Consider the following 57,671-nt stretch of genomic DNA (forward strand, 5'->3'; position numbering starts at 1 on the left):
CAGCCCGGCAGCAGCGCGCAATCCCTCCATCCTCAAGCCCCTCTATACGCCAATTCCCTCCGCCGATTCCGCATTATTCCTGCCCAAAACCGGGTTTGAGGTTAAAATATCCTTATTTTCGGCCTCTGGAACCGGTCCGGCTTGCTTCCGGGGCTCGGGACAAGTAAAGTCAGAGGAGGGCCAAGCGCATGCGGAAGCCGCCCTTACCGGGGCCTCAGCTTCTTCCTGCCTCATAGAGCGCTCTTCTTCGTCCCAAAAGGAGGCATTCACAGCCATGACATCCGGATCATCCAGCCTGCCGGGAGCGGCTGAACACATAACGGCCCGGCCGTCCATCACCGTAGCCGGTCTCGGCACAGGCGACGCGGACCAGCTGACGCTGGGCATATGGCGGAGGCTGCAGGCAGCGGCCAAAGTCTATGTCCGCACCGAGAAACATCCTATGATGAGCATGCTTCGCGAGCAAGGCATCGCCGTGGAGCCGTTCGACCGGTTCTACGAGGAATCGGAATCATTCCCGGAGGTGTATGACCGGATCGTCTCCGAGCTGGCTTCCCTGGCCAAAGCGGACTTCGAATCGTCCGGCTCCGGCATCCTGTATGCCGTGCCCGGCCACCCGATGGTCGCCGAGCGCACAGTGCAGCTGCTGAGGGAGATTTGTCCGCAGGAGGATATCGAGCTGACCGTGCTCGGCGGCGAGAGCTTCCTCGACATGGCCTTCACACGGCTCGGCTTCGATCCGATCGAGGGCTTCCAGCTGCTCGATTCGGCGGAGCTCAAGACATCGATGCTGCGGCCGCAGCTGCATACGCTGATCGGGCAGGTCTACGATGCCTTCACCGCGTCGGACGTCAAGCTGACGCTGATGGAGCGGTATCCGGAGGACCACCCGGTCGTCATCGGGCACGCGCTCGGGGTGCCGGGCGAGGAGCGCATTCTCACCGTGCCTCTGTACGAGCTCGACAGGGGCCAGGAGTACGGCAACCTGAGCCTGGTCTACATACCGGCCAGCTTCGATGAGCGGCTGCAGAACCGCAGCTTCGACAGGCTGCATGAGATTGTCTCCATTCTGCGCAGTCCCGGGGGCTGTCCGTGGGATCGGGAGCAGACGCATCAGTCCATCCGCAAGAACTTCATCGAAGAGCTGTACGAAGCGCTCGAAGCGATCGACCAGGATGATCCCGACGGCATGCGCGAGGAATTCGGGGACGTCATCCTGCAAGTCATGCTTCACAGCCAGATGGAAGAGGAGGCCGGGGCGTTCAACGTCTACGACGTCATCCAGGAGCTGAACGAGAAGCTCGTGTTCCGCCATCCTCATGTGTTCGGGGATGCGGGAGCTTCGGATTCCGGAGAGGCGCTCGCCAGCTGGGAACGCATGAAAGCCGAGGAGAAGCGGATCAAAGGCAGGAACGGGGACCGCGTCTCCGTACTGGACGGTATTCCGCAGGATCTCCCCGCGCTTATGCGCGCTTACAAGCTCCAGAAGAAAGCCTCCAAGGTCGGCTTCGACTGGGACGAGCTCGGTCCGGTCTTCGCCAAGATCGAAGAGGAGCTTCGCGAGGTGCGGGAGGCTGCGGCGCTTGGAGACAAGGACGCCCAGGCCGGCGAGCTCGGCGACCTGCTCTTCGCGGTCGTCAATGCGGCCCGTTTCCTGGATGCGGATCCCGAAGAGGCGCTGGCCCGCACGAACGCCAAATTCCGCAGCCGCTTTCTCTATATTGAGGAGCAGCTCCGTATAAACGGCAAATCTTTTGACCAGACTGATCTACTAGAAATGGATCGCTGGTGGGATGAAGCGAAGAAGAAAGGTTAATAGGTTCCGTTCGACCCTATTCGCCGCTACTCGACCCTTTTCCGCAAAAAAATTTGGGCAGGCAGCAGGATTTCTCCGTTCTCGAGACGAATACGTTACCCTCGTAAAATTTTCTCTCATGCTCCTGGGCACCGCTTGCGGGAGAGAAGGCAAGAAGCGGCAGGAAGCCGCCGCTTGTCCGTCAATAAGGGAACGGCTGCTGCTTGCGCAGGGCAGCTGTCGCACTTTACATGAACATCCATTATCGGGAGGAAATCACAATGAACAAGAACGACCTGATCAACAGCATCGCAACGAAAAGCGGCCTGACCAAGCGCGACGTAGAATCCGTACTCAACAGCTTCCTCGGCGAAGTGACCGACGCCCTGGCATCCGGCGACAAAGTCCAACTGATCGGCTTTGGCACGTTCGAAACCCGCACGCGCTCCGGCCGCACCGGCCGCAACCCGCAAACGGGCCAAGAAATCACGATTCCGGAATCCAAAGTTCCGGCATTCAAAGCCGGCAACAAACTGAAAGAAGCCATCAAGTAAATTGCGCCTGGACAAATTCCTCAAGGTCTCCCGGCTCATCAAGCGGCGCACGGTCGCCAAGGATGTGTCGGAGCAAGGCCGGGTATGGGTGAACGGCCGCGAAGCCAAGCCGAGCAGCTCGGTCAAAGCCGGCGATGAGCTGCGCATCCAGTACGGGCAGAAGTACATCACCGTCCGCATCGAGCGGACGGCGGAGACGACCCGCAAGGACGAGGCTGCGACGATGTACACCTTGCTCAAGGAAGAAGCGCGCGAGCGGGAGGATGACGGCCTCGGCTTCTAGCCGGGATTCCCGAGTCCTCCCCGCCGCGGGCGCAAATGAATAAGCCGATTCGAATGCAGGCCATCTGCATTCGGGTCGGCTTTTTGTCATGTTGTCAAGAAAACTTGGGATACTCGCTATTAAAGGGTTGACTCGACGAATGGGCTTTATTATAGTAAACAAGGGGGTAAGTGATAATGATTATCATTCTTATACAACTAAAAGATTTACACCTACATAGGCCTATGGAGATTTGCAGCCGGTGAGAATGGCCATTCTTTTGCCGCTGCTGGTCATTCTGTCTTTTACCTCCCTGTTTATCGGCGTGCAGCAGCTGTCTCTGACCGACCTGTTCTCCCTTACGGCCGACCAGAAGGAGCTCATCTGGATCAGCCGGATGCCGAGACTGGTCAGCCTGATCATCGCCGGCATGAGCCTCAGCATCGCCGGCCTCATCATGCAGCAGCTCAGCCGCAACAAGTTCGTCTCCCCTTCGACGTCGGGAACGATGGAGGCCGCAGGGCTAGGCCTGCTCGTCGCGCTGCTGGTATTCGACAGCGCGAGCATGATGCAGAAGATGGCGATCAGCTTCGCCTTTGCCTTGGCCGGAACCTTCGTCTTCATGCAGATGCTGGAGAAGATCAAGTTCAAGGACGCGGTGTTCATTCCGCTTGTCGGACTTATGTTCGGAGGCGTGCTGGCCAGCGTGACGACCTTCTTCGCGTACAAATACGACCTCATCCAGAGCGTGAATTCCTGGATGCAGGGAAGCTTCTCCGGCGTGCTGAGAGGCCGCTACGAGCTGCTGTACATCAGCGTTCCGGCCACGATCGCGGCCTATCTGTTCGCCAGCCGCTTCACCATCGCGGGAATGGGCGAGGAATTCTCGGTCAACCTCGGAATCAGCTACCGCAAGATCGTCAACATCGGGCTCATTCTGATCGCACTGATCAGCTCCTCGGTCATCCTGACCGTCGGGTCGATTCCGTTCCTCGGGCTGATCATTCCGAATCTCGTCTCCATCTTCCGCGGAGACAACCTGCAGCGCAACCTGCCGATTACAGCCGTCTTCGGCGCGATATTCGTCATCGGATGCGACATTCTGAGCCGTGTGCTCATCCGTCCCTACGAGCTCCCGATCAGCCTGATCGTCGGCGTTCTCGGCAGCATCATCTTCCTGTACCTCATCATGAGGAGGGATGTATATGCAAGCTGAGGCGTCCCGCGGACTATCCGTGAAGAACAAGCTGCTGGTGCTGACAGGCTTGGCCGCCGTCATGGCGGCGCTGTTCCTTGCGTACGGGGTGGACGATTGGAGCTACGCCCTCCCGAGAAGGCTCAAGAAAGCGGCGGCGATCGTGCTTACCGGCTTCGCAATCGCCCTGTCGACCGTAATCTTCCAGACGATTACGAACAATCGCATTCTGACGCCGAGCATTATCGGCCTCGATGCGCTCTATAACCTGCTGCAGACGATCATCGTGTACGCATTCGGGGGCATGGCTTTCCTTGTCGTCAACAAGCAGGCGAACTACCTGCTGTCGATTGTTCTGATGATGATCTTCTCGACTCTGCTTTACCGGCTCATGTTCCGCCGCGAGAACAGCAGCATCTATCTGCTGCTGCTCACGGGACTCATCTTCGGGACCTTGTTCCAGAGCGGGTCGTCCTTCATGCAGGCGCTCATCAATCCGGACGATTTCCTGGTCGTCCAGGCCAAGATGTTCGCCAGTTTCAACAACATCGAGTACGATCTGCTGGCGCTTTCCTATGTGCTGATCGGAGCCGTCCTGCTGTGGTACTGGAGGCTGTCCAAGTACATGGACGCGTTGTCCCTCGGCAAGGATCACGCGCTCAATCTCGGCATTCCTTATGAGCGCGTTACACGCCAGCTGCTCGTCATCATCGCGGTGCTGGTCGCCGTATCGACGGCGCTTGTCGGTCCGATCACCTTCCTGGGGCTGCTCGTCGCCAACACGGCGTACCAGTTCCTCGGCACATACCGCCATCCCGCCCTGATAACGGGCGCTGCGCTCGTCAGCTTCATCGCTCTCCTCGGAGGGCAGTTCCTGGTCGAGCATGTGTTCACCTTCTCGACGACAATCAGCGTCATCATCAACTTTGCGGGCGGAGCGTATTTCCTCTACCTGCTGCTAAAGGAGAATCGAGCGTGATTGAAGCCAGATCCGTATCCAAGAGTTATGCCGGCAAAAAAGTCATCGACGGCGTCTCGGTCTCGATCCGTCCGGGGACGATCACCTCGTTCATCGGTCCGAACGGCGCAGGCAAGAGCACGCTGCTGTCGATGATGACCCGCCTGATGGCGCATGACGAGGGCGAGGTTCTCGTGGAGGGCAGGCCGATCGGCTCCTGGGACAACAAGGAGCTGGCGAAGAAGCTCTCCATTCTCAAGCAATCCAATCATATCAATGTCCGGCTTACCGTCCGGGAGCTGGTCAGCTTCGGCCGCTTTCCTTACTGCCAGGGCCGTCTTCGCAAGGAAGACTGGGCTTACGTCGAGGAGGCCATCGATTATATGGAGCTCGGTCCGATGCAGCATAAGTATATCGACCAGCTGAGCGGAGGACAGCGGCAGCGCGCGTATATCGCGATGGTCGTCGCCCAGAACACGGAGTATATCTTCCTCGACGAGCCGCTCAACAATCTGGACATGAAGCATGCCGTCGGCATCATGCATGTTCTGCGCCGCCTGGTGGAGGAGAAGGGGAAGACGGTCATTCTCGTCATTCACGACGTCAATTTCGCCAGCTTCCACTCGGATCATATCGTCGCTCTCAAGGACGGAAAGGTTGTCCGGGAAGGCACGACATCAACAATCGTCACGCAGGAAGTGCTCAAGGAGCTGTACGGGATGGATGTTCCGATCCAGGAAGTGGACGGCAGGCGGGTATGCGTTTATTTCGGCTGAAGAAGCAAGCGAAAATTCCAACTATGACGATATGGGGGTAACACCTATGAAAAAGATGAAATGGCTCTCCTTGGCTGCGGTCATGGTGCTGACGCTGGTGCTGTCGGCATGCGGCTCCTCGAATTCCAGCAACGGCGGCAGCGCGTCTCCTGCTCCAGCGGCTTCTCCCGATGCGAGCCCGGCAGCCAATGCAGGCGGTGAAGCGGCTGCGGATGGCGGCACGGTCACGATCAAGCACAAGCTCGGCGAAGCGACGATCGTGAAGAACCCGCAGAAGATCGTCGCCTTCGACTTCGGATCTCTCGACACGCTGGACGCGCTCGGCCTGGAGGCGAATATCGCGGGCGTTCCCGCGACAAGCCTTCCTGCTTACCTGGAAAAGTACAAGAGCGGCCAGGTTGCGAACGTAGGCGGACTGAAAGAGCCGGACTTCGAGAAGATCAACTCCGTCAAGCCCGACCTGATCATCATCAGCGGACGCCAGCAGGACTCTTATGAAGAATTCAGCAAGATCGCTCCGACGCTGTTCGTCGAGCTCGACCAGACCGATTATTTCAACTCCTTCTCCGGCAACGTGAAGATGCTGGCAAGCCTGTTCGGCAAGGAAGCCGACGCAGATGCGAAGCTGGCCGAGATCAAGACGAGCGTGGATGCCGTAAATGAAAAAGCGAAGGCAGACGGCAAAAAAGGCCTCATCGTTCTGGCTGCCGGCGGCAAGCTGAGCGCATACGGCGTCGGCTCTCGCTTCGGCATCATCCATGACGCCATGGGAGTAGAAGCTGTAGATCCGACGCTGAAGGTTGAAACGCACGGCCAAAGCATCACATCCGAGTTCATCGGGGAGAAAAACCCGGATTATCTGTTCGTCATCGACCGCGATGCGGCTCTGGGCGAAGGAGATAACGCCAAGGGCGTCATCGAGAACGAACTCGTGAACAAAACAAATGCGGCCAAGGAAGGCAAAATCATCTACCTGAACCCGCAATACTGGTATCTTTCCGGCGGCGGCCTTCTGTCCGTATCCGAAATGGTCAAAGAAGTCCAAGCCGGCATTTAAGGCCCGGACAAGGCATACAATAAAGTTCGGGAAGCATCTGTTTCAACTCTCCGGCAGGAGGTTAATGATGCTTACCCCCCACTCCTATAGGTTCTAAAACTCGTCCCCTCCTAATAAGCATAGGCTTATAAGGAGGGGACGAGGCATGATTGAACCTGTAAAAGGGCAGAAGCGGCAAGAGGTCAAGATGCTCAACCGCAAGCTGCTGGAGATAACGGGCGTACTCAACGTCGAAAGCTTCGACAACGAGGAGTTTTTGCTCGAGACCGAGCTTGGCTTTCTAGCCATTCGAGGCCAGAATCTGCATATGAAGCATCTCAGCCTGGAGCAAGAGCTCGTCGCGATCGAAGGGCTTGTCCATTCTCTCGCCTACCTGGATGGAAGCCAGAGCGTCAAATCCAAGGGATTATTCGGGAAGATCTTCAAGTGACGCTGGACACCCAAGGCTGGACGCTGGCCATGATGATGGCGACAGGCCTGCTGATGGGAGGCGTGTTCGACGGATACCGGGTCGTATCCCATGAGCTTCGCTTTCCCCGGTGGATTTTGCCTGTGCTGGATATCGGCTATTGGCTCGCGGCGGCGCTGGCCGCCTTCCGGATTTTGTACGCCAGCAACAACGGCGAGGTGCGGGCGTATGTATATCTCGGAATCCTGATCGGGATCTGCTTTTACTTTCTGGCCCTGAGCGGGACGGTCATTGCGCTTGTCCGCTGGCTCATCCGCGCGACCAGAGCGGTCATACGCTTTTTGCTGCGCTGCATGGATCTGCTGCTGATCCGGCCTGTCATAGGCATCTACCGGATTCTTCGGGTTTTGGCCGGATTTTTGGCCGTCTTTTCTATTTTCATCCTGAAGATTGTGCTACAATTGTTGCGACCGCTCGCCAAATTGATTCTCTGGATGATCCGCCCGCTGACTCGGCCGCTGCTTTCTTGGCTGCAGGGGATGATGATTCGCTGGAAGGTGCAGGAGACTGCCCGCCGCGTGTCGAATGGATTCATTCAGGCTTGGAAGAGGCTTTTCCGCAAGTGATTGGAATGCTTTCCGGTCCTTCAAGCCTTAATCTACACGATGGAACGGGAGGAAATCACGTGACGGATGGTTCGCGCAGAAGATACAAGCTATGGCTTCTGTTCATGACGGTAGTTCTAGCGTGGGCAGGGTATACCCTGTTCTCTCAAATGCAGGCTCAGGCCGCGACCCGGGAGCGTCTCGGAACTTCGGAGGCCCGTCTGGCGGAAATACAGAAAACGACGAAAGAGCTGCAGGCCAAGATCAAGCAGCTCAACGACCCGGAATACATCGCTCAGCTGGCAACCAAACAGCAGGGACTCGTGAAGCCCGGGGAGCAGCTTATACAGCCGAATGACTGAGAACCCGCAGGGCAGCAGGGAAGCGGGCTCGCGTCTGTTGACCTTGCTTTTGCGATTACGCTATAATTGATTCAAGCGTGCCCTTCCGCGGGAGGGTCGGCATGAACGGCCCCATGGGCGGCAGATCATGCTTCGCACATACTTTTAGGGAGGAACATTTTATTTTATGGCAATAGAAGTGGGCGCCAAATTACAGGGCAAAGTGACAGGCATTACTCATTTTGGGGCATTCGTCGATTTGTCGGGGGGTGTCACCGGCCTCGTACACATCTCCGAGATTGCCGATAATTACGTGAAGGACGTCAAGGACCATTTGAAGCTGGAGGACTTGGTGACGGTCAAAGTCATCAACATCGACCAAGGCGGCAAAATCGGTCTGTCCATCAAGCAGGCGATTGACCGGCCGGAAGGCAGCGCGCCACCTGCTCGCGAGCGCTTCAACCGCGAAGGCGGATCCGGCGGCCCAGGCGGCGGATTCGGACGCGGCCCAGGCGGACCTGGAGGTCCAGGCGGCGCCGGACGCGGTCCGGGCGGCGGTGGAGGCTTCGGCGGCGGAGGCCGTGGACCTGGAGGCGGCGGCGGAGGCCGTCCGTTCAACAAGTCCGGCGCAGGACGTCCTGCTTTTGGCAAGCCCTCCTTTGAGGATAAGATGTCCCGTTTCCTAAAAGACAGCGAAGAACGGATCTCGTCGCTCAAGAAGAATACCGAAGGCAAACGCGGCGGACGCGGAGCCAAGCGGGTCTAACAGCAATTGGACGGATAGACCCCGGAGAACAGAGCCCTTATTGGGGCTCTGTTTTTTTGGCGTTTCGAGGGCTTCAGAGATGCTTCGGTTTCCCGTTCTAGGGGATGGCGACTAGAATTTCGGATTTGCAGCGACAGCCTATCGGCATGGCAATGAATACTGAGCCCTTAGACCCTATAAAGTTCCCTTGTTTATTCCAAAAGACCTAACGGAGGCTCCCGATTCTGACGATGATAGGGAATATAGCATCAACCAGATTGCGGAGGTTATCATCATGCGCAAACCAGGCGGCAGCGGGGGAGAAGAAGGATTCACTCTGGTCGAAATCATGGCCTCGATCGTGATTCTGTCGGTCGTTTCGTTGACGCTGAGCGGGTTCTTCATTCAAGCGATGTCTTATTCCAAGCACAACCAGAGCAAGACGATCGCCGTTCAGCTCGGGCGCAACGCGCTCTCTTATCTTCAGAAGCAGCCTTTCCAGCCGCTCAAGGATTATCTCTCCAAGGCGGAGGACGGCGCTTCGCTCCGGATTCTAAGCGGCGAAGCCTGTTCAAGTCCATCCGGAAAGGAAGCATGTCAAGGACTGGCGAAAAATCCGGCCGTCCTCCAGCAGGTGCTGCATCCTGACATCAACGGAGTACGGTATACCGTGTCGGTCCGTTATCAGGAGAGCCTTGCTCCCGGACTCCAGCTGATCCCGGACGAGCTGGATGAAGTTCGCAAGGGCGATGGAACGCAAAGCCGGATCGACCGATACCTGCTGCCTGTCATCGTGACGGTGGCTCCGTATTCGGGAAGTCCCGGCGATAGCGTGGAAGTGGAGGGGTATTTGACCGATGAAACGATTCGTTGACCGTCTCCGCAAGGAGGACGGAGGGTTTACGCTGATCGAGCTGATCGCCGCTCTCAGCCTGCTGTCGGTTGTCCTGGGCGTTATCTACGCGACGATTACGTTCGGGATGAGCTCCTATGAGCGGGTGAAGATTCAGAATTCCTTGCGCGATGAAGGCGATCTGGCCATGACGGCCATTATGACCAAGCTGTATGCATACGGTCCGGCCAAGCTGGCGCAGCTGGATGCCGGCAGCGGCGTCAGGCTGATTCCCGCTTTTGCAGAAACGCAAGCGGAAGTCGTCCGTATCGGCAAGGATGCCAATGGCAAAGGAACGTTGTTTATAGGGAAAAATCCAGCCGTGCTCGAAGAGACGGATTCCGGAGACGCTTTGGATCTGACGTCTTCGCTCGTGACAGAGGGAGAAGCCTCCTCCTCCATCCTTCTGGGCTGCGAGGACGGAGGCAAGGAATGCGCCAGCGGCCTGCTGACGATCCGATTGAGATTGCTGCAATCATATGGGGGGAGGGATTACACGCTTGATTTGGAGAGCCGGTTCGGATTCTAGAAGGCGTGCCCTTCACCTAAGCGACGATAGGGGTTCGTCGCTGCTGCTCGTCGTCTTTCTTATTCTCCTGCTTACCATGCTCGGAGTGGCCGTGCTGGGAGCCGCCCTTGGAGGGGCGATGCGGACGGAGCGCAGCGAGGAGAACGTGCAGAGCCTTCATCTGGCCCAGAAGGGGCTGGACGAGGCGATCGCCGCCATCTATGAGAGGTTCAACAACCGGACCATCGATCCCGATGATCTCGGCAACCAGCTGACGAGCTTTACGAAAAGCTTCAACGAGCAGCTTGGAGATATGAAGGGCGGCAGCAAGCTTGATGCGGCGGCCCCGCCATTTTACCAGGTTGTCAGCGTACGCTGCACAAAAGAAGAAGAGGGGTCGGGGCGCTGCCTTCCTCCAGGATCGGGCGGCGCTGCGGCGGATTATCAATACTCGCTGACTGTGACGGCCGAAGCTCAGGTTGATGGAGCCCTACGCCGGCTGCAGCAGGTCATCGTCCTCGATACGTATCCGGACTTTCTGAAGTACGCATTCGGTTCGGAAGGCCTGCTGACGGTTCACGGCGCGCCTTATTTTATGGGCAATCTGTATGCCGGCCAAGGCTTAAGGATGAACGATGCCGCAGAGTTCATTTATCAGTCGGTAGAGCGGACGCAGAAGTCGCAGTTCATGTATCTGAAGCCGAAGCTCGGCGTGAATGGGAATCCGGTCGACGGTTCCGGCAGATTGATTACCGGCAATCCGCAAAATCTTTATTATGGCTATGGCCCCACATATGGAAGCGGAGTTCCCGGCGGGTACATTCCTTTCTACGACAAAAGCTTGAATGGGACCATCACGTCCGCGGAGAAGGCGGTTACGCATGGGCTTGCAGATGTCATTGATCCGATGCCGGCTCAGAAATTCGTGTCCATCGACGTGCTGAGCTCCTTCTTGGACAAGGTGGGGGATTCGCTCGGAGACCGGAGCGAGAGGGGAGAGCTGGCGTACAGGCTGGATCGGACGGTTATTCAAAATGTCTATGCCGCCGGGCAGGCGCCGGGTTTGGTCACGAAGCTGCGAAAAGATTATGCCGGCTCCTATGAGGACTTGAAGAGCATGCCGCCGCTTCCGCTAGAACCCGTTATGCCCGACATTCTTCTTCAACCGTCGCCTCAGGAGCCGAATCCCGCTTCCGATGCGGGAGATGCGGCGGAAGGCGGAACGGGGACCGGAATCCCGGTCGCCGAAGCTCCAGCAGATCCGGCTTGGGACGAGTATGAGGCCGCTCTCGCAGAGTATCAGCAGATGCTGGAGACGTACAACCAGGAAATGGATGATTATAACCGTAAAATCGATGTGCTCGGGGGCAAGCTGGCCACGATAGGAATGAGAACCGAAAACGTGAAGCGTCCCTCCTCAGCGATTATCGACGGTCCCCTGGTGCTCGGTCCCAACTTGAAATCGATCGACTTCGCCAATAAAGGGCGCAGCAACTGGCTGATCGTAAACGGCGATCTTATTCTTCAAGGGAATAAGGAGGATGCCGCCGACAAGCTGCGGCTGCGGGGCAATCTGCTCGTGACAGGCAATGTCGAGATTTCAGGCCAGGTAGATGTGGATGCCACCATCTTGGCGCTGGGACGCACCGATATACGCGACGCGGCGATCCGGGGATTGAAGCTCTCGGGAGATACAAGCAAAAGGGAGCTCGTGCTCATCGGTCTCGGACCTATCGGCCTGTACCGGGTCGATTCGTTCCAGCGGCTGGACGAGCAGGGATACGATTCGGCGGCGGAGCGCGAGCGTCAGGTGCTGGACGCATTCTTGTACACGGACAGCTCGGCGAGCCTATATGGGGTCGGCAGCGCTTTCTGGCTGAACGGCGGCTTCTTTTCCAAAGGCAATCTGACGCTCAATGCGACTCTCGGCTCCACGACAGAGAACGCCGCGGAGGGCCGGCTGATCTTTGCGGAGCAATCAGGCTTGAATGAGAAGCAGGCGCGTTTCATCATCGAATACAACGATCAAGTCTTTGCCCATCAGAATGTCGCTCTGCCGCGAGTGAACAAGGTCCGGCTGACGACGGGACCGCTGAAGCTGCTGAAGCATTGAGAGAACGGACAGAAAAGAACCCGGAAGGCTCGCTGCCTTCCGGGTTCTTTGGTATTGGGGAGATTCGTTGGCTCTGCAGACCTTTTATTCCATCGGGATGATCGCGATAGCGATTGGAAGCAGCGGCTCCCATGTTCAGCCGGGGTCTCAGCTTGGTTCCCGCTCCACCGGAATATCAGGCAGCGGCTCTGCCAGCGGCATCAATTAATACCGGTCGCCGGCCGGAGCCGATACGGTCACCTGGACGCTGCGCTTGATGCCGGTGTTGCCGTATGTTGCGGTCAATGTGGCCGATCCTCTATTTTTGGCTTTGACCAAGCCGTTCTCGACGGCAGCGACATTGACATTGCTGCTCGTCCAGACGAGCTGGGAGCTGACCCGCTCGAAGTAGGACTTGTCCGGCAGCACGGTCAGAACCTTGTCGAGTCCCTTGGTGTCATTCTGGGTCATGGCTAGCGTTTGCGGCAATCGATAATCGACAACGGCCATGGTTTTGGTTTTGAACGGAACGTAGCCTGCGTTCAAGGCAATCTGTGCCTTCAGCGTCACGGAGCCGGGCGACAGGCCGGTTATAGCCGCATGATTGCTGTCCGGAGTTATGCGGACCCTCGTCTCGCCCGATGAGACCAGCCATTGCAGCTTGCCTAGCGGAAGGGATTCTCCAGCTGCCCAGCTTGCCGTCGCTGTCGTGGATTGGCCGACAAGCAGCAGATCGCCGATGCCGGCGATCTGGAGCTGAGGCTCCAATACGGTTACGGCCAATTCGCGTCTAATCGTTCCTCCGGTTTCAAGATTGGCCTGATATCGGGCTTGAATGGTGGCAGTGCCCTTGCCGACGGCCGTCAAGACGCCATTGTCGTTGACTTGAACAACGTTGGCGTTGCTGCTTGTCCAGCTGATATCCGGGACAATTGTGGAAGCCTGGGCATTCGGCATGACGCTCAGGCCGTTGTCTTTGAGAGACAGCTTTTCTCCCTTAATCATCGGAGAGAGCTCCTCCAGCAGCCTGAAATCGACAACGGTAAACGTCTTGGTTGCGCTCGCCGGCGCTGCATCTTCATCCGATAAAGGCACGGATGCTTGGACCTGTACGGTTCCGGGCGCCTTTGCCGTCAGCGAGGCTTGTCCCGGATGGCCGGCGGAAGGATTCAGGCTGGCCGTCGAATCGGAGCCGCTAGCCAAGGACCAGCTCAAGCCATCCATCGAGCGGCCGTTCTCCGGGTCCATCCATCCGGCTTGGAGGGTCAGCGACTGTCCTGGCGCAAGTCGATCCGCAGGGGCATCGAGGCTGAGCTGCGGTGCTTGGACCGTTACCGTCAAGCTGCGGGTGATCAGCCCGCCTGCCGCTCCGTTAGCCCGGTAGGATGCCGTCAGCGTCGCTATGCCCTCATTTAAGCCCGTGAGGCTGTAGCCGTCTTTGGGGCTGGCTGCGACTTTCGCAATGGAGCTGTTGCTGCTCGTCCATACGATGCCGGCAAGGATATCGGCTTTCAAGCTATCGGGATTCGCTTCCTGAATCAGTGAATTCAAGCTGGCAAGCCGATCTCCTTTGCTCATTCGATATGCATCCTTGGTTTGGAAGTCCACAATGGCAAAAGATCTCGATGCTTCCGTAGTGTAGGCTTCGCTCATAGGGAGCGATGCCTTGAGCGTGCCGGTTCCGGGCTTCAGCGCGGTCAGCTCAAGGCTGGATGGAGCTGACCGCTCCGTTTTAGCCAAGCTTGAAGGGGCGGATTCCAGCGACCAGACCAGCTTGGCAAAATCGAGATTTACGGTCGGATTCGATGATCCGACGGCAGCGGTCAGCGATTGGTTGACTGCAATACGGTCATACAGCCCCGACAGCTTGAGTCCGGGATCGATGATGGCGATGTCCTTGTACAGCGTCAGGGCGAATCCCGTTTCCATTCGCAATGCTGCCGAGGCCCGGACCGGATCCGTGGTCGGCTTGAGCGCTGCAAACGATGCCCCTGAAGAGGTCCCGCTGGAGATGGAGCCGCCTTGTCCGGTAGACCAAGCTGCCGAATAGGCGGGCACGCTTGTACTGGACGGCCAACTCACTGTCAGCGGAGTCGTTTCTCCCGGCAGCAGGCTGTTCTTGCCGGACTGGAGCGACGGTGCGGCGGCAATGGAGATATCCATAGTCCGGACGTTCAGCGTGATGATTTCGTTATTGCCAAGCTTTTGACGCGTCTCCAGCCGCAAGATGCCTCTTCCGGCCTGTGATGCGGCCAGCCGCTTGCTTTGAGTCGAGCTGCCGGACAGCGAGGAACCGGCTGCGCCAGCTGTCGGAGTCCATGACCAGAGGTAATCGATCGGCCGCGCGGCCGCGTCCACAGGCTGAACCGATCCCCAGACGCGGGACCACTCGGCAAGATTGTCCCCGGTCACAATGACGGAAGGCCCGCTCAGCCTCAGGTCCGGTTCCGTGACGGCAATCGTGACGGTCTGGCTGGTGTAGGTATGCAGATTGGTTTTTACGGTGGCGGAGACGACATATTCGCCAGGCTGCGTCGGATACAAAGCGCCGGTCCAGGTTTTATTGTCCGTGCCTTTCTTCTCCTCCACGCCCCTGTCGCCTTCCCTCTGAGGAGTCACCGACCATTCCACTCCCGCGGCGCTTACGATTTCACCGGTTGATTTGAGCAGGGATGCCTGCAGGCCGATCCGGCTGCCGAGCACGTATCGCAGCTGTCCGTCGGCAGTAGCGATCGAAAGGCCCGTCTGGATGACCCGGACCGTCGCCGAGGAGCTGATGCCTGTAATGCCGTCCGTTACGGTAATGACGGAGCTGGAGTTCTCCTTGAGCCCGGTCACCGTGCCGTTGTCGTTGACGATGACGGCATTTGGATTGCTGGATGTCCACGTAAGCCGAGACAGCGTCGCGTCGGCGGGATCATAGGAAGGGAGCAGCTTGTAGCTGTCTCCTTTGCCCAGCTCGGCTCCGGTGATCTCCAGCCTTGTCAGCGGCACGACCGCCTCCAGCGACACCGCATTGAATGAGGCCTCTGAAGCCGTCAGCTGCCCGATGTTGCGGAAGCCGAGCGATGCGGAGCTGAGGGAATAGCTTCCCGTCTGCAAGGCTTTGGCGGTCAGGGAGAAGGTTACGGGGCTCGCCGAGTACAAGGTGCCGGACGCATCCGGCCGGTACTGGATATCGGCCAGATTGCCGCTAATCGTATAGCCCTCGGCCAAGGTGCCGGTTTTGGAGAAGCCGGCCGGGAGGCCGCTCACCTCGATGTTCGCCGGCAGCTTCTCCGTGAAGGTCGGGGAGGCGATGACCATCCGGCTCTCTTCGCCCTGACGGTTCTGCACCGGCTGCGGCAGGATGCGATAGTTCAGCTGAAAATCCTTGCCCCGAACGGCCATCGATTCCTTCAACAGGCCATCGATGCTTCTGGAAACCTGGAGATCCGCCGATACGACCCGAATCTTGACCGGGATGACGACCTCCGATTTGGCTCCCTGCTTGTCCTGCACCGAAAATTTGACCTCGATATCTCCGCCCTTCGGGAGAGGATTGGGATACGATTCCGAGATCAGAGCTCCCGAGAGCGCCTGGCTGGACTGGTATTTGGTTTCCGTGACCTTTTTGCCGTCCTTGGTGTAGGTGAATTCGACCTTGGCCTGCAGCTTGCGGTCATTGAGATCCAGATCCTCCGGCGTGAAGCTCACCGGAATGTTCTGATAAGCCGGTATGATGTTGTCGGCGGCCGCGCTGTAGGCGACCGGAAGCTGCACGTTCAGATCGGGCTTGTGGTTGGACCCCATGTAGGCCCGGTACATCGTGTTGACGAACAGCTGCTGCTCCCACTCCGGGAATGTGCTCGCTCCGGTCGTGAAGTTGTGTCCCGTGCCGGAGTAGGTCACGTTGCCCTTGGAGTAGGTGTAGTAGTGGTTGTAGCTGTCCTCGGGATCCCGGATGTTCGAGCCGCTGCCGCCGGTGATGTTGTACCAGGGCACGACGTCGGGATCTTCCAGGTCCAGCATGAAATACTGGTCATGCGTGCTGGCGACCTTGGGCGTCCTTGCCTTGCCGCCCGAGTCGGTGAGCAGATTGAAAGGGAACCGGGTGAGCAGGCCGTCGTTCACGTTCTGCACCGTGGTGGATGCGAGCCTCGCGTTGAGGCCGATATTCGTGTACGTGCCGGTCTGGCCGGTGCTTTTCTTGAAATTGCTCGTCCAGACGTTGTCGGTCGTGCCGCTGCTTATGTAGACGGTGTCGTGGGTGAACATGACGCTCTGGCCCGTCTTGATGAAGGCGTTGACGGCGTCCGCAGCCGGCTGGGAGATGCCGGCGCTGCCGTTGTACGAATCCTTGAAGCCGAAGATCAGCATGTCGTAGCGGCCGCTGATCTTGTCGTAGCTCGTTTCGGAGCCGGCCTTGTTGAAGCTCGTCATGTCGGTCGTTCGGATGGAAATGCTGTAGTCCTCGGACGACAGGAAGCTTTGGGTCAGGACGGAGTTCTGAGTGAGCGCGCTGTACGTGTTGCCGTTGGGCATCACCTGAAGAACGCTGATCTGCGTCAGCTTGTCCCGATAACGGATGACTCCGGACTCGTAATCCTTCAGGCCGCTGTCGGTGTCGACCAGCTCAAGCTTCCAATAGTAGAGGCCGGAGAAGCCGCTCGGCATGCGGAAGCTGAGCTGGCCTGCCGAGCCCGCTGCGTCCGAGGAGGCTACGATCTGATCCGTAACGTAAGGAAGGGAAGAGTCCTGGTTCAGGTACAGATTGGCCCGCAGGCCGGAGCGTGCAGGCTTGTCGTATTGAAACGTCAGCACGTCGCCCGCTCGGTAGATCTTGTCGGGGTTCAGCGTATAGTTGACCGGCGACGATGTCAGCTTGAGCTGCGGACGTTTGTCCAGCAGGCTGATGTATTTGGTCTGGGCCAGAGTGGAGCCTAAATTCTTGAGGCCGTTTGCGTCCAGGTACAGCACATTTTCCCGTTTGCCGGACGGGGTGTTGTAGGGGCTGAATTTTTCATAAAGGACGCCTGGATTGGGAGCCCCGGCCTTGCCTTGATAGAGCAGCCCGTTTTTCGTGGCGCTGTCGCTGTAGAGCAGGACGAGCAGGCCTTTGTTGACGTAGCCGTCAATAAGAGCCTGGGCTTTCAGGCGTGTAATGTCGTTCAGGATATCCTTCGTTTTATGCGCCTTGTCCCGGTCGTCGTTGCTGGTCAGCAGGCCGAGGCTTTCGGGGTTGTATAGTCCCTTGCCGATATAGACCGCATCGTACAGGCCGTCGATGTCGGTCCGCATCGCGACGAACTTCTTCATGGAGAAGGTATCGACCTTGTAGCTGGACCCCAGGCTGAGGTCGGTCGTGCCGGAATCGGTGATTTCCAGGATGCGCCATGGGTCGGCTGCGCTGGCGGCGGAAGCTGTGGAAGGAGCTTGGCCAGGCGGAAGCGGAAGGCATTGGATCAGAAGGAGCAGGATGAGCGAATAAAAGACGAGGGCGCGCCGACGGCGTGTCATGATAAATTCTCCTTCCGAATGTCGAGAATTTTATAGGAAATATAGACTAATTTAGGTATCTAAGATTATAATTCAAATGCCTAAATAAGGATATATTTCGGCAAAAAATAGTTCTAGATAGCTGATATCCCCTTCAAATCAGAAGTAATTATGAGAATGTATAACGATATATCAATATTCTCTAAATGTTATTTCACATTCCGTCCTGAAAATAGAGTTAAATTTCAGACCTAAGACCTAAAAAAAACGATTCCAATTGCCGAATCACTACTACATAGAGCAACGGACGGAGGGCGGAGCAGGCATGAGCATGGGGAAAAAGAGGCTGGGCGACCTGCTTGTGGAGAGCGGCGTCATTACGGAGGCGGAGCTTCAGGAAGCGCTGCGAGAGCAGGGGAAATCCAAGCAGAAGCTTGGGGACCTTCTGATCGCGCAGGGATATATTACGGAGCAGCAGCTCATCGAAGTGCTGGAGTTCCAGCTTGGCATCCCGCATGTCAGCTTGTTCAAATATCAGATCGACCCTTCGATCGCCCAGATCATTCCGGAGAGCCTTGCCCGCCGCTATCAGGTCATTCCGCTGCATAAGGAAGGCGGCAAGCTGATGGTCGCCATGGCGGACCCGCTCGACTACTTCGCGATCGAGGAGCTGCGGATGAGCACCGGCTTCCGGATCGAGCCGGCGATCTCCAGCAAGGAGGAGCTGAACCGGGCGATCGCCCGGTTCTACGGCTTGCAGGATTCCATGAGCCAGATCATGGGCGACCTGCCGCTGCAGGAAGACATTGGAGAAATGGAGATCACCGACGAGGACTCACCGGTCGTGCGCCTGGTAAACGGCATGATTCAGCAGGCGGTCCAGCTCCAGGTATCCGACATCCACGTCGATCCCGGCGAGAGCCAGGTCGTCATCCGCTACCGGATCGACGGCATGCTGCGTTCGGAGCGGGTCATTCCGAAGCAGATGCAGGGCTTCATTACGGCACGTCTCAAGATCATGGCCCGGCTCAACATCGCGGAACGCCGGCTGCCTCAGGACGGACGCATCAAGATGCAGGTGGATTACCGCACCGTCGATATCCGCGTCTCGTCGCTCCCGACGATACACGGCGAAAAGCTCGTGCTCCGGATTCTGGATCTCAGCGTCGGCGTCAAGGGCATCGACCAGCTCGGCTTCAGCGCTCCGAACTACAGCCTCTTCAAAGGCATGGTGGAGTCGCCTTACGGCATCGTGCTTCTGACCGGGCCTACCGGCAGCGGCAAAACGACGACCCTCTACTCTGCGCTCCAGCATCTCAACAAGGACAGCGAAAACATCATCACCGTCGAGGATCCGGTCGAGTACCAGCTTGACGGCATCAACCAGGTCCACGTCAATCCGGCGATCGGCCTGACGTTCGCGGCCGGCCTGCGCTCGATTCTCCGGCAGGATCCCAATATCGTCATGGTCGGGGAAATACGGGATTCGGAGACGGCGGAGATCGCCATCCGCGCCTCGCTCACGGGCCATCTCGTGCTGTCGACGCTGCATACGAACGACGCGGTCAGCACGGTGACCCGGTTCCGGGACATGGGCATCGCCCCTTACCTGATTGCCAGCTCGCTCGTCGGCGTCGTCGCGCAGCGGCTCGTGCGCCGGGTGTGCCCCGACTGCAGGCAGGCGCATGCGCCGACGGAGCAGGAAGCCATCCTGCTCCGCAGCTACGGCGTGGAGACGGATACGCTGTATCGCGGCGCCGGCTGCGGCAGCTGCAGCAAGACCGGCTACCGCGGACGGATCGCCATCCACGAGGTGCTGGCCGTCTCGGACGAGCTGCGCCGGATGATCGGCGGCGAGGCGTCGGTGCTGGAGCTGCGAGCCGCTGCGGAGCGGGCCGGGCTGACAGGCCTCCTGCAGGATGGCATGGAGAAGGTGCGTCAGGGTCTGACCACGCTCCAGGAGGTCATGCGCGAGGCGGTCATGCAGTAAGAGCAAGAGGCCTTCTTTAAGAAACGAAGAGGCTCCGCGTTGTCGACATGGGGAACGGGAAGGAACCGAGAAAGAGCATGAGACAGGAGAGATGGCGATGAAGCAGCCGCTGGACAGGATGCTGGAGCTGCTTGGCGAAGCCCGCCGCAGAGGAAGCTCCGATCTTCATTTGTCGCCTGGCGCGCCTCCGATGCTGAGGACGGCCGGACGGCTGGAGAGCTGGGGAGCGCCGCTCACCGCTGCGGAGGCGGAGGCGATGATCCTGCCGCTGCTCGGCAGCGGGATGGAGACCAGCCTCCGCGAGCAAGGCGAGGCCGATCTCGCTTATGAAGCCGATGGGACGAGGTTCCGCCTCCATGCGTTCCGGCAGCGGGGAGGCATCAGTCTCGCCGCGCGGGTCATCCCGGCCTCGGTGCCTTCGCTGGAAGAGCTCGGAGTGCCTGTTATCGCCCGGGAGTGGGCGGAGCGCCGCCAAGGGCTGCTGCTCGTCACCGGTCCGACGGGAAGCGGCAAGTCGTCCACGCTGGCTTCGTTGATCGGACATATCAACCGGACGTCGGGCCGCCATATCGTGACGCTGGAGGATCCGGTCGAGTACGTCCACCCCCATGGAAAGTCCCTGATCGATCAGCGGGAGGTCGGAATCGACACAGCCAGCTTCGAGAGCGGACTGCGCGCGGCGATGCGGGAGGCGCCGGATGTCATCCTGGTCGGCGAAATGCGAGATCCGGAGACGATGGCCGCCGCTCTGACGGCGGCGGAGACGGGCCATCTCGTCCTGTCGACGCTGCATACGGCCGACGCGCCGCAGACGGTGGACCGGATCATCGATTCGTTTCCGGCATCCAGGCAAGGGCAGATCCGCTCCCAGCTCGCCTCGCTGCTCATTGCGGTGCAGTCGCAGCGGCTGCTGCGGCGCGCGGACGGCACGGGCCGTCTGTGCGCGGCGGAGATCATGGTGAATACACCGGCAGTGGCGAACCTGATCCGGACGGAGAAGGTTCATCAGCTCCGCAGCGTCATGCAGACCGGCAGGGCGCAAGGCATGTGCACGCTGGAGGGGAGCGTGCGGACGCTGCTCCAGCAGGGATTGGCCGATCCGGCGGAAGCCAGGGCTTATTTGAGCGAAAGGGGCGAGTGACGCTTGGCGCAATTTCAATATCACGTCAAGAGCGGCAGCGGCAAGCAGCTGAAGGGCATGCTCACGGCGATGGACAAGCCGTCCGCCATGGAAGAGCTGCGGCGGCGCGGCCTCATCGTCCTTTCGCTGGATGAGCATCGGAACACCGTCCTCAACATGGACATCTATATCGGCAATCCGGTCAAGACGGCTCACTTCATCGTCTACTGCCGCCAGTTCGCCACCCTGATCCGCGCCGGAGTCACCATCGTGGATGCGACCGAGATTCTCGCGCAGCAGACGGAGAGCAAGGCGCTGCGCAAGGCTTTGCAGGATGTGCACTCCGCCCTGCTGAGGGGCACCTCGTTTTCCCAGGCCGCGCAGGATCACAAGCGGATTTTTCCGGTCATGTTCACGAGCATGATTCGGGCCGGCGAAGAATCCGGCGACCTGGAAGGGACGCTTGAGAGGCTGGCGACCTTCTTCGAGAAGGGGCATGTGACGCGGGAGAAGATCAAGTCGGCGCTCACGTATCCGGTCATTGTCGGCATTCTGGCGATCGCGGCGGTCGTGTACCTGCTGAAGGCGATCGTGCCGCAGTTCGTCGCGATGTTCGAGTCGATGAACGCGGAGCTGCCGGCGATCACCAAGATCGTCATGGGGATGAGCAAAAGCGTCGAGAACCAGTGGTACATCTGGATCCTCGTCGCGATCGTGCTTGTCGGCGGGGTATACGGCATTTCGCGGACGGAGCGGGGCGGCTACGGTCTCGATTACCTCAAGCTCAAGATGCCGGTATTCGGCAAGCTGCAGCAAAAGGGCGCTATCGCCCAGGTGTCGCGAACGCTGTCCTCGTTGTATGCAAGCGCGGTTCCGATGCTCCAGTCTCTCCACATCGTGGAGGAGGCGGTCGGCAACCGGGTCATTGCCGGGTATCTGCGCAAATCGGCGGACTCGTTGAGGCGGGGCAACCCGCTGTCGGAGCCGCTCAAGAAGGCATGGGTGTTCCCGCCGCTGGTGACGCAGATGATCGCGATCGGCGAGGAGACCGGGGCGCTCGACCAAATGCTCGCCAAGGTGGCGGACTTTTACGAGATGGACGTCGACAACACCGTCGACTGCTGAAGTCGCTGATCGAACCGCTGCTGATCGTGTTCCTGGCGGGAATCGTAGGGCTGATCGTCGCGGCGATCATGCTGCCGATGTTCAGCTTGTACGGGCAGATGGGATAGACAACAAGAATGAATGACATAGATGGATGGGCAGCTTGGAAGGCAAGGCGGGGCATGCAGTGAACCCTGATGCCCTTGAGAATGACAACAAAATGAATATGGGAGTGATCGAGATGACAGCAGTATTGAAACGTCTGAAGAAGGACGAGAAGGGCTTCACGCTGATCGAGCTTTTGGCGGTTATCGTTATTTTGGGTATTATTGCGGCGATTGCGATTCCTGTTATTGGAAACATCTTGAGCAAAAACAAAGAAAAATCGGATTTTCAAACTGCTAGACAAATTTATGATGCAGCACGTTTATACGTAACGACCGAAAAAAATGGGGATTTTAAAGGGGTCGAAGTACCAATTGTAACTACTGGGACTACAAATGATGATCTGCAGGACAAAGGATACTTAGATAAAAATATAACCCTGCCAAGTTCTAAAGCTCCTATTAGCGCTGGCATTGTGAAGTTTCAAGCCGATGGACAGCTTTTGTATGTATCCATTGTAACGGGAGCTTCACCTAATGAAGTAACAAAGTTTTATAAAGGCAGTGATGTTATTAAAGGCGAGGGCGAGTCTGTAACAAGTGCGCCTACTAATCCCTAAAAACATTTAATGACCTTCCTCTTCACTTTATACCTCTTCCTCATAGGCCTCGCCTGCGGCTCGTTCTTCAACGTCGTCGGCCTGCGCGTGCCGCTCGGCCAGTCGCTCGTCGCGCCGCCGTCGAGCTGCCCGTCCTGCGGGCAGCGGCTCGCCGCGCGGGACCTCGTGCCCGTGCTGAGCTATGCGCTCAGCCGGGGACGCTGCCGACACTGCGCTGCGCCGGTGTCGGCGCTCTATCCGGCCGGCGAGCTGGCGGCCGGCCTGCTGTTCGTCTGGGCCTACCTCCGGTTCGGCCTGACGGCACAGGGGGCGATCGGCGCGCTGCTGGCCAGCCTCTCCGTCATCGTCACCGTGTCGGACATCCGCTATATGCGGATCCCCAACAAGGTGCTGCTGGCTTTTGCGCCGGTGCTTCTGGCGCTGCGCATTCTCTACCCCGGCGAGCATTCCATCCTCTATTACCTGCTGGGCGCATTGGCCGGCGGAGGCCTTCTGCTCGCCGTCGCCTTGATAAGCCGGGGAGGGATGGGCCTCGGCGACGTCAAGCTGCTCGCGGTGATCGGCCTCGCGCTCGGCTGGCCGGGAACGCTGCTGGCGCTCATGATCGGCAGCCTGGCAGGCACGCTCGGCGGGAGCATCCAGCTCCGGGCCGACAAACGAAGCGGCGACGGAAGTGCCCGGCAGCCGATTCCGTTCGGGCCGTACCTGGCGCTGGGCGCGCTCATTGCCTACGGCTGCGGAGATGCGCTGATTGACGGTTACCTGAATTTATTTACGTAGCGGGAAGTGATGATACCTATGCTCGCAATGGGCAGCAAGCGGATCGGGATGACGGTGGACGCCTCCGGAATCCGGTATGCGACTCTACGGAAGAAAAATGGATGGGAGATCGAGAAGACCGGCTTCTACCCGTTCCCGCCCGGGCTCATCGAGCAGGACGGAATCATCAATGGTGAAAGCCTGCGCATCTCCATCCGCCAATGGGCCAAGGAGGAGCGGCTGCAGGGGGCTTCGGCCATTCTCGCCGTGCCGACTTCCCAGGTCATCGTCCGGCGGCTTACGATTCCGGCGGTGAATGACAGGGAGCTTCGCGAGCTCATCCACCTCGAGGTGGAGACGGCGATGCATCTTCCCTTCGACAATCCCGTCTATGATTACGTGCCGGTCGTTCGCGGAGAGGAGACAACGCAGGTTCTCGTCTACGCAGCTCCGCGCAGCTGGATCGATCCGCTCGTCTCCATGCTCCGGGAAGCCCGGATCAAGGTTGTCGGCACGGGCATCGCGGCGACGGCCATCCAGGGAGCGGTGAATCCGCTCAACCTGGAGCCGCCTTCGGGACATATGTACATTCATCTCAAGGGCGCTTCGGTGGAAATCGCCATGTTCCATGAGGGAAATCCCGTCTTCATCCGTTCCATTGACGAAGACGGAACCTCGGAAGGGCTGAGCGGCCTGCGCGTCGGAGAGCTGACGGCCGAAATCTCGCGGATGCTCAGCTTCTACCAGTTCGGCATCCATGAAGGAAGCTACAAGATTACGAAGGGCATCCTGTCCGGCGGAGGCGACAGCGCCAAGACGCTGCTGAACGCCTTGCGCCAAGCGCTGCCTGACGTGGACTTCTATGAAACGGGAGCGGCCTCCATCGCGGCCGGGATGGATTCCGACATCGCCGAGAACTATATGGTGCCCGGCGGCCTGCTCGTCCGCAGCGACTCGGTTCGGCGGCTGACGCTGCTTCCCCGCATCGACCGCGAGACCCGCTATGCCCCGCTGGTCGTGTCGCTGATCGCGGTCGCCTGGATCGCTTGCGCCGCTTTGTCCGTCTACGGCTATACGGCTGCTGCAACAGACGCGTCCCGCAAGGAAGAGCGGAAGCTCGCCTTGAGCCAGGAGCAGCTTGCCCTTCAGCGGCAGATCAGCAAGGCAGGCAGCTCCGCGGCAAGCGGCTCCGATCCGTATGAGCTAGCCGAGCAGCTGCGCGCCTCCAAGCAGGATGTCGCCGCTCTGGCCCGCGGTCTGGAGGAAATCCTGCCGCCTGCTTCCCGGCTCATCAACTTCCGGTATGCCAAGGGCGGCCAGCTCCTCGTCGACGTCCGGATGGCGGCGCTGGGCGATGCCTCGAAATACCTGTTCGATCTTCGGAGGGTTTCCTGGATTGCCCATGCGGAGATGAACACGATCGCTGCCGCCGACTCGGGAGCCGTCCTTGGCTCGGGCGATACCCCAACCGCTTCGGCCTTCACCGTTTCTTATTCCATCCGTATCCTGCCGGCCGATCAACAGCAAGGGAAGGAGGCGACAGCCGATGGCACGGCGCCGTAATACGCTTATCCTGCTGACGGCGGTCATTCTGTTCCTGCTTCTGCTGCTGTACGCCTTCTACTTCGTCAAGCCGGCCTTTGACAAGTCCGCGGCTATGGATGGAGAGATCGCCCAGCAAGAGAGGCTGACCGAAGTGCTGCGCAAGAAGCTGGCGGAAAAACAGACTGCAGCCGAAACCCGTCCTGTCGACGGCGTCCAGGGAGCGCTGCCTTACTGGGACAACACCGAGCAGCTGGCGCTTGATCTCGAGCGGATCGGCACCGAGGCCAAGGTGAGCCATGCTTCGCTGAGCTTCACCGGCGATTTGTCCGCGTCGGAGCCGCTGGTTGGACGCAGCGGGACGGCAGCCGGAACCGCCAGCGTCCAAGGCGCTGTCTCCGGCTCCGAAGCGGGCTCGGCGGCGGCGCCTGATGCCTCCGCTTCATCCGATCCTCTGACGGCTGCCGCGGAGGGCCAGTCGGCCTCGCCGGAAGGGGCTGCCCCAGATCAGGCCGGCCAAGCCCAAGCGGCAGCGGCCGAACCCCGCAAGCTGCAGGTCGCTGCGGTAATCAAGGGAAGCTACGAGTCCATATTGGCTTACGTGGAGCAGGTGAACCTCATGGAGCGGATCACGACCGTCGACTCGCTCGAGATTGCCCGAGGCGCCTCCGGCTCGGAGGACGGACGGGAGCTGACCGTGAACTTCGCCTTCACGGCTTATTTCGATCCTTCCTACCGCAGCCAGGTGGAGAGCGCGCTGCTCCCTTACGCCGATTCTTCCGCACCTTCTCACTAATAGGCACCAAGCTCCAACTCCAGCCGGTCCTCCAGGACCGGCTTTTTCGCGTCCTTTCGGCCCCGAAGCTTCGACTCCGGCATGCCTTCTTTCGCCTTATACCCGATTATGCCAAAAACTTTTCCCCTGATCTCCTTCAATCCCGACAGGCGCCACCTCCATTCGACGCGTTAAGCAATGAACTAAATCCCGTTAAGAATCTTCCAGAAGGTGGAATTTGTTACATGGCCTGCAACGTATGGGGGCTGCCGCGAAGCCCGCCGCCTCAAGCGCGGCAAGCTTTCTCGCCTGACGCCGACAATCGCGCGCGGTGCATTCGCCAAGCCGGAGGTTTTGTCGGAAAAAACTTTTGGCGCGGACCCTTGTTCTGACAAACTTTCTTAAAACGGCCCTCTATAATCAGACCTACACAAAGCGGAAATGGTGGTGCCGGTATGAAGGAAAAGGCCAACATCGTCCTGTTCCCGGGACAGCAGCGGACAAGCCGTACGGCGGACGCGCTGCGCAAAGGAAAGGAAAGGGCCGCATCGCTGAGGGCGGTGCAGCTGGTCGCCTCGAAGAGGTGGACGATCCTGCTGGCTCTGGTCGGGTTCCTGCTCGGAAGGGCGGTCATTCTGGAAAATTTGATGCCGTTCGCTCCCGCGTACTTCGCGGTCGTCTTCTTCCTCCGAAGGGATGTATACAAGCTGGCGGCCGTGTCGCTGGTCGCGGGAAGCCTGCTGGCGGCGACGCCGAGCGCCATCCCGATCGCGATGGAGATCGCGGTGCTGTTCCTGCTCCTCAAGGGGCTGGAAATGTACGAGAAGGCGGAGCTGTCCCAGGCCCCGATTCTCGTCTTCGTCGCCACGCTGGTCGTGAAGCTGTTCGGGGCGTTCGTGCACTCTACGCTCGGCTGGTACGACCTGATGATGGTCGGCGTGGAATCGGCGCTGGCATTTGTGCTGACGCTCGTGTTCGTCCAGGCGATCCCGGTGCTGACGCTCACCCGCAAGAGCAATGCGCTCAAGAATGAGGAGATCATCTGCCTCATGATCCTGATGGCGTCGGTGATGACCGGCGCGGTCGGATGGAGCGTCTCGGGCTTGTCCCTGGAGCATGTGCTCTCCCGCTACATGCTGCTGCTGTTCGCGCTGGCTGGCGGAGCCCCGCTCGGCGCTTCGGTCGGCGTCGTCGCCGGGCTCATTCTCAGCCTCGCCAACCTCAATGCGATCGTGCAGATGAGCCTGCTCGCGTTCTCCGGCATGCTGGCCGGGCTGATGAAGGAAGGCGGCCGGATGGCCGTTGCTTTCGGGATGCTGCTCGGTTCCTCCATTCTCTCTATTTATATAGGAGGCCAGACGGATGTGATGGCCAGCACCTGGGAGTCGGTCGCAGCGGCGGCGCTGTTCCTGCTCACCCCCAAGATCGTGGTGAAGACGATCTCCCGGTATGTGCCCGGCACGAGCGAGCATGTGAAGTCCCAGCATGAATATGCGAAAAGAGTGCGGGAAGTGACGGCCCAGCGGGTCACGCAGTTCTCGGAGGTGTTCCGCCAGCTGGCGAGCAGCTTCGGACAGCTCAATACGCCGGCGGCGCAGAAGCCCGCGGAGGAAGAGATCCAGCATTTCATGAATGCCGCGTCCCAGAAGGTCTGCTCGAACTGCCACCGCAAGGATATGTGCTGGAACGGCAAGTTCTACGACACCTATAAGATGATGACGGAAATGATGACGGCGGTGGACGAGGGCCATGACGGAATCCGGAAGGACAAGCCCCGCACCTGGACGAGCCATTGCAGCAAGACCCACCTGGTGATGGCGGCGCTGCAGCAGCAGCATGAGCGGTACAAGCATGATCTTCATTGGAAAAAGCAGATCTTCGAATCGCGCCAGCTCGTTGCGGATCAGCTGAGCGGCGTGTCGCAGATCATGGAGGATCTTGCCCGCGAGATCCAGAGGGAAGGCCAGACGCTTCATCTGCAGGAGGAGCAGATCCGCGACGCGCTGGAATCGCTGGGGCTGTCCATACACGGACTCGATATTATCAGCCTGGAGGAAGGAAATGTTGAGATTGAGGTGTACCACACGTTCCCGAAAGGGCATGACGAAAGCCGCAAAATCATCGCGCCGCTGCTTAGTGATATCCTGGGCGAGCATGTCGCGGTGAAGGCGGAGCGGAATCCCGCCAAGCACGGGGAGCCGAACCTGGTCGTTTTCGGTTCCGCCAAGGAGTACGAGATCGAGACGGGCATCGCCGGTGCGGCCAAGGGCGGCGACCTGCTGTCGGGAGACAGCTTCAGCACCGTCGAGCTCGGCAACGGCAAGTTCGCTGTCGCCATCAGCGACGGCATGGGCAACGGGGAGCGGGCGCGGCTGGAGAGCAGCACGGCGCTCAGCATCCTGCAGCAGCTGCTGCAGTCCGGCATGGACGAGCAGCTGGCGATCAAGTCGGTCAATTCGGTGCTGATGCTCCGATCGCCGGATGAGATGTTCGCCACGGTCGACGTGGCTCTGATCGATATGTATACGGCCCATACGACGTTCATGAAGATCGGGTCGACGCCAAGCTTCATCAAGAGGGGCCAGGAGGTCATTCCGGTAGCCGCCAACAACCTGCCGATCGGCATTTTGCAGGAGATCGACGTCGATCTCATCAGCATGCAGCTGCAGCCGGGGGATACGCTCATCATGATGACGGACGGAATCTACGATGCGCCGGGCCATGCGGTGAACAAGGAGCTGTGGATGAAAAGGGTGATCCAGGAGATGCAGACGACGGACCCCCAGGAGATTGCCGATACGCTGCTGGAACGGGTCGTTCGCCACTACAAAGGCGAGATTGTCGACGACATGACGGTCGTCGTGGCGAAGATCGAGAAGCATGTGCCGGAGTGGGCGTCCTTCCGCTGGCCGGGAGTGAACAAGTTCGAGCGTCCCCGCACGGTGAGCTGAAGACGTTTGTATTCCCATTCCCTATCCGGCTTCCTGCGCCTGTGACCAGGCGTTGACCATCTGATCTATCCGGCTCCCATGCGGAGCGTCATAAACCCACTTAATTAGGAGGAACAATTCTCATGGCGATATCCATCCGTAAAAACCCAAGCGGTGCCCGTTCACGTAAAAAGCGCGAGAATCTGCTCATGAAGCAGCTTCAAAGGCTGGAGGAGATCCAGCGGCAGGAAGAGGAAGCCCGCAAGCTGGAGGAAGAGCGCCGCCGCGAGGCGGAACGGGCCAAGCGCCGCGAGGAGGAGCTGAGGCTTGAGGAGCTGCGCTTGCAGGAGATGCTGCTGAGGGAGATGGACCGGATGCGCCTGCGGACCGACCGCAAGCGCGGCAAGCGGCTGTGGACGGCGGAGGAGCGGATGGCGCAGCGCGTCTTTGCGGCGGCTCTGATGGAGACGGCTGCAGCGTCGGCAGCCGCCCATCAGGCGGAGCAGAGCGGGTACGCCGAAGGCAGGATGGAGGTGCTGTCCGCAGGCGGCGGCAAGCCGGGCTCTCGGCAGGCAGCCTCCACGGCGAGAGAGCGGCAGCCTGAGCTGGTGACCCTGCAGGGCGGCCTTGTCGTCAAGTCCGGCCGGGACGTCCAGATTATTAGATCGACGGGATGCCATGACGTCCAAGGGAAGACGGCGGTGGACGGTTCCGGCGCATCCTTGCCGAAGATGCTCAAGAGAGAGGCTTCGGCCGCCCAGCCTCATGTCTCATCAAGTGCCGTACAGCTTGCGAAGGCTCCCGCGGGACGGCGGCGAACAGCCGGGCTCCGCGACCGCCGAATGCGATGCAGGCCCGCCAGAAGCCCATGCCTGGACAGCGGCCGCCGCGGCTCCGCCAGGAACAAGAGCGAGGAGGTGGCAGCAGAGCGAGAATAGCTTTGACTCCATAACCGCCTCCCTTCATGCAGGCAAGGCGTTCCCATAAACCAGACCGGCAGCCCCCATTCGGGCTGCCGGTTTTTTTTGCATATGCACCTCTTGACATTGGACGGCATAGGTTATATGGTTAGTTACATGAGTAATTAACCAATTGGGTGGTGGGCAAATTGACATTTCCGGTGGATGACGGCCGCCCGATCTTCCAGCAGGTTGCCGAGCGGATCGAGGACGACATCGTCGACGGGAGCCTGGCGGAGGAAGCGCAGGCGCCTTCGACCACGCATTTCGCCCAGTTCTACGGCATCAATCCGGCGACGGCGGCCAAGGGAGTGAATGTATTGGTGGATCAAGGCATTCTCTACAAGAAGAGAGGGATCGGCATGTTCGTTGCGGAGGGCGCGCGGGAGAAGCTGCTGGCGCGCAGGCGGCACCAGTTCTACGAGCAGTATGTCGTGCCATTGCTGCAGGAGGCGGAGAAGCTGGGCATCAGCGGAGAGCAGCTCGCTTCGCTCATTACGGAGAAAGGGAGGGGTTGATGACATGCATGCCGCGGAACTGAAGGGGCTTACGAAAAGCTATGGCGGGCAGCACGCGCTGGACGGCATCACGCTGAAGATGGAGGAGAACCGCATCTACGGACTGCTCGGCCGCAACGGAGCGGGCAAGACGACGCTTATGCATGTGCTGACCGCCCAGCTGTTCGCCACATCGGGAGAAGTCAAGGTGTTCGGCAGCGATCCCTTCGAGAACGAAGAGGCGCTCCGCAAAATCTGCTTCATTAAAGAGAGCCAGAAATACCCGGAGAACTTCCGCGTGTGCGACGTGCTGGCCGTGGCATCGTCGCTGTACCCGCGCTGGAGCGCGGAGACGGCGGAGCAGCTGCTCAAGGAGTTCCGGCTGCCGCAGAACAAGCGCGTGAAGAAGCTCTCCCGCGGCATGCTGTCGGCTGTCGGCATTATCGTAGGCCTGGCCAGCCGCGCCGAGCTGACGCTGTTCGACGAACCCTATCTCGGGCTGGATGCGGTCGCGCGGGAAATTTTCTACCGCAATCTGATCCAGGAATACGCCGAGCTCCCCCGCACGATCGTGCTTTCTTCCCATCTCATCGATGAAGTGAGCGGGCTCTTGGAGCACATCTATCTGATCGACCGCGGCCGGCTCATTCTGGACGAGGAAGCGGAGCTGCTTCGGTCGCGTGCCTACAGCGTGGCGGGTCCAGCAGCCAAGGTGGACGCCTTCCTCGGTGGCCGCAGCGTGCTGGGCAAGGAGCAGCTGGGAGGCTTCCTCCGCGCTTCCGTGCTCGGAGAGCTTGGAGAAGGAGGCATGGCGGCAGCGAGGACGGCCGGTCTGGAGGCGGCGCCGCTCAGCCTGCAGCAGCTGGTCGTCCAGATGACCGGAAATGAAGCCGGATACGAGGAGGGGTCGGCATGAAAAGCCGGACGGCAACCGTAGCGCTCATGCATGCCAGAGACAAGTGGACCTGGCTGTTCATTCCCTGGATGGTGCTCCTGTCCAGCTTCATCGTCAATTTCGCCATCGGACTCATCGCGCGGCCGGAGAATTTCACGACGGGCGGACTGATGTCCATCCTGATCTATATGCTGGTGGCGGGCATCGTCGTCATCCACCAGACGTTCTCCTTCGCGCTCGGCCTATGCATCACGCGCCGCAGCTATTTTGCCGGGACTGTCGCGGCAGCCGGCGGGTACATTCTCCTCTCGGCCGTGCTGCTGGCCGTGCTGCTTCTGCTGGAGCAGGCGACCGAGGGATGGGGAGTCGGACTCCACTTCTTCGAGCTCCCTTACCTCAGCGATTCCGGAGCGGGGCTTGCGCTGTGGACGTTCTTCATCCTGCTGCTGTTCATGTTCTTTGGGGGCTTGACGATCGGAAGCCTGTTCCGCCGCTTCGGCAAGCAGGGACTGCTGTTCTTCTTCCTCGCAGCGACGCTTGTCTTCGGGGGCTGGACGGCGGTCGTGACGGCCATGGACTGGTGGCGGGGAGTCGGCGGCTGGCTCATGAAGCTCGACTTTACAATCGTCCAGACGACATTCCTCCTGCTCGCCTGCACGTTGGTGCTTGCCGCCGTCTCTTACTTGCTGCTGCGCCGTGCTACGGTTCAGGCGTAGAAAAAATCGAAAGAGGCTGTCCCATTAAGTCGCCAACAATGACTTATGAGACAGCCTCTTCAAGCAGAGACAAAGGTTACGATTTCAAAATGTCATCGATTTTTTGCAGTTCCTCGGTGCTGAATTCAAGGTTGTTTAGAGCGGCAACATTTTCTTCGATTTGGCTTACTTTGCTCGCTCCGATCAGTGCGGAGGTTACTCTGCCGCCGCGAAGCACCCAAGCAAGAGACATTTGAGCGAGGCTTTGTCCGCGTGCGGCCGCCACCTCATTCAGTTTTTTCACCTTCTGGACTGTCTCTTCCTTGACGTCGTTCTCGCGAAGAAACGTGTTCGGCTTTGCTGCTCTGGAATCGCTCGGAACTCCCGACAAATAGCGGTTTGTCAACAGCCCTTGAGCCAGAGGACAGAAGGCGATGCTGCCTGTACCGTTTTCTTCAAGCACATCAAGCAGACCATCCTCTACCCAACGATTGAGCATCGAGTAGGAAGGCTGATGAATGAGCATCGGCGTGCCGAGCTGCTTCAAAATCCGGATGGCTTCGGCCGATTGTTCGGGGCTGTAGCTCGAAATGCCTACGTAAAGCGCTTTCCCTTGACGAACGACTTGATCGAGCGCCGCCATCGTTTCTTCCATTGGTGTTTCCGGGTCCGGCCGATGAGAGTAGAAAATATCGACGTAGTCCAGCCCCATCCGTTTCAAGCTTTGGTCCAAGCTGGCAATCAGGTACTTCTTGGAGCCCCATTCTCCGTAAGGACCTTCCCACATCCCATATCCGGCTTTCGTCGAGACGACGAGCTCGTCCCGATAAGGTTTCAAATCCTTGCGCAGCACTTCGCCGAACGTTTCTTCTGCAGATCCTGGAGGCGGCCCATAATTGTTGGCCAAATCGAAATGCGTAATTCCCAGATCGAATGCCCGGAGCAGCATGGCTCGGGAATTTTCGAACCTGTCGACGCCTCCGAAATTATGCCACAAGCCGAGCGAAATTCCGGGGAGCTTAAGTCCGGATTTTCCGGTACGGAAATATTTCATGGATCCGTAGCGGTTGTTGTTTGCTTGATAAGGCACGATATCACGATCCTTTCATCTTTGCGCTTATTCTAGAGTAAGGTCAGTTGCAACAGCCGTGACGGCAGCTTCGCTTGCATGTGAAGTAATTGCCAGACCTAAATAACATTCATGAGGAAGCTTCATCGCAAATTGAGTATAGCGCTTCCAAGACCGGCCGTCCGAGCTGTGAAATGCCGTGAATTCGTCGCCGCTCCGTTTCAGACGCAGCCATGCATCCGGATATTGGACAGGGAACTCCGGCGGCACCGTTGTATAATCATCCGGATAGATTGCAACGCTATCGCCGCCCGCTGTCTCGCGGTATTGAAACTCGCAGCCTCCGTTGTTTTTATTTCGCAGGCTGTTATCGGGAAATGCCATCATATATACGTGAGGGCTGTCGGCGTCCAGAGCTGCACGAGCCATTATCCCCGCCTTCGTATATAAGTGGGGCATGTCCAGCGACTTCAAACGGACTTTAAAATCAAAGTCGCCTGTATGAACGACATAGGCAAAATGGAACTGATCTCTGACACCCCATATGTCTTCGCCGCCCGCGACAATTTCGTAACGTCCATCTTGCTGTTTGAACGAACCTTGTATCGAAGGGTCTCCAATATTCGCGCTTGATAAGATGATATTTCCCACATCGATCCCTCGATCCGATTTATAGTATTCAGCCATCTTCCAAAACCTGCAGGATCTAAATCCAGCAAATCCGCTTACGATATGTTGAAGGATGCCGACCCAATTGAACGTGATGCCCTGCTCCGATTCTCAATTGCATTCCAGAAACATTCGAATTGCCGGTCGGTACGCCCGACGTGTCCCGTTCTCAGGCTTTGATTGAGACGAGGTCCATTCTTTTTTGAATCCACCCGTCTTGGGGAACCTTCCCCTATGCAGTTCCCGGTTTAATCTCCTCCCATCTGTGCTTAATCAAAAATAAAGGAAGCGAAGGAATAATTCCATGTTGTCATGAAAGATTAATATGGCATAATGAAAGGAATTGTTGATGAGGGGGAGTCGAAATGGATACCGGGTTTGACTTGCTTTATCATTATCACGGCAAGAAATCCGGCTGTCCTGGTCATAACTGGGGGCCTGGGATCAAGGACCACTATAAGTTCCATTTCATTCATTCCGGAAAAGGCGTGTTCAAGGCGGATGGGAAGACCTGGTCTCTGGGCAGGGGGCAAGGCTTTTTGATTTACCCCGATTCGGTATCCCAATATACCGCCGACGAAACGGATCCGTGGGTTTGTTCGTGGCTGGCGTTCAGCGGCAGCTCTGCGGAACCCTTGCTTGCGGAAATTAATTTGACGCGAGACAATCCCATATTCTTCGCTGCAGACTACTCGTGGTTTGAGACGTTCATCCATGCATTTGATGCTCATAGCGCATATAGTCCAAGCTTGGCATTTGCCCGCCAAAGTTCGCTATACCGCTTTTTCAAAGAGCTTGCCGACCTTGCTGTTATCGCGCAGCGAAACCAGAGCGGTAGGCCGCAGGGCCAGAAAGAGCGGTATATCCGTCAAGCATTAGGATATGTGCATATGAATTTCGGCAACCGGATTTACATATCCGACATCGCGCTTAACGTCGGCATCGATCGGATTTACCTGGCAAGCCTGTTCAAGGAAGCCTTATCCATGTCGCCACAGGACTATCTGATGAATTACCGAATGGAGAAAGCCTGCGAACTGCTTCGCGAATCCCGTTTGTCGATCGCCGACATTGCGCGCTCCGTCGGTTATGAGGATCCGCTTCTCTTTTCCAAAATGTTCAAGAAGAAAATAGGAATACCGCCCCGGAATTTTCGAACGATCAGGTCTATTCAAAATCATGCCGAATAATAGGAAGAAATAACTAGAGGCCGTTGTTGGCTATCCGCGTTCCCCTGCCGAGGAGAACGCGTTTTTTTATTTTGCCATCGGGATGGCATATAATAGAGACAAGTCGAATTTATCGGACAACAGAGAAAGAAGGAGAGAATGGAATGGCCAAGCTGTCGGACAAGATTACCCTGAGCAATCTCGAGCTGAAGAACCGGATCGTCATGCCGCCGATGTGCCAGTACTCGGTCGATGCCGAGGACGGAACGCCGAATGAATGGCATTATGTGCATTATGTATCGCGGGCGGTCGGCGGCACCGGGCTGATCATTATGGAAATGACCAATGTGGAGCCGGACGGACGGATTACGAACCGCTGCCTCGGCCTGTGGTCGGACGAGCAGATTCCGGCCTATAAGCGCATCGTGGACGAATGCCGGCGTTACGGCGCCAAGGTCGGCGTGCAGATCGCGCATGCCGGGCGCAAGGCGACCGATGCCGCTGTGCCGGTCAGCTCATCTCCGATTCCCGTCGAGCCGGAGGGCTGGAAGACTCCCCGGGAGCTGGCGACCGAGGAGGCGGAAGCCCAGGTGGAGCTGTTCCGTCAAGCCGCCCGCCGCGCGGTGGAAGCCGGGTTCGACACGATCGAGCTGCATGGCGCCCACGGGTATTTGATCCACCAGTTCCATTCCCCGTCTCTCAACCATCGCACGGACAAGTACGGACAGGACAAGATGCTCTTCGGCTGCGAGGTGATCCGGGCGGTCAAAGAGGTGCTGCCGGAAGGCATGCCGCTCGTCATGCGGATCTCGGCCTTGGAATACATCGCAGGCGGGTACGATCTGGATTACGGCGCCGAGCTGGCCCGCCGCTATCAGGAAGCCGGCGTCGACGTCTTCGATGTCTCCTCTGGCGGCGAAGCGCCTCCGGACGGCGATCTCAAGCCGGGCAACTACCCCGCCTATCAGGCTCCGATGGCCCGCAGGATCAAGGAGGCGACGGGCCTCCCGGTCATCGCTGTCGGCATGCTCGACGAGCCCGAAGTCGCTGCTGCGGTCGTCGGAACGGGCGATGCGGATCTGGCTGCGGTCGGACGAGCGATGCTGCGCAATCCTTACTGGGCGGTCGATGCCATCCTCAAGACGGAGGGCGGCCGCACGGAGCAGGCTCCCTACAAGCGAGGTTATCCTCTGCGTTAAGTTATGAATCCTTCCGGAATCGGGAAAGCTGGTAGATAGATAAGTTGATTTCTAGACTTACCTGCATCCCAAGTTCTGGAGGGTAAATCATGAAACAAATTCTGCTTATAACGGACGGCTGCTCCAATGTCGGCCTCAGCCCCGTCGTCGCTGCCGCCCAGGCGCTGTCGGACGGCATCACGGTGAATGTGGTCGGCGTGCTCGACGGCGGCGATCTCGGCGAATACGGAGCCAAGGAAATTCAGGAGATCGCCCATGCGGGCGGCGGCATGAGCCGGATGGCGAGCACCCGCCAGCTGTCGCAGACGGTGCAGATGATGACGCGCAAAACCGTCGTGCAGACGATTCAGCAGGTCGTGCAGAAGGAACTGAAGTCGGTGCTCGGCGGCGAAGGAGCCATCGAGGAGCTGCCGCCGGAGAAGCGCAGCGAGGTCGTGCGAGTCATGGACGAGCTCGGAGAGACGAGCAAGCTGCGGGTCGCGCTGCTCATCGACGCCAGCGCCAGCATGAAGCCCAAGATGGCGGCCGTGGAGGAAGCCATCCGCGACCTGATGCTCAGCCTGCAGTCGAGGCAGGGAATCAGCGAGCTGTCCGTCTTTCATTTCCCAGGCAATGGGCATGGCGACGACGCTTCCCTGGATCTGGACTGGACCACGAACCTGAGCGGCGTGCAGTCTCTGTTCCCCAAGCTGCAGATGCGCGGCACGACGCCGACGGGCCCTGCCCTGCTGCAGGTCATCGAGCATTATCGGGGCAGGGACGACCGGCGGCGGGGCGGCGAAGAGGACGGGATGATGAGTGGATACGTCGTTTAAGCTTCATTTGGATAAAGGCATGGTCATTACCGGCAAGTGGCGCAGGCGCCGCTACCGGGTCGAGCGCATGCTCGGAGAAGGGGCCAACGGCAAGGTGTATCTGGTCGAGCGGGACCGGCGCCTGCTGGCGCTGAAGGTCGGTGCGGACACGGTCGATCTGCAGTCGGAGATCAACGTGCTGCAGGCGCTGGAAGGCCGGGCCGGGAGCCGGGCGGAGCCCTTCCTGCACGACGTCGACGATCTGAAGCTCGCAGGCGGCAAGGAATATCCATTCTATGTGATGAAATATGTGCGGGGAACGAAGCTCCCCGCCTTTCTTGCTGCCCGGGGAGCGGAATGGTTTCCGATCGCGGGCTACAACCTTCTGCAGCGGCTGGCCGAGCTGCATGAGTCGGGATGGGCGTTCGGCGATCTCAAGATGGACAATATCCTTGCGGCCGAATACGGGCATGTGGAGCTGGTCGATTACGGCGGCGTGACAGCGTTCGGCAAGAGCATCCGCCAGTTCACGGAGATTTACGACCGCGGCTATTGGAATGCGGGCACCCGCGCCTCGGATGCGGCCTACGACCTGTTCTCCTTCGGGGTGCTATGCGTCCAGCTGTTTCAGGAAAAGGCGCTCTACCGCCACACGGCCGGCACCCTCCCGCAAAACCGCTCGCCGCAGGAGCTGCTCAAGCTGGCCTCGGAAAGCCCGGAGCTGCGTCCGTTCGCAGGGTGGCTGGAGAGGGCTTTTGCCGGCGGCTTCCGGAATGCGGAGGACGCGGGCGCGGCATGGAGCGTCGTCATGCGGCGGATCGGGACGGGGGGCGGCCCCAAGAAGAGGACGGGCGCCGTGCCGGGCTGGACGAAGGCGCTGTTCCTGCTGTCGTCCGGAGCTCTCGCCGCGGTGCTGTACTGGCTGCTGCTCGGACAAGGCTAAGGAAAGGCGTTCTTCAAGCCGAATGACTGATTAGGTTCCAAAAAGAGGCTGTGAAGGACGGCTCGAAAGGCGCTCCGAACGTTGGTCAAAGGCGGAAAGCCGCAGGGCGCGAGGATGAAGCAAGCATCGGGAGGGCTGGAGCATGGAGAGGCTGGTCGAGGAGCTGGAGCGCGGATTCAAGGAAGGGCTCTGGGAACGGGGGGCGGCGATCGTCGTCGCCGTCAGCGGCGGACCGGATTCCATGGCTTTGCTGCATGCGTTCCATGCAGCTGCCGGACGCTGGGAGCTGCGGCTTGGAGCGGCCCACGCGAATCACGGCTTCAGGCCGGAGGAGTCCAGGTCCGAGCATGAGGGAGTGCGGGCTTTTGCCGAACGGCTCGGCATCCCTTTTTATTCCGCGGAGCTGGATGTGCCGGCTTATCTGGAGAGCAGAGGCGGCAACAAGCAGGATGCGGCGCGCAAGCTGCGCTACAAGTTCCTGCATGAAGCTGCGGCAGCTCACGGGGCGTCGGCGATCGCGCTTGCCCACCATGCGGACGACCAGGCGGAAACCGTGCTGATGCGGATCATCCGGGGCACGGCGCCGTCCGGCCTTGCGGGCATTGCGCCCCGGCGCAGCGAAGGAGGAGTGGAACTTATCCGTCCTCTCCTGCGTATAGGCAAGTCGGACCTCCTGGATTACTGCCGCCGCTTCGGCGTTCCTTCCTTCACGGACAGCAGCAACGAGCATCCGGATTACTTCCGCAACGCCGTGCGGCTCGAGGCGATTCCTTCGCTGGAGCGTTTCAACGCGCGGCTCCGGCCGTCGCTGTGCCGGCTTGCCGAGGCCGCCTCGGCGGAGGCGGATTTCCTGGACCGGGAAACGGAGTCCCTCCACCGGTCTCTGGTCGCCTCCACCGCAGCCGGAATGACGATGCGGGGCGCGGATTTGGCGGGTCTCCACGTCGCTTTACAAAGGAGATTGATTAAACTAATATTAGATTATCTCGCTCTGGAAAAGGAACCCACCGGGTTTGAAGAGGTGGAGAATATACGTCTTGGCGCACTGGCGGCGGAGCCGTCCAACTGGCGCATCGACCTCTCCCGCGGACTGCGCTTTCGCCGGGAGTACGGGCAGCTCTCCTGGGAGCGGCGCCCCGCCGAGAAGGCAGCCCTGGAGGAACGCGAGGCTCCGCTGGACGGACGGCTCGTGCTTGAAGAGGCGGGCCTTCTGTTTGCATTCCGGACGCTGGAAGATCTGGACGGGCGGGCGGTCGCGCAGGCGGCGCAGGCTGACCCGCACCGCGCCGTATTCGACCTGGACAAGCTGTCGCTTCCTCTTGCCGTGCGGCCCCGCAGGGCGGGCGACCGGATGAGCGCGATGGGACTAAACGGCACCAAAAAGGTGCAAGATATGTTCGTTGACGCCAAGGTTCCGCCTTCCCGCAGGGGCTTGCTGCCGCTTTTGTGCGACGGCGAGGGCAGAATCCTTTGGATTCCGGGCATCCGCCGCTCGGCGGATGCCGCGGCGGAGCCGGGCAGCCGGCGGCTGCTCGTCGTCGAATCGGCGCCGATTCCGGCCCGCGGCTTCGGCGGCGAAGAGAATGGAGAATAACCAGGCTTATTGGATTCATAACTATAGGATTAAGGTCATCGGGAGGAACACAACTTGCATAACGACATTCAAGAGATTCTGCACAGCGAGGAAGAGATCCAGAGGAAGGTCAAGGAGCTCGGAGAGATTCTGACCGGCGATTACGAAGGCCGCAACCCGCTTGTCATCTGCGTGCTCAAGGGTGCGTTTATTTTCATGGCGGACCTGGTTAAGGAAATACGCGTGCCTCTGGAGATGGACTTCATGGCCGTATCGAGCTATGGAGCTTCCACGAAATCCTCCGGGGTCGTCAAGATCATCAAGGATCTGGACGTATCCGTGGAAGGCCGCGACGTGCTGATCGTCGAGGACATCATCGACAGCGGGCTTACGCTCAGCTATCTGATCGACGTGCTGGAGAGGCGCAACGCCAAGTCCGTCACGGTCGTCACGCTCTTCGACAAGCCGTCGGGCCGCTCGGTCGATCTCGATGCCGACTATACCGGCTTCACGCTGCCGGATGCTTTCGTCGTCGGATACGGCCTCGACTATGCGGAATACTACCGCAATCTCCCTTACATCGGCATCCTGAAACCGGAAGTCTACACCAAATAGCCACTTTGCGATTTCCCTTGCCTGCCCTGAACCGGGGTTCTGTTGAGATGGTCAGACAGGCTATGGTAAAATATTTGAAGCGTCTTGAGAGGAGGTAGGGGATGAATCGAATCATCCGGAACACTGGATTTTACCTGCTTATTTTCCTGGTAACCGTCGGAATTGTCCAATTCATCAGCAATCAGGACGAAAACAGCACCCAGATTCGTTACGACGAGTTCCAACAGCAGCTCCAGGCTGACAACATCGACAAGCTGACGGTTCAATTCGACAGTTACACGTATCTGGTGACCGGTGAATACAAGAAAACGCCAGCGGGGTCTGAAAGCAATTCGCTCAAGTTCTTCACCTACACAAACGCGGAGGAATACACCTCCAAGCAGATTTCGGATACAGCCTTGAAGAACGGAATCCAAATCGAGTACAAGAAAATGAAAGGCCAGAGCATCTGGCTTACATTCCTGACCTCCATCATTCCGTTCGTGATCATCTTCATCCTGTTCTTCTTCCTGATCAATCAGGCACAGGGCGGCGGCGGCAAGGTCATGAACTTTGGCAAGAGCAAAGCCCGTTTGTATAACGAAGAGAAGAAGCGGGTCACGTTCGAGGACGTCGCCGGCGCCGACGAGGAGAAGCAAGAGCTCGTCGAGGTCGTCGAATTCCTCAAGGATCCGCGCAAGTTCGCCGCAGTCGGCGCCCGCATTCCGAAGGGCGTGCTGCTGGTGGGCCCTCCGGGTACCGGCAAGACGCTCCTGGCCCGCGCTGTCGCAGGCGAAGCCGGAGTTCCGTTCTTCAGCATCTCCGGCTCGGACTTCGTCGAGATGTTCGTCGGCGTAGGCGCATCCCGCGTCCGCGACCTGTTCGAGAACGCCAAGAAGAACGCGCCTTGCATCATCTTCATCGACGAGATCGACGCTGTCGGACGCCAGCGGGGCGCAGGCCTCGGGGGCGGACATGACGAGCGCGAGCAGACGCTCAACCAATTGCTCGTCGAGATGGACGGCTTCGGCGCCAACGAAGGCATCATCATCGTAGCCGCCACCAACCGTCCGGACATTCTGGATCCCGCGCTGCTTCGTCCAGGCCGCTTCGACCGTCAGATCACGGTCGACCGCCCGGATGTAAAAGGACGCGAGGCCGTCCTCAAAGTCCACGCGCGCAACAAGCCGCTCAACAAGGACGTCAAGCTGGACATCATCGCGAAGCGGACGACGGGCTTTACCGGCGCCGATCTCGAGAACCTTCTTAATGAAGCGGCGTTGCTTGCCGCAAGACGCAACAAGAAGGATATCGGCATGACCGAGGTCGATGAAGCGATCGACCGCGTCATCGTGGGCACCGAGAAGAAGAGCCGCGTCATCAGCGACCGCGAGAAGCGCATCGTCGCTTACCACGAGGCGGGCCACACCATCATCGGCTACTTCCTGGAGAATGCCGACATGGTGCACAAGGTCACGATCATTCCTCGCGGACGCGCAGGCGGATATGTCATCATGCTTCCCAAGGAAGACCGCATGCTCATCACCAAGCAGGAAATGCTCGACAAGATTACCGGCTTGCTGGGCGGCCGCGTAGCGGAGGAGCTGTTCATCGGAGAAATCGGAACCGGTGCCTACAGCGACTTCAAGCAAGCGACCGGCATCGTCCGCAGCATGGTCATGGAATACGGCATGAGCGACAAGCTCGGTCCGATGCAGTTCGGCAGCACGCAAGGCCAGGTATTCCTTGGACGGGATATCGGCCATGAGCAGAACTACTCCGACAAGATCGCTTACGAGATCGACCAGGAGATGCAGAACTTCATCAACGAGAGCTACAACCGCGCGAAGCAGCTGCTTACCGAGAAGAGCAAGGAAGTGCATCTGATCGCTCAGACGCTGCTTCGTCTCGAGACGCTCGACCTGGAGCAGATCCGCAACCTGATCGAGACCGGCTCCGAGAACGGCGACGGTTCCGGCAGCGGCGACGCAGGCGGCGAAGAGCCTTCCGGCGAGCCGACGATCGACACGATCGGCGGTGTCAAGGTCCGCATCCAGCCTCGCGATCCCGGTGAAGGATCGACCTCTGGCGAGAGCATTACGGACGCCAACACAGGCGGCACCGACATCGGCGAAGACGGAACCGGCAGCGGTCCGGATAAAGTCTAACTTAGGATTTGAAACCTTGCAGCCCTCATGCACAATTGTGCATGAGGGCTGTTGCTTATGTTCAGGCGGTCCGGTATAATATCCGAGGGTGAGGGAAAGGTAAGAGGGATGGAGTAATTTGCTCTGTAAGGGCTATGTAAGTTTTACAGTTAAATAGTGATCATATTTATCCAATTTATTTCATGAAAAATGAAAATGCTTCGGATTATTCAGATGTAAATGCTTTCACGGTGTAAGTTTTAATAACACTTTCTCATTGACTCTTATTGATTATAGGCTATAATAACTATATCCAATCAAAACGTATAGGACAGGGGAGAAATACACAGATGAAATGGACAAGCAAGCCGTTCCAAGTACTGAGTGTATCTGCGCTCGCTATGATGCTCGTTGTTTCCGGTTGCGGTTCGAAGAACAATAACAACTCCGAGAATGCGGGCGGAGCAGCGGGTTCCAACACACCTGCCAATACGGAGAATGCAGGCGGCTCCAACGCCGACTACTCCAAGTTCAAGATCGGCATGGTTACGGACGGCGGCGGCATCAACGACAAGTCCTTCAACCAATCCGCTTGGGAAGGCCTCCAGAAGCTCGAGAAAGACACCGGCATCAAAGTAAAGGCTCTTGAATCGAAGGGCGACGCCGACTTCGAGCCGAACCTGAACACGCTGATCAAAGGCGGCTACGACCTGACTTGGGGCATCGGCTTCATGATGAATAAAGCGATGACCAACGTGGCCACGCAAAACCCGGATGCGAAGCTCGCGAGCATCGACTCCGTCGTCGACGCTCCCAACGTTGAATCCGTCATGTTCGCCGAGAACGAAGGCTCCTTCCTCGTCGGCGTCGTTGCAGGCCTGACGACCAAGACGAACAAAGTCGGCTTCGTCGGCGGCGTAGAAGGCGACCTGATCGGCAAATTCGAAGCCGGCTTCACGGCTGGCGTGAAAGCTGTCAATCCGGATGCTACGGTAAAAGTCAGCTATGTGGGCGACTTCACGAAGCCTGACCTTGGCAAAGCGGCTGCAGCCACGATCTACAACGATGGCGCCGACATCATCTACCATGCTGCAGGCGGCAGCGGCAACGGCGTCTTCACCGAAGCCAAAGAGCGCGTCAGCAAAGGTCAAAAAGTATGGGTTATCGGCGTCGACAAAGACCAATCCGTCGACTTCGGCAACGACATCACGCTGACTTCCATGGTTAAACGTGTCGACCAAGCGGTAGAAATGGTTTCCAAGGATCTGGCCGACGGCAAATTCGAAGGCGGATCGACTCGTACGCTTAGCCTGAAAGACGGCGGCGTAGGCCTTCCGGAGAACAACCCTAACGTTCCTGAGGACGTAATGGCCAAAGTAAAAGAGTATGAAGCGAAAATTACGGGCGGGGAAATCACGGTACCAACCGCGCCAAGCAAGTAAGATTGCCCGAGCCCAAAGACAAGGCCAGCTTCTAGAGCCGGCCTTGTTCTTTTTGCCGTAAAAGGGAAGGAGATGCAAGGATGGAGCAAAGGCCGATCGTAGCAGAACTGAAAGGAATCACCAAGAGATTTCCCGGCATTGTCGCAAACGACAACATCAGCCTGCAGCTTAGAAAGGGAGAGATCCATGCCCTTCTAGGAGAAAACGGCGCCGGCAAGTCGACTCTCATGAATATCCTTTTCGGGCTCTATCAGCCTGACGAGGGGCATATCGAAATCAACGGCAGTCCCGTGGTTATCGACGGTGCCGGCAAGGCGATCGAGCTGCGGATCGGCATGGTCCATCAGCACTTCAAGCTGGTCAAGCCTTTTACTGTAGCGGAGAATATCATTCTGGGCAACGAGCCTACAAAAGGCGCTACGATCGATATCAAGAGCGCCAATGAACGCGTGAAGCAGATTTCCGAGCAGTACGGCCTGAAGGTGGATCCGCGCGTCAAGATCGAGGATATCACCGTCGGCATGCAGCAGCGGGTCGAAATTCTGAAGACGCTTTACCGCGGCGCGGACATCCTGATTTTCGACGAGCCGACAGCCGTTCTGACCGTTCAAGAGATCGAAGAGCTGATCGTCATTCTGCGCAATCTGGCTCGCGAAGGCAAATCGATCATTCTCATTACGCATAAGCTCAAGGAAATCATGGAGATTGCGGACACCTGCACCGTCATCCGCCGGGGCAAAGTGATCGGCAGCGTTTCCGTGAAGGAATCCAACGAGCGCCAGCTGGCGGAAATGATGGTCGGCCGTTCGGTCAGCTTCCAGGTGGACAAGCAGAAGAGCAAGCCGGGCAAGCCGGTGCTGGAAGTGAAGGATCTGGTCGTTCCGGGCGAGCACGGCAAGCCGGTCGTCGACCATGTCACCTTCGACATCCGCGCAGGCGAAGTGTTCGGCATCGCCGGCGTCGACGGCAACGGGCAGACGCAGCTCATCGAGGCGATCACCGGCATGCGCAAGGCAAGCGGCGGCTCGGTGAAGGTGCTCGGCAAGGAATTGCTGGGAACCTCCGTACGCACGGTGACGGAAGCCGGCGTATCGCATATTCCCGAGGACAGGCACAAGCACGGTCTCGTGCTCGACTTCAGCGTCAGCGAGAATATGGTGCTGAACAACTATTACAAAGAGCCTTTTACTCATAAGGGTCTATTGAACTACAAGGCAATGGACGAGAACGCCAAAAAGCTCGCAGAGCAGTTCGACGTGCGGATGTCCGGCATCCATACGGAAGCCCGCTCCTTGTCGGGCGGCAACCAGCAGAAGGCGATCATCGCCCGGGAGCTCACCCGCGATCCGGAGCTGATTATCGCCGTGCAGCCGACTCGCGGCCTTGACGTCGGCGCCATCGAATTCGTGCACAAGCAGCTCATCGAGGCCCGCAACGCGGGCAAAGCGGTGCTTCTCGTTTCCTTCGAGCTGGAGGAGCTGTACGGCCTCTCCGACCGCCTTGCGGTCATCTATGAGGGACGGTTCATGGGCCAGATGGAAGCGGACGAGAAAAACGAAGAGCAAATCGGACTCATGATGGCGGGCAACGCCATGGGAGCCGCCGCCGGCCATACAGGCTGAGACAGGAGGACAACGGATGCAGCGTCTCAATCAAATATTCACGAAACAGTCCACCTATGTTCCGATTCTGGCCATCATTCTCGGCCTGATCGTCGGCGCCATCGTCATGTGGATGGGCGGATTCAACCCTTTCGAAGCCTATAAGGCCATGCTGGTCAAAATTTTCGGGACTACCTACGACTTCGGCGAAGCTATCCGCCAGGTCACGCCGCTGATCTTCACCGGCTTGTCGGTTGCGTTCGCGTTCCGCGCTGGATTGTTCAACATCGGTGCGGAAGGCCAGTTCATCATGGGGATGACGGCCGCTACATGGGTCGGCATCAACACCGATCTGCCTTGGTTCATCCATCTTCCGCTGGCCGTTCTGGCAGGCGGCCTTGCGGGCGCGATCTGGTCGGGCCTTGCCGGCTGGCTCAAAGCGAGTCGCGGAATCAACGAAGTCATTTCGACGATCATGCTGAACTGGATCGCTTATTACTTCGCCAACTTCATGGTTCGCGTCGTCATGATCGAGAAAGGGCAGAACCGCTCCCAGGATGTGCTGCCGTCGGCATCGGCATCCATCGACTGGCTGTCCGCTCTGATGGACAATGCCCGCGTCCACTGGGGCACGGTCATCGCCCTGCTTTGCTCCGGCATTTTCTACTACATTCTTTGGAAGACCCGCCAAGGGTACGAGCTGCGCGCCAGCGGCCACAACGCGGATGCCGCTTTCTACGCGGGCATCAACGTCAAGGGCAGCATCGTCAAGGCGATGATGATCTCCGGCGCCTTCGCCGGTCTCGGCGGCGCCTTCGAGATTCTCGGCGTGTTCAAATCCATGGCGGTCATGAACGCGCAGCCGGGCTACGGATTCGACGGAATCGCCGTGTCTCTGCTCGGCGGCAACAACCCGTTCGGCATCGTGTTCGGCGCGATTCTGTTCGGCTTCCTCAGCTACGGCTCGCAGGGCATGAACTTCGAGCTTGAGGTTCCGAACGAAATCATCCGGATCGTCATCGGCTCGGTCATCTTCTTCGTAGCCAGCCACGGCATCGTCAAATGGTTCCTCAAGCCGTTCTTCAAAAAACGGCGGGAAGAAAAGAAGGGGGCGGCGTAAATGGATCTTTTGGCTCAGCTGATCAACACCACGCTGGTCTTCTCGACCGCCCTGATTCTGGCCGCGCTCGGCGGCATCTTCTCGGAGCGCTCCGGCGTCGTCAACATCGGCCTTGAAGGCCTCATGATCGTCGGCGCGTTCAGCGCGGCCGTGTTCACGTATTTCTCCAGCGAATGGGGCTTCGGCGGCGGCTCGCCTTGGTTCGGCCTCCTCATGGCGGTCGTCTGCGGCGTCGTCTTCTCCCTGCTGCACGCGGTGGCTTCCATCACGCTGAAGGCCAACCAGGTCATTATCGGGGTCGTCATCAATATCCTTGCCCTGGGCGCGACCATCTACCTGGTCAAGAGCCTGTTTGACGGCCAGGGCCAGTCGGAGAACCTGACCGGCATCGCCTTCACCAAGTGGAACATCCCGGTCCTCTCGGATATTCCGTTCATCGGAGAAGCGCTGTTCAAGGCTTACCCGACCACGTACATCTGCTACGTGCTCGTGTTCCTGAGCTGGTTCGTCCTGTACCGGACCCGCTTCGGCCTGCGCCTGCGCGCCGTCGGCGAGCATCCCGGCGCGGCGGACACCGTCGGCATCAGCGTCACGAAGTACCGCTACATCGGCGTCATGCTGAGCGGCGCGTTCGCCGGTCTCGGCGGCGCAGCGATCTCGCTTACGACGACGTACGATTTCTCGCACACGACGATCAGCGGCCAGGGCTTCATCGCGATCGCGGCGATCATCTTCGGGCGCTGGCATCCGATCGGCGCGGCAGGGGCGGCCTTGTTCTTCGGCTTTGCCCAGGCGCTGCGCTTCCAAGCGCAGCTGTTCGAATGGTCCAAGGCCATTCCAAACGAGTTCCTGTATATGCTGCCTTACGTCCTCACGCTGCTGCTGCTCGCATTTGCGGCGGGCAAAAACCGCGCTCCGGCGGCGGCGGGTGAGCCTTACGATCCCGGCAAGCGTTAAGATCGGCTTACAGTCTCTTGCATCCATATGCAAGAGGCTTTTTTTTGCACCCTGCATCAGATGGGGACAACAAATCCGAAAGAAGGAAAGCCCTGCTCGACGATACATGGAATGGCGTCAAAAAAGGATGCCGGCGAAGGAAGCGGCGGAGCTCGCGGCCCCTGTTTTGAGCGGAGGGACCTTTAGGCTCCGGACAGCCGGTTCCCCTTGGAAATCGGGGCTCCGCAAGCAAAATTCCTTGGTTGACAGCCTCGGAGCAGGGGTGTAAATTAGGTGTTACTGAATCGTCACATCTTATCAACATTGTGAATCATTTCACGAGTTAAAAGGGGCATCCGGCATGGAATGTCCGGATGGTTGAGCATACTATAACGGGTCCGCGCCTGTGCTGACGCATGGAAGCGACGGACTTCGAAGGAGATGGATCGACGTGGAAGCTTTGGCTCTGGAGCGCAAGGCGGAACAGAACCGGGAACTGCGCGAGAGGCTGCTGCAGCTGAAGAAAGAACGCAACGCCATCATTCTCGCCCACTATTATCAGAGGGATGAAATTCAGGAGGTCGCCGATTTCCGGGGGGATTCGTTCCTGCTGGCGCAAAAGGCGGCTGAAACCGACGCCGATACGATCGTATTCTGCGGCGTCCACTTCATGGGCGAGAGCGCCAAGATTCTGGCTCCGAACAAGACCGTCATCATTCCCGACGAGCGGGCCGGCTGCCCGATGGCGGACATGGTCAATGTCGAGGGCCTGCGCAAGCTGAAGGCGCAGCATCCCAATGCGAAGGTCGTCACGTATATCAACTCTTCGGCCGAGATCAAGGCGGAGACGGATATTTGCTGCACGTCGGCCAACGCCGTGAAGGTCGTCAACTCGGTCGACAGCGACGAGATCATCTGGGTGCCGGACAAGAACCTGGGCCATTATGTCCAGCAGAAGACCGACAAGAAGATGATCATCTGGGAAGGCTACTGCAATACCCATGACATGCTGACCGTCAAGGACGTCGAGGAAATGAAGGCCAAATATCCGAACGCGGAATTTGTCGTCCATCCCGAATGCCGTCCGGAAGTCGTCGAGCTCGGCGATTTTGTCGGAAGCACGACGGCCATCATCAAATATTGCAAGGAATCGCCCAATAAGGAATTCATCGTCGGAACCGAGGACGGCACCGGCTACCAGCTTCGTCTGGACAGCCCGGACAAGACGTTCCATTTCGCGACCAAATACCTGGTATGCCCCAACATGAAGGTCAACAACCTCAAGAAGCTGGTCCGCTGCCTGGAAAACATGTCTCCGCAAATCTATGTGCCGGATGCCGTTGCCGACAAGGCGCGCCTGTCCCTGGAGCGCATGCTGCTGGTGAAGTAGCATGCGCTACTCCCATGTCCGGAGGAGCTTGCACCTATGATACCTAGATATTTAGTCGATCTGAATCTCGACGAGCTGCCTGTCGTGGAGAAGGATGTCATCGTCATCGGGGCCGGCATTGCCGGTCTTTTTACCGCTATACGGGCCAGCGAACGGAACTCGGTCCTGATGATCACCAAGAAATCGCTCATGGACAGCAACACGCGTTATGCGCAGGGAGGCATTGCCGCCGTCATTTCCGACGAGGATTCTCCCGACTTCCATCTGGAGGACACGCTCGTGGCCGGCGCCGGCCTGTGCGACCGCGACGCTGTCGAGGTGCTGGTGCATGAAGGGCCCAAGGGCGTGCGCAGCCTGATCGGCATGGGCACGCAGTTCGACCTCGAGAACGGGGAATTCGCCTTGACGAAGGAAGGCGCGCACAGCCAGCGCCGCATCCTGCACGCCAACGGCGACGCGACCGGCTTCGAGATCGTCCGCGCCTTGTCGGAGAAGGCGATGGCCGCCGAGAGGATCGAGGTATGGGACGACCACTTCGCCATCGACCTCATCACGCGGGACAATGAATGCTGCGGCGCCCTTGTGCAGAAGCCGGACGGCAGCCGGGTATTCGTGCGCGGCAAGGCGACCATCCTGTGCACCGGCGGCACTGGGCAGATGTTCCGGTATACGACCAATCCGGAAGTAGCGACCGGAGACGGCGTCGCGATGGCTTACCGTGCCGGAGCCTACATAAGAGACATGGAATTCATTCAGTTCCATCCGACAACGCTTTGCTACCCGGGCGCGCCCCGCTTCCTCATTTCGGAGGCTGTCCGGGGAGAAGGGGCCGTTCTGCGCAACATCCGCGGCGACCGCTTCATGGAGCGATACCATCCTCAGCTGGAGCTGGCGCCGCGCGACGTCGTCGCCAATGCCATCGTCAGCGAGCTGGAGCAGACGCGGTCGACATTCGTCTATCTGGACGTGACGCATGAGTCGGAGGAGATGATCCGCCACCGGTTCCCGACGATCTACGAAACCTGCCTGCAGTACGGCCTCGATTTGACGACGGACTGGATTCCGGTCGCTCCGGCGGCCCATTATACGATGGGCGGCGTCAAGACGGATCTGAACGGAGAGACGAATCTCTCCCGCCTGTTCGCCTGCGGCGAAGTGTCTTCGACCGGGGTGCATGGCGCCAACCGGCTGGCGAGCAACTCGCTGTCGGAGGCGATCGTGTTCGGGCGCCGCATCATCCACCGCATCGAGGAGCTGCCGCCGCTTGAGGGCGCGGTTCATGTACGGGAAGAAAAGGAAGAGCATAGCGCCATCTCCAGACAGGCGGTCGTGGAGAAGCGGCTCAAGCTGCAGAAGGTCATGGTTCGCTATGTCGGCTTGCGCCGCAGCGCGGACAGCCTGGCCAAAGGGCTTGTCGAGCTGAAGAGGCAATTGCCGTTCCTTTCGTCGGTCATGGCCAAATGGGAAGATTTCGAGTTCGCCAATCTGCTGACCATCTCCATGCTGACCGCGGAGTCCGCGGCTGCCCGCGAGGAAAGCCGAGGCGCGCATTACCGGGTGGATCATCCTCAGCGGGATGACCGCAATTGGCGCAAACATACGGTTCTGCACCGAGTGCAGGGCATTACGGAGGAATCGGTATATGATGGATCAGCAATTTGAGGCCGGCCTTGGCCTCGGCGGTTATGACAAAAGTCTTCGCGACAGCGTTCAGAGCTGGCTGGCCGAGGATATCGGCACCGGGGATGTGACGACCCGCACGACCATTCCGGCTGGCAGCAACATGAAAGCCGTCATCCACGTCAAGGAAGACGGGATTATCGCCGGCCTGCCCGTCGCGCAGACCGTCTTTTCGGTCGTCGATCCATCCCTTGCCTTCACGGCTCATGCAAAGGACGGCGACCGGGTAACGGCGGGAACCGTCATCGCCGAGGTGGAAGGCAGCACGCACAGCATTTTGACGGGCGAGCGGCTCGCGCTCAACCTGATGCAGCGCTTGTCGGGCATCGCCACCAAGACAAGCCGCTTCGTCGACATTCTTGACGGGCTCCCGACTCGTCTGGTCGACACCCGCAAGACGACTCCGGGCCACCGGATGCTGGAGAAGTACGCCGTCCGCGTCGGCGGCGGCGCCAATCACCGCTTCGGCTTGTACGACGCCGTCATGATCAAGGACAACCATATCAAGGGAGCCGGCGGCATCACCGCGGCCGTGATCGCGTCCCGTTCCGTCATCCCGCACACGATGAAGATCGAGGTCGAGACGGAATCGATGGAGCAGGTCGGCGAAGCTCTTGATTGCGGCGCGGACATCATCATGCTCGACAATATGAAGCCGGAGCTTATGGCGGAGGCCGTTCGTCTGATCAAGAGCCGTTCTCCCCATGTCCTTACGGAAGCGTCGGGCGGGGTGCGGCTGGAAACGATCCGGGCCATCGCCGAGACCGGCGTGGACATCATTTCCGTCGGCGCCCTCACGTATTCGTTCGAAGCTCTCGATATCAGCCTCGACCTGGGCGGCAAGAAGGGGAGGTCGTAATCCGTGATTGTCGTCATCGACGTAGGCAATACGAATATCGTGCTCGGCATCTACCGCGGACAGGAGCTGCTCCATCACTGGCGCATGAGCACCAACCGCTCGGCGACGAGCGACGAGTACGGCATGATGGTGTACAACTTCTTCCAATTCGCCGGCATCTCCATCGATTCCATCGACGGAGTCGTCGTCTCTTCGGTCGTGCCGCCGCTCATGAGGACGCTGGAGCAGCTGTCGGTCAACTACCTTCGGCACTCCCCTCTCGTCATCGGTCCCGGCATCAAGACGGGCCTCAACATCCGGTACGAGAATCCGCGCGAGGTCGGAGCGGACCGCATCGTGAATTCTGTCGCCGGCATCGAGAAATACGGCTCGCCGCTCATCGTCGTCGATTTCGGTACGGCGACGACCTTCGATTATATCGATCCGAGCGGCGCTTATCTGGGCGGCGCCATCGTGCCGGGCATCGGCATCTCGACGGAAGCGCTTTACCAGAAAGCGGCCAAGCTGCCGCGCATCGAGCTTGTCCGGCCGCGCAGCGTCATCGGCCGCAATCCTGTGACTTCAATGCAGGCCGGCATCATTTTCGGCTATGCCGGACAGGTGGACGGCATCGTCCGCCGGATCCGCCAGGAGTTCGGAACCGATCCGCGCGTCATCGCGACGGGCGGCCTGGCCGACATGATCGCGGCGGAATCGGAGACGATCGAGAAGGTGGACCAGCTGCTCACGCTCGAAGGGCTGCGCATCATTTACGAGCGCAACCAGGACCAGCATGGTTAATGAAGCCGGAGAAAGAGCAAATTGAGATAGGATTGAGCGGCGCCGACTGAAGCATTGAGTCAACGGCAATGAAGAAACCAACAGAGGACAAGGAGGGATTCATTGATGAGCGATTACAAGGAAGGAACCCGCGAGGGCGACTATCTCGTCCGGGGAACGGCATGGGGCGGCAAAGTCCGCGTATTCGCGGCGCGCACGACCGAGCTGGTCGGCGAGCTGCAGCGGCGTCACGGAACCTACCCGACCGCTTCCGCAGCGCTGGGACGCACAGCGACGATCGGGTCGATGATGGGGATGATGCTCAAGGGCGAGGAGAAGCTGACGCTTCAGGTCAAGGGCGACGGTCCGATCGGCCAGATCGTCGTTGATGCCAACGCCAAGGGAGAGGTGCGCGGTTATGTCGACAACCCGGAGGCGCATGTGCCGAGCAATTCGCTCGGCAAGCTCGATGTGGCCGGCGTCGTCGGTACGACGGGCTTCGTCCATGTCACCAAGGATCTGGGCCTCAAGGAGCCTTATCGCGGCAGCGTTCCAATCGTATCCGGCGAGCTGGGCGAGGATTTCACCTATTACTTCGCTTCCTCCGAGCAGACGCCTTCGGCGGTTGGAGTAGGCGTGCTGGTGGACGTGGACGGAAAGGTGCTGCATGCAGGAGGCTTCATTCTCCAGCTGCTGCCGGGCTTGACCGATGAGGAGATCGGGCGGCTCGAGACGGCTCTGGGCGGGCTGCCGCATGTCACGGCCCTTTTGGATCAAGGTGAGACCCCGGAAGAAATTCTGCGGTGGGTCGTCGGCGACGAGCTGACTGTGCATGAGACGATGGACGTGAAGTTCGTCTGCCAATGCTCTGCCGAAAAGGTGGAGCAGACGCTGATCAGCATGGGCGAGACCGAGCTGAGAAACTTGATCGAAGAGGAAGGATCGGCTGAGGTCGTCTGCCACTTCTGCAACGAGGCCTACACGTTCGACAAGCCTCATCTGGAAAGGCTGCTTCAAGAAGCCACCGCCGGCAAGAACGGGTAAGGGAAGACGGGCGATATGGGCAAGGACAAAATGCTCAAGGGAATCATCGGCTTGCAGGCGGTCTGCATGATCGTGCTCGCCGTTTTTGTTGTCATCCAGCAGCTTCCCGAGTCGGCTCCCGGATCGGTCGACGCGTCCGGAGCGGGAGCCGGAGGCTCGGACGGCGAAGCGGCTGTCGTCGGGGATCAGGCGATCCGGAATTCGGATTGGGTGGAGCAGCTCAAGAAGCAGTACGGGGACAGTGTGCTGAGGATGCTGATGCTGCGCAGCGCGCTGGACCAGGAGAGCGCCAAGGGGAGCCTGGAAGTGACGGCCGAAGAGATTCAGTCGGAGCTGGCTTCCCAGATGGAAGGATACGAGGATGAGGACGCCTTCTACCGGGAAATGAAGGAGCAGCTCGGCATGAGCCGGGATGACGTATGGAGCGACGCCATGTACCGCCTGCTTCTGGAGAAGTGGATGACGCGCGGCATCGAGGTTTCGGACAAGGAAGTAGACGCTTATATGAAGGAGCATCAGGCGGAGCTCTCCGCTTCCTCGCGCCTGCATCTTCGCTGGATCGTCCTTCCGGATTCGGACAAGGCCTCTGCGGTGCTGGATGAGCTGGAGCAGGGGGCCGGCTTCGAGGAGCTGGCGCAGCGGGAATCCCTGGATGAAGGAACGGCTTCGAACGGCGGAGATCTCGGGCTGATCGACGAGCGGGATCCATTCCTCGACCCGGGGGCGGCCAAGGCGGCCGCCGGCCTGCAGCCCGGCGACATCGCAGGTCCCGTGGAGGTGGCCGGAGGTTATGCGGTCATTGAGCTGCTGGAGCGGATCACGCCTCCGGACCCCGGCAAGGCCGCCATGCGCGAGCGGGTCAAGCGCATGATCGCCCTGGACGAAGCGGGATCCCTGAAGGATGGGGAAGAGAAGCTTCTCAAGCACTATCAGGCATCGGTGCTGCCCGATCCGACATCGGAACCGACCAAAGGATAGCGAAATGACGATACGTTCATGCTGTCCTCCGCGATTCTATTGACAAGGGCCGAAAGGCCTTGTTAAGATAGAAACAGCTAATAACCTACTATTTTAGTCGGAATATAGATGAGGAGGCAGTTGACTATGGCCAGAATTGTGCAGAATGTAACCGAACTGATCGGAGATACGCCGCTTGTCCGCTTGAACCGCTTGGTGCCGGAGGGAAGCGCCGAAGTGTACGTGAAGCTGGAATATCAGAACCCGGGCTCCAGCGTCAAGGACCGCATCGCCATCAGCATGATCAACGTTGCGGAAGAGCAAGGTCTGATCCAGCCGGGCGTGACGACGATCGTCGAACCGACGAGCGGCAACACGGGAATCGGCCTGGCCATGGTTGCTGCAGCCAAGGGCTACCGTTCCGTGCTCGTCATGCCGGAGACGATGAGCCTTGAGCGCCGCAACCTGCTTCGCGCTTACGGCGCGGAGCTGGTGCTGACGCCAGGAGCCGAAGGAATGAACGGCGCCGTCAAGAAGGCGGAGCAGCTGGCGGAGGAGAACGAGAACTACTTCATCCCGCAGCAGTTCAAGAACCCGGCCAACGTCAAGGTCCACCGCGAGACGACGGGACCGGAGATCGTCGAGGCGATCAACGGCTACGACGGCAAGCTGGACGCGTTCGTGGCGGGCATCGGCACCGGCGGCACGATCAGCGGCACGGGCGAGGTGCTGCGCAAGAGCTTCCCGAACATCCACATCGTCGCGGTCGAGCCTGCGGCATCCCCGCTGCTGTCCGGCGGCAAGCCGGGCGGGCACAAGATCCAGGGCATCGGCGCCAACTTCATTCCGGACATCCTGGATCGCGAGATCTACGATGAAGTCATTACGGTCGAGAACGAGGAAGCATTCGAGTTTGCGCGCCGCGCCGCCAAGGAAGAAGGCCTGCTCGTCGGGATCAGCTCCGGCGCAGCCATCTCTGCCGCGCTGCAGGTGGCCAAGAAGCTGGGCCCGGGCAAGCGCGTCATCGCGGTCGTTCCGAGCAACGGAGAGCGCTACCTGAGCACGCCGCTGTTCAACTTCGAGAACTAGGTTCCGGATAACACGAAGGCTCTCCGACGATCGGAGGCAGAGTCTTCACGCAGGGCAAACCGTTCCGACGCCATCTCTATCGATGGCGCGGGGCGGTTTTTTCATGGCCGGAAACGCATCCCGCGTAGGCGGGGTTCCTTATTTTCATGGCAGGCGCTTTCGGAGGCAGGCGGATTACAATCAGGGATATGGCGCCTTTTTCAGCTTGATTTTGAACAATCAAAAGGATACGATCAGTCGATAGAGAAGAGGACGATGCATGAACGGGGGAAGCGGGGCCATGACAGAATTCGGAGTCACGTCTTGGGAGCAGTGGGAATCTTGGCTGGGCGGGGAGAAGGAGTACACGACCTTGCCGGTGCTGGCCAGACTGCCTCTGCCGGAGGAGAGCCTGCTGCCGGAATCCTGGGAACGGATGTGGCTGGAGGCGGGGCCTTGCTCGATCGTCCTGGAGAGCGGCAAAAGCGGAAGGTACACCTATATGGGACGGCGGCCCGCCGAGCTGCTGCAGGGCAAGGGCGGCTATGCCGAACAGCTCCGGCTTCGGCTCGGAAAGGGCGGCCGGGCAGATTACGAGCTGGTCGAGCGCTTCGAGGCCGCTCCGCTGGAGGCGGTCAGGCGCTGGATGCGAGGATCGGACGGTCCGAGGCTTCCTGCGGGAGAAGGTCCGGCATGGACCGGAGGCATCGGCGGATTCTGGAGCTATGACATCATCCGCTCCATCGAGCGCCTCCCGGAGCTGGCCGAAGACGATCTCGGCTTGCCGGACTATCTGTTCATGCGGCTGGACGAGCTGTGGATCGTCGACCGCAAGAAGCGGCTGCTGTTCGCTTCGGTTCATGTCCCTCTGACCGGCCAGGCCGGTGCAGGCGCCAGGAGAGCCGCATACGATGCGGCTGTCGTCCGTACGGAAGAAATGCTTCGGGAATGGGCGGACTGGAGCGCCTCATCCGGTGCGGCAGCGGAGCTTGCGGATTCTCGGCGCCAGCTCCTGGAGCGGGAGCGGGACGGCTCCGCCCCTCCATTCGCGGATGTGCCGGAGGGGGCCGCCAGCCCGTTCCTCAAGGACCGCTATATGAATGCGGTCCGCCGGATCCAGGATTACATCGCGGCGGGCGACGTCTTTCAAGTCAATCTCTCGCTCAGGCAGCAATGCCGGACGGAGACATCGCCGGAAGAGCTGTACGAATGGCTTCGCCTCATCAATCCTTCTCCGTATATGGGCTTGCTCCGCACGCCGGGCTTCCAGCTGGTGTCCGCCTCGCCGGAGCTGCTCGTCGAGATGAAGGACGGGCGGCTGGCCACGCGTCCGATCGCGGGGACTAGGCGGCGCGGGCGAACTCCGGAGGAGGATGCCGCGATGGAGCGGGAGCTCAGGACGAGCGAGAAGGAGACCGCCGAGCATATCATGCTCGTAGACCTGGAACGCAACGATCTCGGACGTGTGTCGAGCTACGGCAGCGTGCGCGTGGAGGAGCTGATGGCGGTGGAGCGGTACTCCCATGTCATGCATCTGGCTTCCCAGGTGGAAGGCCGTCTGGCCGAAGGACTCGATGCATTCGACGTCATCGCCGGAGTGTTTCCCGGAGGGACGATTACCGGCGCCCCAAAAATCCGCACGATGGAAATCATCGAGGAGCTGGAACCGGTACGCCGCGGTCCGTATACGGGCTCGATGGGCTGGATTGACTACAGCGGGGATATGGAATTTAATATTATTATCCGCACGATGGCCGTCCTGGACGGCCAAGTGCATATCCAGGCCGGGGCGGGCATCGTGATCGACTCCGACCCCGAGCGGGAATACAAGGAATCCATCAGCAAGGCAAGAGCGCTGTGGCGCGCTTTCCAATACGCGGAGCTGCACCGCGCCGCGGATGCCGCGCCGGCATCCGACACCAACTGACAGGGGGCTTTCGAAATGATTCTCGTACTCGACAATTACGATTCCTTCACGTACAACCTCGTGCAGTACCTGGGCGAGCTGAACGAAGAGATCGTCGTGAAGCGCAATGACGAGATTACGCTGGAGGAGGTCGCCGGGCTTGCTCCGGACCACATCCTGATCTCTCCGGGACCTTGCTCTCCGAACGAAGCCGGCATCAGCCTCGCTCTGATCGAGCGCTTCAAGGGCGAGATTCCGATCTTCGGCGTCTGCCTGGGGCACCAGGCGATCGGACAAGCCTTCGGAGGCGAGGTGGTGCGGGCGGAGCGGCTCATGCACGGCAAGACGTCTCCGATCCTTCACGAGGGAAGGGGCGTATTCCGCGGCCTGCCGTCGCCGTTCACCGCGACACGCTACCACTCCCTCATCGTGCGGCGCGAGACGCTGCCGGACGAGCTGGAGATCACGGCTGAGACGGCCGAGGGCGAAATCATGGGCTTGCGGCACAAGAAATATGCCGTTGAAGGCGTGCAGTTCCATCCGGAATCCATCATTACGGAGAACGGATTGGCTCTGCTGCGCAACTTCCTGTCGGAGACGGCCGTTCGATGAAGATTGGTTATAACGGATCCGTGGCCGATTCCGAAGATGTCCGCATCTCGGTTTTCGACCACGGATTTTTATATGGAATGGGATTGTTCGAGACGTTCCGCACCTACGGAGGCGAGCCTTATTTGCTGGAGAGGCACCTGCGGCGGCTGGAGGACGGCTGCGCGCGGCTGCAAATCTCCTATCGGGCTGAACCGGATCGGATCCGCAGGCTGGTCCGCGATGTGATGGCTGCCGCAGCAATCGACGGCGATGCCTATGTCCGCATGACGGTGTCCGCCGGCGACGAAGGGCTCGGCTTGCCGGCCGGGCCTTACGCCTCGCCTTCGGAGATCGTCATGGTCAAGAATCTTCCGCCGGCAACTCCGGAGCTGCATGTCCGCGGACGCGAGCTGCGCCTGCTGGGGACGCCGCGGAATACGCCCGAGCTCGGCATCCGGATGAAGTCGCTGCATTACATGAACAGCATCGCGGCCAAGCAGGAGC

The 57,671-nt window shown here is 59.3% G+C and carries 49 protein-coding genes and 1 pseudogene (1 of these 50 running past the window's edge); 47 read left to right on the top strand and 3 right to left on the bottom strand.

The genetic code is table 11. The features are described 5' to 3' along the window. Positions 1 to 274 precede the first annotated feature (274 nt). From yabN to PHU01S_RS18265, 14 genes are all read left to right on the top strand, one after another. Entirely contained in the window at positions 275 to 1,816 is a 1,542-nt protein-coding gene (yabN, locus tag PHU01S_RS18200; RefSeq protein ID WP_127508998.1) for a bifunctional methyltransferase/pyrophosphohydrolase YabN, read from the top strand. A gap of 230 nt (positions 1,817 to 2,046) precedes the next feature. Next, positions 2,047 to 2,349, top strand: coding sequence for an HU family DNA-binding protein (locus PHU01S_RS18205; RefSeq protein WP_159442458.1), 303 nt, complete (start codon positions 2,047 to 2,049; stop codon positions 2,347 to 2,349). A gap of 1 nt (position 2,350) precedes the next feature. Beyond that, on the top strand, positions 2,351 to 2,632 hold the full coding sequence (locus tag PHU01S_RS18210) for an RNA-binding S4 domain-containing protein (protein ID WP_021881315.1): 282 nt from the start codon (positions 2,351 to 2,353) through the stop codon (positions 2,630 to 2,632). Between the two features lie 241 nt (positions 2,633 to 2,873). Beyond that, positions 2,874 to 3,827 (top strand): ABC transporter permease, encoded by a 954-nt coding sequence (locus PHU01S_RS18215; protein ID WP_164763106.1) that lies wholly within the window; start codon positions 2,874 to 2,876, stop codon positions 3,825 to 3,827. Continuing rightward, positions 3,817 to 4,785 (top strand): iron chelate uptake ABC transporter family permease subunit, encoded by a 969-nt coding sequence (locus tag PHU01S_RS18220; RefSeq protein WP_127509001.1) that lies wholly within the window; start codon positions 3,817 to 3,819, stop codon positions 4,783 to 4,785. Before PHU01S_RS18215 ends, PHU01S_RS18220 begins: the two co-directional genes overlap by 11 nt. Beyond that, positions 4,782 to 5,540 (top strand): iron ABC transporter ATP-binding protein, encoded by a 759-nt coding sequence (locus PHU01S_RS18225; protein WP_048748408.1) that lies wholly within the window; start codon positions 4,782 to 4,784, stop codon positions 5,538 to 5,540. The genes PHU01S_RS18220 and PHU01S_RS18225 overlap by 4 nt, the downstream gene beginning before the upstream one ends. 46 nt (positions 5,541 to 5,586) lie before the next feature. After that, positions 5,587 to 6,597, top strand: coding sequence for a siderophore ABC transporter substrate-binding protein (locus PHU01S_RS18230; protein WP_373864545.1), 1,011 nt, complete (start codon positions 5,587 to 5,589; stop codon positions 6,595 to 6,597). 145 nt (positions 6,598 to 6,742) lie between these two features. Next, on the top strand, positions 6,743 to 7,027 hold the full coding sequence (yabP, locus tag PHU01S_RS18235) for a sporulation protein YabP (protein WP_048748410.1): 285 nt from the start codon (positions 6,743 to 6,745) through the stop codon (positions 7,025 to 7,027). Further along, the gene (gene yabQ / locus PHU01S_RS18240) at positions 7,024 to 7,632 is read left to right on the top strand and encodes a spore cortex biosynthesis protein YabQ (RefSeq protein WP_232316982.1); all 609 of its coding nucleotides are present in this window, start codon (positions 7,024 to 7,026) and stop codon (positions 7,630 to 7,632) included. Before yabP ends, yabQ begins: the two co-directional genes overlap by 4 nt. Positions 7,633 to 7,736: 104 nt before the next feature. Continuing rightward, a complete protein-coding gene (locus PHU01S_RS18245) occupies positions 7,737 to 7,973 on the top strand; it encodes an FtsB family cell division protein (RefSeq protein ID WP_218032469.1) in 237 nt (78 codons plus the stop codon). Positions 7,974 to 8,139: 166 nt separating this feature from the next. Beyond that, positions 8,140 to 8,718, top strand: coding sequence for a S1 domain-containing RNA-binding protein (locus PHU01S_RS18250; protein WP_127509003.1), 579 nt, complete (start codon positions 8,140 to 8,142; stop codon positions 8,716 to 8,718). Positions 8,719 to 8,992: 274 nt separating this feature from the next. After that, complete coding sequence (locus PHU01S_RS18255; protein ID WP_127509006.1) at positions 8,993 to 9,571, top strand: type IV pilus modification PilV family protein; 579 nt, start codon at positions 8,993 to 8,995, stop codon at positions 9,569 to 9,571. Continuing rightward, a complete protein-coding gene (locus PHU01S_RS18260) occupies positions 9,555 to 10,118 on the top strand; it encodes a PulJ/GspJ family protein (RefSeq protein WP_048746268.1) in 564 nt (187 codons plus the stop codon). Before PHU01S_RS18255 ends, PHU01S_RS18260 begins: the two co-directional genes overlap by 17 nt. 76 nt (positions 10,119 to 10,194) lie before the next feature. Next, the gene (locus PHU01S_RS18265; RefSeq protein ID WP_218032470.1) at positions 10,195 to 12,210 is read left to right on the top strand and encodes a hypothetical protein; all 2,016 of its coding nucleotides are present in this window, start codon (positions 10,195 to 10,197) and stop codon (positions 12,208 to 12,210) included. Positions 12,211 to 12,414: 204 nt separating this feature from the next. Here the strand turns inward: PHU01S_RS18265 and PHU01S_RS18270 are convergent, their stop codons facing one another. Next, positions 12,415 to 17,688, bottom strand: coding sequence for an Ig-like domain-containing protein (locus tag PHU01S_RS18270; protein WP_127509012.1), 5,274 nt, complete (start codon positions 17,686 to 17,688; stop codon positions 12,415 to 12,417). A 304-nt stretch (positions 17,689 to 17,992) separates the two neighbouring features. On the opposite strand from PHU01S_RS18270, the gene PHU01S_RS18275 reads away from it, so the two are divergent. The 12 genes and pseudogenes from PHU01S_RS18275 (at position 17,993) to PHU01S_RS18330 (ending at position 31,678) form a co-directional block, all read left to right on the top strand. Continuing rightward, positions 17,993 to 19,657 carry a GspE/PulE family protein gene (locus PHU01S_RS18275; RefSeq protein ID WP_127509015.1) on the top strand — a complete coding sequence of 555 codons (1,665 nt, stop codon included), beginning with the start codon at positions 17,993 to 17,995 and terminating at the stop codon, positions 19,655 to 19,657. 97 nt (positions 19,658 to 19,754) lie between these two features. Next, entirely contained in the window at positions 19,755 to 20,798 is a 1,044-nt protein-coding gene (locus PHU01S_RS18280) for a type IV pilus twitching motility protein PilT (RefSeq protein ID WP_127509018.1), read from the top strand. 3 nt (positions 20,799 to 20,801) lie between these two features. After that, positions 20,802 to 22,009 (top strand): annotated as a pseudogene (locus PHU01S_RS18285) (type II secretion system F family protein). A 26-nt stretch (positions 22,010 to 22,035) separates the two neighbouring features. Beyond that, complete coding sequence (locus PHU01S_RS18290; RefSeq protein WP_246029272.1) at positions 22,036 to 22,605, top strand: prepilin-type N-terminal cleavage/methylation domain-containing protein; 570 nt, start codon at positions 22,036 to 22,038, stop codon at positions 22,603 to 22,605. A gap of 9 nt (positions 22,606 to 22,614) precedes the next feature. Then, complete coding sequence (locus tag PHU01S_RS18295) at positions 22,615 to 23,385, top strand: prepilin peptidase (RefSeq protein ID WP_127509021.1); 771 nt, start codon at positions 22,615 to 22,617, stop codon at positions 23,383 to 23,385. 9 nt (positions 23,386 to 23,394) lie between these two features. After that, entirely contained in the window at positions 23,395 to 24,927 is a 1,533-nt protein-coding gene (gene pilM / locus PHU01S_RS18300; RefSeq protein WP_246029274.1) for a pilus assembly protein PilM, read from the top strand. Further along, positions 24,911 to 25,702, top strand: coding sequence for a type 4a pilus biogenesis protein PilO (locus tag PHU01S_RS18305; protein WP_127509027.1), 792 nt, complete (start codon positions 24,911 to 24,913; stop codon positions 25,700 to 25,702). Before pilM ends, PHU01S_RS18305 begins: the two co-directional genes overlap by 17 nt. A gap of 434 nt (positions 25,703 to 26,136) precedes the next feature. After that, a complete protein-coding gene (spoIIE, locus tag PHU01S_RS18310; protein ID WP_048748569.1) occupies positions 26,137 to 28,632 on the top strand; it encodes a stage II sporulation protein E in 2,496 nt (831 codons plus the stop codon). Between the two features lie 122 nt (positions 28,633 to 28,754). Beyond that, the gene (locus PHU01S_RS18315) at positions 28,755 to 29,549 is read left to right on the top strand and encodes a hypothetical protein (RefSeq protein ID WP_127509030.1); all 795 of its coding nucleotides are present in this window, start codon (positions 28,755 to 28,757) and stop codon (positions 29,547 to 29,549) included. Between the two features lie 170 nt (positions 29,550 to 29,719). Beyond that, positions 29,720 to 30,088, top strand: a complete 369-nt coding sequence (locus PHU01S_RS18320; protein ID WP_048748570.1) for a GntR family transcriptional regulator — start codon at positions 29,720 to 29,722, stop codon at positions 30,086 to 30,088. A 4-nt stretch (positions 30,089 to 30,092) separates the two neighbouring features. Further along, a complete protein-coding gene (locus PHU01S_RS18325; RefSeq protein WP_127509033.1) occupies positions 30,093 to 30,983 on the top strand; it encodes an ABC transporter ATP-binding protein in 891 nt (296 codons plus the stop codon). Then, positions 30,980 to 31,678 (top strand): hypothetical protein, encoded by a 699-nt coding sequence (locus tag PHU01S_RS18330; protein WP_127509036.1) that lies wholly within the window; start codon positions 30,980 to 30,982, stop codon positions 31,676 to 31,678. The genes PHU01S_RS18325 and PHU01S_RS18330 overlap by 4 nt, the downstream gene beginning before the upstream one ends. Before the next feature lie 76 nt (positions 31,679 to 31,754). On the opposite strand, the gene mgrA is transcribed toward PHU01S_RS18330, so the two are convergent. Together mgrA and PHU01S_RS18340 are read right to left on the bottom strand one after the other, a co-directional pair. Continuing rightward, positions 31,755 to 32,747, bottom strand: a complete 993-nt coding sequence (mgrA, locus tag PHU01S_RS18335) for an L-glyceraldehyde 3-phosphate reductase (protein WP_127509039.1) — start codon at positions 32,745 to 32,747, stop codon at positions 31,755 to 31,757. Positions 32,748 to 32,774: 27 nt separating this feature from the next. Further along, the gene (locus PHU01S_RS18340; RefSeq protein ID WP_127509042.1) at positions 32,775 to 33,413 is read right to left on the bottom strand and encodes a DUF1349 domain-containing protein; all 639 of its coding nucleotides are present in this window, start codon (positions 33,411 to 33,413) and stop codon (positions 32,775 to 32,777) included. A gap of 347 nt (positions 33,414 to 33,760) precedes the next feature. On the opposite strand from PHU01S_RS18340, the gene PHU01S_RS18345 reads away from it, so the two are divergent. The 21 genes from PHU01S_RS18345 to PHU01S_RS18445 form a co-directional block, all read left to right on the top strand. After that, entirely contained in the window at positions 33,761 to 34,585 is an 825-nt protein-coding gene (locus PHU01S_RS18345) for an AraC family transcriptional regulator (RefSeq protein WP_127509045.1), read from the top strand. Positions 34,586 to 34,728: 143 nt separating this feature from the next. Next, a complete protein-coding gene (locus tag PHU01S_RS18350) occupies positions 34,729 to 35,763 on the top strand; it encodes an NADH:flavin oxidoreductase/NADH oxidase (protein ID WP_049868650.1) in 1,035 nt (344 codons plus the stop codon). Positions 35,764 to 35,852: 89 nt separating this feature from the next. Then, positions 35,853 to 36,578 (top strand): vWA domain-containing protein, encoded by a 726-nt coding sequence (locus PHU01S_RS18355; protein WP_048749060.1) that lies wholly within the window; start codon positions 35,853 to 35,855, stop codon positions 36,576 to 36,578. Next, positions 36,562 to 37,500 carry a protein kinase domain-containing protein gene (locus PHU01S_RS18360; protein WP_127509048.1) on the top strand — a complete coding sequence of 313 codons (939 nt, stop codon included), beginning with the start codon at positions 36,562 to 36,564 and terminating at the stop codon, positions 37,498 to 37,500. The genes PHU01S_RS18355 and PHU01S_RS18360 overlap by 17 nt, the downstream gene beginning before the upstream one ends. A gap of 142 nt (positions 37,501 to 37,642) precedes the next feature. After that, the gene (tilS, locus tag PHU01S_RS18365; RefSeq protein ID WP_127509051.1) at positions 37,643 to 39,094 is read left to right on the top strand and encodes a tRNA lysidine(34) synthetase TilS; all 1,452 of its coding nucleotides are present in this window, start codon (positions 37,643 to 37,645) and stop codon (positions 39,092 to 39,094) included. Positions 39,095 to 39,148: 54 nt separating this feature from the next. Then, positions 39,149 to 39,688: a hypoxanthine phosphoribosyltransferase gene (gene hpt, locus PHU01S_RS18370; RefSeq protein ID WP_021878939.1), complete on the top strand. Its 540-nt coding sequence runs from the start codon at positions 39,149 to 39,151 to the stop codon at positions 39,686 to 39,688. Between the two features lie 101 nt (positions 39,689 to 39,789). Continuing rightward, a complete protein-coding gene (ftsH, locus tag PHU01S_RS18375; RefSeq protein ID WP_127509054.1) occupies positions 39,790 to 41,835 on the top strand; it encodes an ATP-dependent zinc metalloprotease FtsH in 2,046 nt (681 codons plus the stop codon). A 329-nt stretch (positions 41,836 to 42,164) separates the two neighbouring features. Next, complete coding sequence (locus PHU01S_RS18380) at positions 42,165 to 43,256, top strand: BMP family lipoprotein (protein WP_048749058.1); 1,092 nt, start codon at positions 42,165 to 42,167, stop codon at positions 43,254 to 43,256. 80 nt (positions 43,257 to 43,336) lie between these two features. After that, entirely contained in the window at positions 43,337 to 44,878 is a 1,542-nt protein-coding gene (locus tag PHU01S_RS18385) for an ABC transporter ATP-binding protein (protein WP_048749057.1), read from the top strand. A 16-nt stretch (positions 44,879 to 44,894) separates the two neighbouring features. Further along, the gene (locus PHU01S_RS18390; protein WP_048749056.1) at positions 44,895 to 45,977 is read left to right on the top strand and encodes an ABC transporter permease; all 1,083 of its coding nucleotides are present in this window, start codon (positions 44,895 to 44,897) and stop codon (positions 45,975 to 45,977) included. Then, positions 45,978 to 46,934 carry an ABC transporter permease gene (locus PHU01S_RS18395; RefSeq protein WP_021878943.1) on the top strand — a complete coding sequence of 319 codons (957 nt, stop codon included), beginning with the start codon at positions 45,978 to 45,980 and terminating at the stop codon, positions 46,932 to 46,934. It begins immediately after the preceding gene. Positions 46,935 to 47,364: 430 nt separating this feature from the next. After that, positions 47,365 to 48,303, top strand: coding sequence for a quinolinate synthase NadA (nadA, locus tag PHU01S_RS18400; RefSeq protein WP_048743683.1), 939 nt, complete (start codon positions 47,365 to 47,367; stop codon positions 48,301 to 48,303). 36 nt (positions 48,304 to 48,339) lie between these two features. Then, on the top strand, positions 48,340 to 49,965 hold the full coding sequence (gene nadB, locus PHU01S_RS18405) for an L-aspartate oxidase (RefSeq protein WP_049868652.1): 1,626 nt from the start codon (positions 48,340 to 48,342) through the stop codon (positions 49,963 to 49,965). Beyond that, positions 49,949 to 50,842 (top strand): carboxylating nicotinate-nucleotide diphosphorylase, encoded by an 894-nt coding sequence (nadC, locus tag PHU01S_RS18410; RefSeq protein WP_127509075.1) that lies wholly within the window; start codon positions 49,949 to 49,951, stop codon positions 50,840 to 50,842. The genes nadB and nadC overlap by 17 nt, the downstream gene beginning before the upstream one ends. 3 nt (positions 50,843 to 50,845) lie before the next feature. After that, entirely contained in the window at positions 50,846 to 51,622 is a 777-nt protein-coding gene (locus tag PHU01S_RS18415) for a type III pantothenate kinase (RefSeq protein WP_021878948.1), read from the top strand. Between the two features lie 105 nt (positions 51,623 to 51,727). Continuing rightward, on the top strand, positions 51,728 to 52,645 hold the full coding sequence (gene hslO / locus PHU01S_RS18420; RefSeq protein ID WP_048743680.1) for an Hsp33 family molecular chaperone HslO: 918 nt from the start codon (positions 51,728 to 51,730) through the stop codon (positions 52,643 to 52,645). 15 nt (positions 52,646 to 52,660) lie between these two features. Beyond that, entirely contained in the window at positions 52,661 to 53,623 is a 963-nt protein-coding gene (locus tag PHU01S_RS18425; RefSeq protein ID WP_021878950.1) for a peptidylprolyl isomerase, read from the top strand. A gap of 126 nt (positions 53,624 to 53,749) precedes the next feature. Continuing rightward, positions 53,750 to 54,691: a cysteine synthase A gene (gene cysK, locus PHU01S_RS18430; RefSeq protein ID WP_048743677.1), complete on the top strand. Its 942-nt coding sequence runs from the start codon at positions 53,750 to 53,752 to the stop codon at positions 54,689 to 54,691. Positions 54,692 to 54,971: 280 nt separating this feature from the next. Continuing rightward, positions 54,972 to 56,597 (top strand): anthranilate synthase component I family protein, encoded by a 1,626-nt coding sequence (locus PHU01S_RS18435; protein WP_127509057.1) that lies wholly within the window; start codon positions 54,972 to 54,974, stop codon positions 56,595 to 56,597. A gap of 15 nt (positions 56,598 to 56,612) precedes the next feature. Next, complete coding sequence (pabA, locus tag PHU01S_RS18440; RefSeq protein WP_048743675.1) at positions 56,613 to 57,188, top strand: aminodeoxychorismate/anthranilate synthase component II; 576 nt, start codon at positions 56,613 to 56,615, stop codon at positions 57,186 to 57,188. Next, positions 57,185 to 57,671, top strand: partial view of an aminotransferase class IV gene (locus PHU01S_RS18445; RefSeq protein ID WP_048743673.1) — the 5' portion only. Its footprint extends 413 nt past the window's final position; 487 of the gene's 900 nt are visible here — the first part of the coding sequence; the start codon lies at positions 57,185 to 57,187; the stop codon falls past the right edge of the window. The genes pabA and PHU01S_RS18445 overlap by 4 nt, the downstream gene beginning before the upstream one ends.

Origin of the sequence: Paenibacillus humicus NBRC 102415, assembly GCF_004000905.1 — a bacterium.
Taxonomy (GTDB): Bacteria; Bacillota; Bacilli; order Paenibacillales; family Paenibacillaceae; genus Paenibacillus_O; species Paenibacillus_O humicus.

Excerpts from the sequence above, each read along its gene's own strand:
- PHU01S_RS18355 (WP_048749060.1), top strand. The coding sequence starts at position 35,853 with ATGAAACAAATTCTGCTTATAACGGACGGCTGCTCCAATGTCGGCCTC.
- PHU01S_RS18265 (WP_218032470.1), top strand. The coding sequence starts at position 10,195 with ATGCTCGGAGTGGCCGTGCTGGGAGCCGCCCTTGGAGGGGCGATGCGG.
- PHU01S_RS18230 (WP_373864545.1), top strand. The coding sequence starts at position 5,587 with ATGAAAAAGATGAAATGGCTCTCCTTGGCTGCGGTCATGGTGCTGACG.
- PHU01S_RS18280 (WP_127509018.1), top strand. The coding sequence starts at position 19,755 with ATGAAGCAGCCGCTGGACAGGATGCTGGAGCTGCTTGGCGAAGCCCGC.
- PHU01S_RS18380 (WP_048749058.1), top strand. The coding sequence starts at position 42,165 with ATGAAATGGACAAGCAAGCCGTTCCAAGTACTGAGTGTATCTGCGCTC.
- PHU01S_RS18390 (WP_048749056.1), top strand. The coding sequence starts at position 44,895 with ATGCAGCGTCTCAATCAAATATTCACGAAACAGTCCACCTATGTTCCG.
- PHU01S_RS18290 (WP_246029272.1), top strand. The coding sequence starts at position 22,036 with ATGGGCAGCTTGGAAGGCAAGGCGGGGCATGCAGTGAACCCTGATGCC.
- tilS (WP_127509051.1), top strand. The coding sequence starts at position 37,643 with ATGGAGAGGCTGGTCGAGGAGCTGGAGCGCGGATTCAAGGAAGGGCTC.
- PHU01S_RS18270 (WP_127509012.1), bottom strand. The coding sequence starts at position 17,688 with ATGACACGCCGTCGGCGCGCCCTCGTCTTTTATTCGCTCATCCTGCTC.
- PHU01S_RS18275 (WP_127509015.1), top strand. The coding sequence starts at position 17,993 with ATGAGCATGGGGAAAAAGAGGCTGGGCGACCTGCTTGTGGAGAGCGGC.
- nadB (WP_049868652.1), top strand. The coding sequence starts at position 48,340 with ATGATACCTAGATATTTAGTCGATCTGAATCTCGACGAGCTGCCTGTC.
- PHU01S_RS18245 (WP_218032469.1), top strand. The coding sequence starts at position 7,737 with ATGACGGTAGTTCTAGCGTGGGCAGGGTATACCCTGTTCTCTCAAATG.
- PHU01S_RS18220 (WP_127509001.1), top strand. The coding sequence starts at position 3,817 with ATGCAAGCTGAGGCGTCCCGCGGACTATCCGTGAAGAACAAGCTGCTG.
- PHU01S_RS18345 (WP_127509045.1), top strand. The coding sequence starts at position 33,761 with ATGGATACCGGGTTTGACTTGCTTTATCATTATCACGGCAAGAAATCC.
- pabA (WP_048743675.1), top strand. The coding sequence starts at position 56,613 with ATGATTCTCGTACTCGACAATTACGATTCCTTCACGTACAACCTCGTG.
- hslO (WP_048743680.1), top strand. The coding sequence starts at position 51,728 with ATGAGCGATTACAAGGAAGGAACCCGCGAGGGCGACTATCTCGTCCGG.
- PHU01S_RS18205 (WP_159442458.1), top strand. The coding sequence starts at position 2,047 with ATGAACATCCATTATCGGGAGGAAATCACAATGAACAAGAACGACCTG.
- PHU01S_RS18305 (WP_127509027.1), top strand. The coding sequence starts at position 24,911 with ATGGCACGGCGCCGTAATACGCTTATCCTGCTGACGGCGGTCATTCTG.
- PHU01S_RS18385 (WP_048749057.1), top strand. The coding sequence starts at position 43,337 with ATGGAGCAAAGGCCGATCGTAGCAGAACTGAAAGGAATCACCAAGAGA.
- PHU01S_RS18295 (WP_127509021.1), top strand. The coding sequence starts at position 22,615 with ATGACCTTCCTCTTCACTTTATACCTCTTCCTCATAGGCCTCGCCTGC.
- PHU01S_RS18315 (WP_127509030.1), top strand. The coding sequence starts at position 28,755 with ATGGCGATATCCATCCGTAAAAACCCAAGCGGTGCCCGTTCACGTAAA.
- PHU01S_RS18350 (WP_049868650.1), top strand. The coding sequence starts at position 34,729 with ATGGCCAAGCTGTCGGACAAGATTACCCTGAGCAATCTCGAGCTGAAG.
- PHU01S_RS18325 (WP_127509033.1), top strand. The coding sequence starts at position 30,093 with ATGCATGCCGCGGAACTGAAGGGGCTTACGAAAAGCTATGGCGGGCAG.
- spoIIE (WP_048748569.1), top strand. The coding sequence starts at position 26,137 with ATGAAGGAAAAGGCCAACATCGTCCTGTTCCCGGGACAGCAGCGGACA.
- pilM (WP_246029274.1), top strand. The coding sequence starts at position 23,395 with ATGATACCTATGCTCGCAATGGGCAGCAAGCGGATCGGGATGACGGTG.
- PHU01S_RS18330 (WP_127509036.1), top strand. The coding sequence starts at position 30,980 with ATGAAAAGCCGGACGGCAACCGTAGCGCTCATGCATGCCAGAGACAAG.
- nadC (WP_127509075.1), top strand. The coding sequence starts at position 49,949 with ATGGATCAGCAATTTGAGGCCGGCCTTGGCCTCGGCGGTTATGACAAA.
- PHU01S_RS18255 (WP_127509006.1), top strand. The coding sequence starts at position 8,993 with ATGCGCAAACCAGGCGGCAGCGGGGGAGAAGAAGGATTCACTCTGGTC.
- yabP (WP_048748410.1), top strand. The coding sequence starts at position 6,743 with ATGATTGAACCTGTAAAAGGGCAGAAGCGGCAAGAGGTCAAGATGCTC.
- PHU01S_RS18425 (WP_021878950.1), top strand. The coding sequence starts at position 52,661 with ATGGGCAAGGACAAAATGCTCAAGGGAATCATCGGCTTGCAGGCGGTC.
- ftsH (WP_127509054.1), top strand. The coding sequence starts at position 39,790 with ATGAATCGAATCATCCGGAACACTGGATTTTACCTGCTTATTTTCCTG.
- yabN (WP_127508998.1), top strand. The coding sequence starts at position 275 with ATGACATCCGGATCATCCAGCCTGCCGGGAGCGGCTGAACACATAACG.
- PHU01S_RS18340 (WP_127509042.1), bottom strand. The coding sequence starts at position 33,413 with ATGGCTGAATACTATAAATCGGATCGAGGGATCGATGTGGGAAATATC.
- PHU01S_RS18395 (WP_021878943.1), top strand. The coding sequence starts at position 45,978 with ATGGATCTTTTGGCTCAGCTGATCAACACCACGCTGGTCTTCTCGACC.
- PHU01S_RS18260 (WP_048746268.1), top strand. The coding sequence starts at position 9,555 with ATGAAACGATTCGTTGACCGTCTCCGCAAGGAGGACGGAGGGTTTACG.
- cysK (WP_048743677.1), top strand. The coding sequence starts at position 53,750 with ATGGCCAGAATTGTGCAGAATGTAACCGAACTGATCGGAGATACGCCG.
- PHU01S_RS18435 (WP_127509057.1), top strand. The coding sequence starts at position 54,972 with ATGACAGAATTCGGAGTCACGTCTTGGGAGCAGTGGGAATCTTGGCTG.
- PHU01S_RS18250 (WP_127509003.1), top strand. The coding sequence starts at position 8,140 with ATGGCAATAGAAGTGGGCGCCAAATTACAGGGCAAAGTGACAGGCATT.